At 64.8% G+C, this 57671-nt stretch carries 45 protein-coding genes and 5 pseudogenes (1 of these 50 running past the window's edge); 21 read left to right on the top strand and 29 right to left on the bottom strand.

The window, feature by feature from the left end:
- From M1L58_RS20150 to M1L58_RS20090, 13 genes are all read right to left on the bottom strand, one after another.
- A protein-coding gene (locus tag M1L58_RS20150) for an FKBP-type peptidyl-prolyl cis-trans isomerase (RefSeq protein ID WP_232715416.1) crosses the window boundary here: on the bottom strand, positions 1 to 410 show its 5' portion. The gene continues 190 nt to the left of window position 1, outside the view; only the first 410 of its 600 coding nucleotides appear in the window; it begins with the start codon at positions 408 to 410; the stop codon falls past the left edge of the window.
- A 35-nt stretch (positions 411 to 445) separates the two neighbouring features.
- Entirely contained in the window at positions 446 to 913 is a 468-nt protein-coding gene (locus tag M1L58_RS20145) for an SRPBCC family protein (protein ID WP_248660241.1), read from the bottom strand.
- Positions 913 to 1947: an LLM class F420-dependent oxidoreductase gene (locus M1L58_RS20140; RefSeq protein ID WP_248660240.1), complete on the bottom strand. Its 1035-nt coding sequence runs from the start codon at positions 1945 to 1947 to the stop codon at positions 913 to 915. Before M1L58_RS20140 ends, M1L58_RS20145 begins: the two co-directional genes overlap by 1 nt.
- On the bottom strand, positions 1947 to 2357 hold the full coding sequence (locus M1L58_RS20135; RefSeq protein ID WP_248660239.1) for a nuclear transport factor 2 family protein: 411 nt from the start codon (positions 2355 to 2357) through the stop codon (positions 1947 to 1949). Before M1L58_RS20135 ends, M1L58_RS20140 begins: the two co-directional genes overlap by 1 nt.
- A complete protein-coding gene (locus M1L58_RS20130; protein ID WP_248660238.1) occupies positions 2323 to 3336 on the bottom strand; it encodes a DMT family transporter in 1014 nt (337 codons plus the stop codon). The genes M1L58_RS20135 and M1L58_RS20130 overlap by 35 nt, the downstream gene beginning before the upstream one ends.
- Positions 3333 to 4487 (bottom strand): MSMEG_0565 family glycosyltransferase, encoded by a 1155-nt coding sequence (locus tag M1L58_RS20125; RefSeq protein ID WP_248660237.1) that lies wholly within the window; start codon positions 4485 to 4487, stop codon positions 3333 to 3335. The genes M1L58_RS20130 and M1L58_RS20125 overlap by 4 nt, the downstream gene beginning before the upstream one ends.
- Positions 4484 to 5347 (bottom strand): carbon-nitrogen hydrolase family protein, encoded by an 864-nt coding sequence (locus M1L58_RS20120; RefSeq protein ID WP_248660236.1) that lies wholly within the window; start codon positions 5345 to 5347, stop codon positions 4484 to 4486. Before M1L58_RS20120 ends, M1L58_RS20125 begins: the two co-directional genes overlap by 4 nt.
- Before the next feature lie 52 nt (positions 5348 to 5399).
- Complete coding sequence (locus tag M1L58_RS20115) at positions 5400 to 6974, bottom strand: MSMEG_0567/sll0787 family protein (protein WP_248660235.1); 1575 nt, start codon at positions 6972 to 6974, stop codon at positions 5400 to 5402.
- A 1-nt stretch (position 6975) separates the two neighbouring features.
- On the bottom strand, positions 6976 to 8031 hold the full coding sequence (locus M1L58_RS20110; protein ID WP_248660234.1) for an MSMEG_0568 family radical SAM protein: 1056 nt from the start codon (positions 8029 to 8031) through the stop codon (positions 6976 to 6978).
- A gap of 282 nt (positions 8032 to 8313) precedes the next feature.
- Positions 8314 to 9600 carry an MSMEG_0569 family flavin-dependent oxidoreductase gene (locus tag M1L58_RS20105; RefSeq protein ID WP_248660233.1) on the bottom strand — a complete coding sequence of 429 codons (1287 nt, stop codon included), beginning with the start codon at positions 9598 to 9600 and terminating at the stop codon, positions 8314 to 8316.
- Positions 9597 to 9953: an MSMEG_0570 family nitrogen starvation response protein gene (locus tag M1L58_RS20100; protein ID WP_248660232.1), complete on the bottom strand. Its 357-nt coding sequence runs from the start codon at positions 9951 to 9953 to the stop codon at positions 9597 to 9599. Before M1L58_RS20100 ends, M1L58_RS20105 begins: the two co-directional genes overlap by 4 nt.
- On the bottom strand, positions 9946 to 10845 hold the full coding sequence (locus M1L58_RS20095; RefSeq protein ID WP_248660231.1) for a carbon-nitrogen hydrolase family protein: 900 nt from the start codon (positions 10843 to 10845) through the stop codon (positions 9946 to 9948). The genes M1L58_RS20100 and M1L58_RS20095 overlap by 8 nt, the downstream gene beginning before the upstream one ends.
- Positions 10846 to 10884: 39 nt before the next feature.
- Positions 10885 to 11409 carry an MSMEG_0572/Sll0783 family nitrogen starvation response protein gene (locus M1L58_RS20090; protein WP_005195025.1) on the bottom strand — a complete coding sequence of 175 codons (525 nt, stop codon included), beginning with the start codon at positions 11407 to 11409 and terminating at the stop codon, positions 10885 to 10887.
- A gap of 540 nt (positions 11410 to 11949) precedes the next feature.
- Between M1L58_RS20090 and M1L58_RS20085 the strand changes: the two genes are divergently transcribed.
- Positions 11950 to 12636, top strand: a complete 687-nt coding sequence (locus tag M1L58_RS20085) for a ZIP family metal transporter (RefSeq protein ID WP_248660230.1) — start codon at positions 11950 to 11952, stop codon at positions 12634 to 12636.
- Between the two features lie 3 nt (positions 12637 to 12639).
- On the opposite strand, the gene M1L58_RS20080 is transcribed toward M1L58_RS20085, so the two are convergent.
- Entirely contained in the window at positions 12640 to 13755 is a 1116-nt protein-coding gene (locus M1L58_RS20080; RefSeq protein ID WP_248660229.1) for an alpha/beta hydrolase, read from the bottom strand.
- Between the two features lie 125 nt (positions 13756 to 13880).
- Between M1L58_RS20080 and M1L58_RS20075 the strand changes: the two genes are divergently transcribed.
- The 3 genes from M1L58_RS20075 to M1L58_RS20065 are packed head-to-tail and all read left to right on the top strand — an operon-like array spanning position 13881 to position 19572.
- Positions 13881 to 15401: a DUF3375 domain-containing protein gene (locus M1L58_RS20075; RefSeq protein WP_248660228.1), complete on the top strand. Its 1521-nt coding sequence runs from the start codon at positions 13881 to 13883 to the stop codon at positions 15399 to 15401.
- Positions 15398 to 16237 carry a DUF4194 domain-containing protein gene (locus M1L58_RS20070; protein ID WP_248660227.1) on the top strand — a complete coding sequence of 280 codons (840 nt, stop codon included), beginning with the start codon at positions 15398 to 15400 and terminating at the stop codon, positions 16235 to 16237. Before M1L58_RS20075 ends, M1L58_RS20070 begins: the two co-directional genes overlap by 4 nt.
- Entirely contained in the window at positions 16234 to 19572 is a 3339-nt protein-coding gene (locus tag M1L58_RS20065; RefSeq protein ID WP_248660226.1) for an ATP-binding protein, read from the top strand. The genes M1L58_RS20070 and M1L58_RS20065 overlap by 4 nt, the downstream gene beginning before the upstream one ends.
- 652 nt (positions 19573 to 20224) lie before the next feature.
- Here the strand turns inward: M1L58_RS20065 and M1L58_RS20060 are convergent.
- From M1L58_RS20060 to M1L58_RS20045, 5 genes and pseudogenes are all read right to left on the bottom strand, one after another.
- Positions 20225 to 20422 (bottom strand): annotated as a pseudogene (locus M1L58_RS20060) (very short patch repair endonuclease); the annotation flags it as partial.
- 93 nt (positions 20423 to 20515) lie between these two features.
- Positions 20516 to 21421: a hypothetical protein gene (locus M1L58_RS20055; RefSeq protein ID WP_248660225.1), complete on the bottom strand. Its 906-nt coding sequence runs from the start codon at positions 21419 to 21421 to the stop codon at positions 20516 to 20518.
- Between the two features lie 60 nt (positions 21422 to 21481).
- Positions 21482 to 22810, bottom strand: coding sequence for a DNA cytosine methyltransferase (locus tag M1L58_RS20050; RefSeq protein WP_248660224.1), 1329 nt, complete (start codon positions 22808 to 22810; stop codon positions 21482 to 21484).
- A gap of 1 nt (position 22811) precedes the next feature.
- Positions 22812 to 23111, bottom strand: coding sequence for a NaeI family type II restriction endonuclease (locus M1L58_RS23660; protein ID WP_374112766.1), 300 nt, complete (start codon positions 23109 to 23111; stop codon positions 22812 to 22814).
- Positions 23062 to 23754, bottom strand: a complete 693-nt coding sequence (locus M1L58_RS20045) for a very short patch repair endonuclease (protein WP_282578922.1) — start codon at positions 23752 to 23754, stop codon at positions 23062 to 23064. Before M1L58_RS20045 ends, M1L58_RS23660 begins: the two co-directional genes overlap by 50 nt.
- A gap of 508 nt (positions 23755 to 24262) precedes the next feature.
- On the opposite strand from M1L58_RS20045, the pseudogene M1L58_RS20040 reads away from it, so the two are divergent.
- From M1L58_RS20040 to M1L58_RS23655, 6 genes and pseudogenes are all read left to right on the top strand, one after another.
- Positions 24263 to 24391, top strand: a pseudogene (locus M1L58_RS20040) (IS21 family transposase); the annotation flags it as partial.
- A gap of 305 nt (positions 24392 to 24696) precedes the next feature.
- The gene (locus tag M1L58_RS20035; protein WP_248660223.1) at positions 24697 to 24900 is read left to right on the top strand and encodes a hypothetical protein; all 204 of its coding nucleotides are present in this window, start codon (positions 24697 to 24699) and stop codon (positions 24898 to 24900) included.
- Between the two features lie 311 nt (positions 24901 to 25211).
- Positions 25212 to 27191, top strand: coding sequence for a hypothetical protein (locus M1L58_RS20030; protein WP_248660222.1), 1980 nt, complete (start codon positions 25212 to 25214; stop codon positions 27189 to 27191).
- Positions 27181 to 28098, top strand: a complete 918-nt coding sequence (locus tag M1L58_RS20025) for a hypothetical protein (protein ID WP_248660221.1) — start codon at positions 27181 to 27183, stop codon at positions 28096 to 28098. The genes M1L58_RS20030 and M1L58_RS20025 overlap by 11 nt, the downstream gene beginning before the upstream one ends.
- A gap of 18 nt (positions 28099 to 28116) precedes the next feature.
- Complete coding sequence (locus M1L58_RS20020) at positions 28117 to 33591, top strand: DEAD/DEAH box helicase (RefSeq protein ID WP_248660220.1); 5475 nt, start codon at positions 28117 to 28119, stop codon at positions 33589 to 33591.
- Positions 33564 to 34571 carry a PD-(D/E)XK nuclease family protein gene (locus M1L58_RS23655; RefSeq protein ID WP_374112765.1) on the top strand — a complete coding sequence of 336 codons (1008 nt, stop codon included), beginning with the start codon at positions 33564 to 33566 and terminating at the stop codon, positions 34569 to 34571. Before M1L58_RS20020 ends, M1L58_RS23655 begins: the two co-directional genes overlap by 28 nt.
- Positions 34572 to 34738: 167 nt before the next feature.
- On the opposite strand, the pseudogene M1L58_RS20015 reads toward M1L58_RS23655, so the two are convergent.
- From M1L58_RS20015 to M1L58_RS20000, 4 genes and pseudogenes are all read right to left on the bottom strand, one after another.
- Positions 34739 to 34915, bottom strand: a pseudogene (locus M1L58_RS20015) (ATP-binding protein); the annotation flags it as partial.
- Between the two features lie 61 nt (positions 34916 to 34976).
- Positions 34977 to 35823 (bottom strand): annotated as a pseudogene (gene istB / locus M1L58_RS20010) (IS21-like element helper ATPase IstB).
- A pseudogene (locus M1L58_RS20005) lies at positions 35820 to 36617 on the bottom strand (Mu transposase domain-containing protein); the annotation flags it as partial. The pseudogenes istB and M1L58_RS20005, both read right to left, overlap by 4 nt.
- Before the next feature lie 285 nt (positions 36618 to 36902).
- A complete protein-coding gene (locus tag M1L58_RS20000) occupies positions 36903 to 37694 on the bottom strand; it encodes a hypothetical protein (RefSeq protein WP_248660219.1) in 792 nt (263 codons plus the stop codon).
- A gap of 180 nt (positions 37695 to 37874) precedes the next feature.
- Here M1L58_RS20000 and M1L58_RS19995 point away from each other — a divergent pair, with 180 nt between their 5' ends.
- Positions 37875 to 38423 carry a hypothetical protein gene (locus M1L58_RS19995; RefSeq protein ID WP_248660218.1) on the top strand — a complete coding sequence of 183 codons (549 nt, stop codon included), beginning with the start codon at positions 37875 to 37877 and terminating at the stop codon, positions 38421 to 38423.
- Between the two features lie 123 nt (positions 38424 to 38546).
- Here the strand turns inward: M1L58_RS19995 and M1L58_RS23650 are convergent, their stop codons facing one another.
- The gene (locus M1L58_RS23650) at positions 38547 to 38726 is read right to left on the bottom strand and encodes an IS3 family transposase (protein ID WP_374112764.1); all 180 of its coding nucleotides are present in this window, start codon (positions 38724 to 38726) and stop codon (positions 38547 to 38549) included.
- 387 nt (positions 38727 to 39113) lie between these two features.
- Here M1L58_RS23650 and M1L58_RS19985 point away from each other — a divergent pair, with 387 nt between their 5' ends.
- Positions 39114 to 39707, top strand: a complete 594-nt coding sequence (locus M1L58_RS19985) for a TerD family protein (protein ID WP_248660217.1) — start codon at positions 39114 to 39116, stop codon at positions 39705 to 39707.
- Between the two features lie 103 nt (positions 39708 to 39810).
- Here M1L58_RS19985 and M1L58_RS19980 read toward each other — a convergent pair whose 3' ends face one another.
- On the bottom strand, positions 39811 to 40416 hold the full coding sequence (locus M1L58_RS19980; RefSeq protein ID WP_248660216.1) for a class I SAM-dependent methyltransferase: 606 nt from the start codon (positions 40414 to 40416) through the stop codon (positions 39811 to 39813).
- Positions 40417 to 40587: 171 nt separating this feature from the next.
- Positions 40588 to 41754 (bottom strand): LLM class flavin-dependent oxidoreductase, encoded by a 1167-nt coding sequence (locus M1L58_RS19975; protein ID WP_248660215.1) that lies wholly within the window; start codon positions 41752 to 41754, stop codon positions 40588 to 40590.
- A 214-nt stretch (positions 41755 to 41968) separates the two neighbouring features.
- Here M1L58_RS19975 and M1L58_RS19970 point away from each other — a divergent pair, with 214 nt between their 5' ends.
- Positions 41969 to 42370, top strand: coding sequence for a hypothetical protein (locus M1L58_RS19970; RefSeq protein WP_248660214.1), 402 nt, complete (start codon positions 41969 to 41971; stop codon positions 42368 to 42370).
- 32 nt (positions 42371 to 42402) lie between these two features.
- A complete protein-coding gene (locus tag M1L58_RS19965; RefSeq protein ID WP_248660213.1) occupies positions 42403 to 42750 on the top strand; it encodes a response regulator transcription factor in 348 nt (115 codons plus the stop codon).
- 36 nt (positions 42751 to 42786) lie between these two features.
- Here the strand turns inward: M1L58_RS19965 and M1L58_RS19960 are convergent, their stop codons facing one another.
- Together M1L58_RS19960 and M1L58_RS19955 are read right to left on the bottom strand one after the other, a co-directional pair.
- A complete protein-coding gene (locus M1L58_RS19960) occupies positions 42787 to 43452 on the bottom strand; it encodes a DUF3558 family protein (protein ID WP_248660249.1) in 666 nt (221 codons plus the stop codon).
- Positions 43453 to 44065: 613 nt separating this feature from the next.
- Complete coding sequence (locus M1L58_RS19955) at positions 44066 to 45337, bottom strand: vWA domain-containing protein (RefSeq protein ID WP_248660212.1); 1272 nt, start codon at positions 45335 to 45337, stop codon at positions 44066 to 44068.
- Positions 45338 to 45434: 97 nt separating this feature from the next.
- Between M1L58_RS19955 and M1L58_RS19950 the strand changes: the two genes are divergently transcribed.
- Together M1L58_RS19950 and M1L58_RS19945 are read left to right on the top strand one after the other, a co-directional pair.
- Positions 45435 to 46148 carry an NUDIX hydrolase gene (locus M1L58_RS19950; RefSeq protein WP_248660211.1) on the top strand — a complete coding sequence of 238 codons (714 nt, stop codon included), beginning with the start codon at positions 45435 to 45437 and terminating at the stop codon, positions 46146 to 46148.
- Positions 46149 to 46222: 74 nt separating this feature from the next.
- On the top strand, positions 46223 to 47476 hold the full coding sequence (locus M1L58_RS19945; protein ID WP_248660210.1) for an APC family permease: 1254 nt from the start codon (positions 46223 to 46225) through the stop codon (positions 47474 to 47476).
- Between the two features lie 20 nt (positions 47477 to 47496).
- Here the strand turns inward: M1L58_RS19945 and M1L58_RS19940 are convergent, their stop codons facing one another.
- Positions 47497 to 48225, bottom strand: a complete 729-nt coding sequence (locus M1L58_RS19940; RefSeq protein WP_441316555.1) for a M23 family metallopeptidase — start codon at positions 48223 to 48225, stop codon at positions 47497 to 47499.
- A gap of 370 nt (positions 48226 to 48595) precedes the next feature.
- Between M1L58_RS19940 and M1L58_RS19935 the strand changes: the two genes are divergently transcribed.
- From M1L58_RS19935 to M1L58_RS19915, 5 genes are all read left to right on the top strand, one after another.
- A complete protein-coding gene (locus M1L58_RS19935; protein WP_248660208.1) occupies positions 48596 to 49051 on the top strand; it encodes a hypothetical protein in 456 nt (151 codons plus the stop codon).
- A 106-nt stretch (positions 49052 to 49157) separates the two neighbouring features.
- A complete protein-coding gene (locus tag M1L58_RS19930) occupies positions 49158 to 49553 on the top strand; it encodes an SseB family protein (RefSeq protein WP_248660207.1) in 396 nt (131 codons plus the stop codon).
- A complete protein-coding gene (locus tag M1L58_RS19925; protein ID WP_248660206.1) occupies positions 49550 to 50188 on the top strand; it encodes a hypothetical protein in 639 nt (212 codons plus the stop codon). The genes M1L58_RS19930 and M1L58_RS19925 overlap by 4 nt, the downstream gene beginning before the upstream one ends.
- Positions 50189 to 50208: 20 nt before the next feature.
- Positions 50209 to 56685, top strand: coding sequence for a putative T7SS-secreted protein (locus M1L58_RS19920; protein ID WP_248660205.1), 6477 nt, complete (start codon positions 50209 to 50211; stop codon positions 56683 to 56685).
- A gap of 152 nt (positions 56686 to 56837) precedes the next feature.
- Positions 56838 to 57542 (top strand): hypothetical protein, encoded by a 705-nt coding sequence (locus M1L58_RS19915; protein WP_248660204.1) that lies wholly within the window; start codon positions 56838 to 56840, stop codon positions 57540 to 57542.
- Positions 57543 to 57671: the final 129 nt, after the last annotated feature.

Raw genomic sequence — 57671 nt, 5'->3', positions numbered from 1 at the left:
CCGCTCTGGTAGGCGCTGTCGAACTCCTCGCCGTTGCGTCCGTTGACGCCGACATAGCAGACCGTGACCGACGCGGTCTCGGCGACGACGGGTCCGTCACCCTCGACGAGGGTTTCGACGACAGTCTGGTCGACGCTGAACGGCGACTGGACGGTGATCTTCGGCGCCTCGTTCTCGGTGGCGGCGACCATCTCCATCTCGCCGGTGGCGCCCTTCAGAGTCCACTGCGGCTTGGCGCCGTCCTTGGCCGAGGCAGTGGGGCAGCTGTTCGGTGCCGAACCGGTGTCGGTGCTGCCGGCCGCGGCGGTACCGGTGGCTTCGGTTGTGCCGGAATCGGAATCGGAGTCGGAGCTACAGCCGGCCACCGCGAGGACGAGGGCCGCGCCGAGCGCGAGCGTCGCATTCTTCATGTTCACCCTGGTCACGCTACCCGAGCGAACGCGGTTCACCGAGCGCCGCTACCGCCCAGAATCCGGGCCGCCCGAGCCAGATCGGCGCGGATCGCCCGCGCCGCCGGCCATCGGTTCACCGCCAGCACCGGTACGCCGATGGCCGGCACGGTCAGCGTCCCCTCGGCGTGGACATCCGTGCCGCCGCCGGAGCGTTCCTCGAATCCCAACGTCAGCACCGCGTCGACGGACCGCCACCCACCCACCTCCCGCCACAACCGGTGCGGCTCACAGTCGGTGACCTCCAACCGCGGACTGATACCGGGTACGACGGTGACGTCGGTCCAGCTGGTGCCGACGTCACCCGCCCGGTCACCGATCACCTGCAGGTCGTCGATTCGGCGCAGACTCGACTGCCACGCAGGCCGATTGCTCGGATCGGTGAGATAGTCGAACGTGTCCGCGACGGGCGTCGGGAACGCCACGATGTCGTCGATGATGGTGAACCGGGCGGGGGTCAGCATCAGCTGATGAGTCCGGCGAGCTGGTCGATCTCCTCGATGGTGCGCGGGGAGACCAGCATCGTGGTGACACCGCACGACTCCCAGACCTTGATCTGTTCGCGCACGTAGTCGAGGTCGCCGACGATCGCCGAATCCTCGACGACAGCGTCGGGAATGATCTGCGCCGCTTCCTCTTTACGGTCCGAGCGGAACAGCTTGGTCACCTCGTCGACGACGTCGGAGTACCCCATGCGGCGGTACACCTCGGCGTGGAAGTTGGTGTCCTCACTGCCCATTCCGCCCATGTACAGCGCGAGGAACGGCTTGATGGCGGCGTAGGTCGCGGCGCGATCGTCGGTGATGACGATCTGAGCGGTCGCGATGATCTCGAAGTCCTCGCGGCTGCGTCGGGCACCCGGCTTGGCGAAACCCTCGTCGAGCCAGGCGTTGTAGGTGTCGGCCATGCGCGGCGTGTAGAACAGTGGCAGCCAGCCGTCGGCGATCTCGGCCGCGAGCGCGACGTTTTTGGGTCCCTCGGCGCCGAGCATGATCGGGATGTCGGACCGCAGCGGATGGGTGATCGGCTTGAGCGGCTTGCCGAGTCCCGACGCGCCGTCGCCGTTGTACGGCAGGGGATAGTGCTGTCCGGCGCTGGTGACCGGGGCCTCGCGCGCCCACACCTGACGCATGATGTCGATGTACTCGCGCGTGCGCCCGAGCGGCTTGGCGAATTTCTGCCCATACCAGCCTTCCACGACCTGCGGCCCGGACACACCGAGTCCCACGATGTGCCGTCCGCCGGACAGGTGATCGAGGGTCAGTGCGGCCATCGCGCAGGCGGTCGGGGTGCGTGCCGACAGCTGCAGGACCGAGGTGCCCAGCCGCACACGGCTCGTCGACGACCCGTACCAGGCCAGTGGGGTGTAGGCGTCGGATCCCCAGGCCTCGGCGGTGAAGATCGAGTCGAAGCTGGCCTGTTCGGCCGCGGTGACGAGATCGGCGTGACCGGCCGGCGGTTGTGCGGCCCAATATCCCAGTTGCAGACCGAGTTTCATCAGTTGGCTCCGTCCGTGGTCTCGGCAGCTGCTTCGGCTGCGATCTGATCGAACTGTGCGCCCATCGCCTCGGCGAGGGCCTGCGCGCCCGAGAGCGGCCGGACCATCACCATGAAGTCGTCGATCTTGCCGTCGTCGTTGACGTGGATGAAGTCGCATCCGGTGACGGCCTTGCCGTTGACGTTGGCCTCGAAGATGAGCGCCGAGTCCCGGCCGCCCTCGTCGTTGATCTCGCGCACGTAGCGGAAGTCGGTGAACACGCGCAGCACGCCCCGCAGGATCGCCGAGGTGATCGCCTTGCCCGGGTACGGCTTGAACGCGACCGGGCTGGTGAACACGACGTCGTCGGCGAGCAGATCCTGCATCGCCTGCGCGTCACGTGCCTCGACGGCCTCTCGGAACTGCTTCATGCATGTCCTCCTCATCCACGGCAGGGGCGCCGTTGTGCGAACTTCTCCGCTCGACGCTAACCGATCTCCGACGCCGCGCGGGAGCCATCAACACGACGAGCGCCACCGCCAGCACGCCGATGCCCACCCATCCGACCGCGGTGATCGTTTCGGACAGTACGACGACCGCCAGAACAGTCGCGACCGCCGGTTCGATGAGGGTGATGGTGGTGGCGGTCGAACTGTCGATCCGTCCCAGCCCGCGGCTGAACAACACGTAGCCGAGGAACTGCGGCACGACGATCAGATACGCGAGGACGTACAGACCTTCCGGATGCTCGATCACCGAGGGCACACACACCGCGACCACGGGCAGCAACAACACCCCGCCCAGTCCCATGACGCCACCGGCCGACGCGCCGCGGGGCAGTCCCTGGTTCATCAGGCGTCGCATCGCCCACGAGAAACCCGCATAGGTCGCCCCCGCTCCCAGACCGAGCGCGACACCCCAGGCCGACGCGGTGCTGCCGGAGACGGAGTCCCCGTGCGACGACTCGCTCCGCGACAACGCCAGCGCGACACTGCCGGCGATACCCAACGCACACGCGACACACCACCGCGTCGTCAACGCCCGCCCCTCCGCGACCCGTTCGATGACCGCCGAGAACAGCGGCGCCGACGCCAGCGACACCACGGTGCCCAGCGCAACGCCGCCGATGCGCATCGAGCCGTAGAAGCACAGCGGGTAGACCATCACGCACACCCCGCCGGCCAGCGCCGTCGGCCATCGCTTCATCAACGACGGCCACGCGGCGCGCACCGCCCGCGCGTTGATCGCACCCTGCAGCAACCCGCCGCCGGACATCGCGATAGCACCGATCGTCACCGCACTGAGTACCGGCGCCAGCGCAGCGGCGGTTCCCGACGTGCCCCACAGAAACGCCGTGAGCGTCACCGCAAGGATTCCGGCGCGTTCGGCGGCGCGCGGGTGTTCGCTCATCTCGACGTGTCGACGTGTGTAGGCAACGGGTCGCGCGGCATCGGGTGACGGGCATAGAACTCGAGGTGACGACGTGCGGCGTCCTCCCATGTCAACGACGCCGCCAGCGACCGGCCGGCCTCGACGCGCGCCGGGTCCGGCGTGAGCGCGTCCGCCAGCGCTTCGGCGAGTTCGGGGACCGTCGACGCGTAGGCGACTGTGTCGCCGAACACCTCACGGAGGATGGGCAACTCGCGCGTCACGACCGGTCGACCCGCGGACAGCGCCTCCATCGCGGCCAGCCCGAACCCTTCCTTCACCGACGCGAACGCGAACACCCGACTGGCCGCGACCAGCGACGGCAGCTCGTCGTCCGGCACGTTGCCGAGCACGATCGGCTCGACGTCGAGTTCGGCACGGCGACGGTCGAACTCGGCGCGGTAGTCCCGATAGTCGAACAGCGTCTCCCCGCCCGCGAAGACCAGCGACAACTCCGGATGCCGCTCCCGCAGCAGGGCGTACGCATTCAGCAGGTCGATGCTGCCCTTCCGAGGTTCGATCCCGCCGACGGCCAGCACGTACTCGCCGAGCTTGCCGGTCCACCGATCACGCGCCTCGACAGCTTCCGGCATATCCGACGCGGCGTCGGCGAACCGTTGATACGCAACACCATTCGGGATCACGTCAGGTTCGAACCCCCAGCCCTGATGCACCTCGTCGGCGACCGCCCGCGACACACAGATTCGCGCATACGGATTCACGACGGCCTTCTCGTGGCATTCGACGAGGATCGGCGTCGTGAACTGGTCCAGGTGGTGGATCGTGCGAATGCACGTGCCGACGGCGTTGGCGCTGATGCAGTCCTGGGCATGGACGATGTCATAGGCGCTTGGGTCGAAGGCGTCGCGCAGGGTCTCGATGGATCGCACGATGCGGTCGGTGATCGTCTCGTTCTCGCGATCGGAGAACGGCACGAGCCGCAGCGTCACCGCCGGGTCGACCTCGCGGAAGAACCCGTCGTCACCGCCACGCGCCAGCGACCAGACCGTCACGTCGACGCCGAGTCGCGCCATCGCCTCGGCGAGGTTCAGCGTGTGGACCACGCCGCCACGCGGCTTCGTCGAGTAGGTCAGCAGCGCGACGCGCGGTGAGGGGGAGTCCACACCGGTCATGATAGGTCCGCAGCGGTCCCGGGCTGAGGGCTCGCGCTTCGATAGGAGTCGGGTCGCAGTTCGGCGAGATGGCTCAGCACGCGGCGGGCGCGGTCGATCTCCGCGTCGACGTCGACCGTCACGCTGGCCAGCCCACCCTTTGACCGCGTGGTGGCCAGGATGTCGCCGCCCGGTCCGACGACCTTGGCCTGCCCGAGGAACCGCAGCGATCCCATCACGCCGGTCTGGTTCGACGACACGACGAACACCTGATTCTCGGCCGCGCGGGCGCAGTCGTACAGGTCGAAGAGCCGCGACTGCCGATCGGCGGGGAGCCGGGCGGCACGATCGGTCACGCTTGCCGGCCACGCCGACGGTGCAGCGATGATCCGCGCACCGTCGAGGGCGAGGGTCCGGGCCGACTCCGGGAACGTCTTGTCGTAGTCGATAAGCATGCCGATCCGGCCGACCGGGGTGTCAAAGGACCGGAACTCGTCACCGGCCGCGTAGGCCAGCGACTCACCCGCGGGCTGGTGGACCTTGCGGTGCGTCCCGAGAATCCCGTCCCCGGAAATGCAGACCGCGGTGTTGAAACGCTTGTCGCCATCGGCCTCGGTGTAACCGATGCAGACCGTCGTGTCGCCCGCGGCGGCGATCAGCGCAGCCAGCTCGGGACCGTTCGGATCCAGGGCTGGCGGCAGCTCGTCGGGGTCGGGGTTCTGCAGATCGCCCAGATAGCCGCCGAGCGTCGCGTCCGGAAAAACGAGCAGGTCGACGCCATCTCGCGCGGCCGCCTCGACGATGCCGACGGCCTTGGACACGCCGCGCTCCACGTCGCGGCCGAAGTGCGCGGCGAGAGCACCGAGGGTGACAGTGCTCATGGTCGAACAGTACCGGCCGGGAACTGACGAGAAGCGTGAAGCCGGGGTCCGATCACGCGGCCCCCAGCCCGGTGACCGTGGAGGCCACCACGACGGTCACCGCACCGTCGGGCCACCGCAGTCGCACACCGGGTTCCGAGGTGAGACGCCCACAGTCCGCGACCGTGAGAGCGTCCGGCGCAGGCACATCGGCACGACGACCCGGCCGGTCCGTACTGAGCATCGCGTACCCGGGGAAGCACGTCAGCCACGCACCCATCGACGCGTCGTCCGGGCGCGGCACGGCGGTCACGTCGAGTTCGGCGCCGGTGCCCGACGCCTCGGCGAGCATGCCCAGGGTCCCGGCGATCCCCGCCATGCTCACATCCTTCGCCGACGCCGGTCCGACCTTCGCGAGATGACCTGCCATCGCACACAATTCGTCGCTGCTGCGTGAGCTCGTGGAGTCCCATTGCCGGTCGTGATAGCCCGGTCGCCACGACCCGCCGAGGTCTGCGTGTAGCGTCACGGTGTCGCCGACCGCGCCGCCACCGGCCCGCAGCGGACTGCCCGTGGTCCCCAACGCTGTCACCGACAGCGCCGACGGCACGCCGACCTGAGTGTGACCGCCGAGAACCGGTGTCTGCCAGGCTCGTGCGGCTGCGGAGATCCCGCGGATGATGCGGGTCAGATGCGAGGTCGTGGGGGCGCCGACCGCGTCGAGCAGCCCGATCGGTCTCGCACCCATCGCGGACAGGTCGTTGATGTTGACGAGCACCGAACACCACCCGGCCCATTCCGGATCACGTTCGATCATCGACGGGATGATGGCATCGCACGCCGCGATCACATCGGTGCCGGGTAGCGGCACGCCGTCGTCACCGCGGAATCCGGCTGCCCCGAGGCCGCCATCCTGGTCGGCAAACGGTGCAAGTGCCTCCGCGAGGACTGCTTTGGTGCCGTCGACGGTCCGCTGGATCCTATGGATGGGCCACCGCATCTCCCGGTGCGCCTGACCCGCGATCACCGGACCGGCCCCGCAGTCATCCCAGCCGAGCCGCCGGAACATCTTCGCGTAGCGGTCCTGCACCGTCGCGTCGAAACGTAACGCGCCCTGCTGTTCGATGTGCGCACACGCGGCGCGCACGAGCGCTGGACCGATACCGGCCGCGTGCCCGGGATCGGCGACCACGAGCCGGCTACCGAACCACCAGCCGATGTCCTCGGTGTCCGACGATCCGTCCCAGCGCACGGGCGCCACCCGCACACCGCCGGCAATCGTGCCGTCCGGCAACGTCGCGACGAGGACCACCGTGCGCGGATCGTCGTCCGTGTCATCGAGATCGGTACGGTCGAAAAGCTCCTGTTGCTCGACGAATTCGTGGTGGCGCATCGCCCGGTAAGTCGCGTGTTCGGAGGCGGTGTCGGCGACCGTGATCAGGAAGTCCGGCCGCGCGACGACACGACGGCGACCGGCAAGGATCGACAGCTCAACCGGCCGCTGCTCCGTGAGTAGCCCCGGAGCCTGCGGTGTGGTGTGCGGTTTCTGTTCCTTGAGTAGCCCCGGAGCTTGCGGTGCGGTGTGCGGCTTCTGTTCCTTGAGTAGCCCCGGAGCTTGCGGAGGGGCGTATCGAAAGGACTCCACCATCTCAGCCACCCACCGTCGGCAGAATGCTGCATGCTCCGCAGGCCGCGCATCCGGCCCGCTGGTCGGCGCCGGTCATGCCGATCAGGGTGAGATGGCTGGCGACTTCGCGGCTGATCTTCTCCACGATCGCCGGGTCCGGTGCCGACGCATTGTCGACGTCAACCGCGAGCGTCCCCGCATGAGGACGGAACGGCACGATGAACGGGTAGACACCCATGTCGGCGAGTTCCTTGGCACCGGCGATCATCTCGTCGGTGTCCTCGCCGAGTCCGACGAGCAGATACGTCGACACCTGATTCCGTCCGAACACGCGCACGGCTTCGGCCCAGGCGGCGCGATACTCGTCCATCGACACCGATGACTTGCCGGGCATCCACCGCCGCCGCACGTTGTCGTCGAGGGATTCGACGTGGATGCCGATCGCGTCGGCACCGGCCTCGCGTAGTTCGGTCAGGACGGCGAGGTCGGCGGGCGGTTCGCACTGGACCTGGATCGGCAGGTGGGGGACCGCGGCCTTGATTGCGCGGACACACCGCGCGAGGTGCCGGGCCCCGCGGTCGCGGCCATTGGTGGTGCCGGTGGTCATCACCATCTGGGTGATGCCGTCGAGTTCGACTGCGGCACGCGCGACCTCGGCCAGTTGCTCCGGCTTCTTCACCGCGATCGTCGACCCCGACCGCAGCGACTCCTCGATGGAACAGAACCGGCATCGCTCCGACTCGTCGTACCGGATGCACGTCTGGACCACCGTCGTCGCCAGGACGTTGCGTCCGTGCAACCGTGCGATCTTCTCGTAGCTGACGCCGTCGGCGGTCTGCAGGTCGTAGAACCGGGGACGTCCGATCGTCTCGACCTCGATCCCGACGTCCACCCCGTCGTACAGGACGCGACCGCCGTCGAAGACGAACGGACTCTGCGGGTTCCGCGGAATCGCGGCATGCAGGCCGTCGACCATCAGGTGGCCATCGTCGCTCGGGCCGGCGCCACCGGTCCGCTGTACCGGCGGCTCGCCCCGAATCCCGAGCAGTGCCAGGTCAACTCGTGTGGATACCGTCATGGGTACTCCTGATTTGTGTTGCCGTAATGGTCTCTGATATCACTGCGCTGCCCCTGCCCCTGCCCCTGCCCCTGCCCCTGCTCCCTGAGGTGCGAGGAGCGCAAGCGACGAGCCACGAAGGGCTGGCGACCCGCGCTCCGAGCTGCCCCTGCTCCCTGAGGTGCGAGGAGCGCCAGCGACGAGCCGTTCCTGCTCCCTGAGGTGCGAGGAGCGCCAGCGACGAGCCACGAAGGGCCGGCGACCGCCACTCCAAAACCCGACCACCCCACCTCAATCACGCACCTACTGCGCCGCCGCCAGCCGCGGTCGGCCCTGATCCAGAGCACCCACGATGTGCTCCGCCACGTACCGTGCATCCCGGTCGATCCCGAGGAACCGTCCGGATCCCCAGGTGTGCATCCACGGCAGCCCGACGAAGCTCAGTCCGGGCACCTCGGTGATGCCGCGCGTCTGCATCGGTCGTCCACCGCCGTCGAAGGCGCTGGCCTCGATCCACCGGTAGTCGGGTCGATACCCGATGGCCCAGATGATCGACGTGACGCCGGCGGCGGCGAGGTCCAGTTCCGCAGGGTCGACGTCCGGAGCCCAGACCGGCTCGTACCGAGAGGGTTCCGGTGCTTCGATTCCCAGCGACTCGATGTGCCGGTCGATGTCGCCGCAGATAGAGTTGTAGGTCGCGTCTGCCTTGTCCAGGGCGTCGGTGAGCGTCGGCGCGAACCGTAGCGTCGAGTCCTTGCCGTCGGTGAGCATGCCGTAGAGCCGCATGCCCTCGAGGGCGAAGCGTCGTAGGTCGATGTCCCGGCCACCATCGCGGCCGGTGACGTAGTGATTGGTCTTTTCCTGCGCGGCACGACCACCCGGATACTCCTGCGTCGGAGTGTCGTACAGCCCCATGTCCGACAACCACGTCATGCAATCCCGGCCCCGGTAGAACCGCGCCACCCGCGGTGCATTGCCGACCGCTAGATGTACCTGCCGCCCGGCGAGATGCAGATCCTCGGCGATCTGCGTCCCCGACTGTCCCGATCCGACGACGAGCACCCCACCCTCGGGCAGCTGCTCCGGATTGAAGTACTGCTCCGAGTGGATCTGATGCACCGCCGGATCGAGCGCCGACGCGAACGCCGGGATCACCGGCAGCGGATACCCGCCGGTCGCGATGATCGCCTGGTCGCACGTCACCGTGCGGACGCCGTCCGGACCGTCGAGGGTCACCTCGAACCGGTCGGCGTTCAACCGCTGCAGGCGGGTCACCCGTGTGTGTTCGACGAGCGGTGCGTCGAAGCTCTGCAACCACCCGTGCAGCCACTCCACGACCTCGTCACGCGTCATGAACCCGTCCGGATCGGGGCCGTCGTAGGCGTATCCAGGTAATCGGCAGTGCCAGTTGGGGGTCACCAGAGTGAAGTTGTCCCAACGCTTGTCGGCCCAGGCATGAACTGCGGTCTCGGCTTCTACGACGACATGTTCGACGCCGGCCTGCCCGAGATACCAGCTGACCGAGAGTCCGGCCTGTCCGCCACCGATGACGACGACCGGTATGTGTGTCGGGGATTTGATTGCGCTCATGAGTCCTTCTCTCCGCTGGTTGAGCCGGGATGGAGCGAAGCGACGACCGGCGTCGAATCCGTGGACGCGGGCAGTGGCGGGTACATCGACACGACCTCGACCTGCGCGGAATCCGAATGTCGTGCAGCGTCGCTGACGATCGCCTCGGCGGACGCCGCCGCCGAGGTACAAGCGAACCCGTACTTGGCCCGCACTCGTGAGCTGGCTTCCTCGAGCGCGGTGGTCGCTCGCGATCGGAAGTCCTCGACGCTGTACGCCCCCGGCGCGAGATGATCGTGCAGGACGAGGCTGGGGGAGTAGTACTGGCGGAACAGCCCGTCGGGCCACCGCACCTGGACGGTCATCTCAGGCATGAGCGAGGTCCCGCCAGGCGAGGTCGTCGGCATTTTCCGGTTCGGTGAGCAGCCCGTACTTCTCTGGTCGCCGGTCCCGCAGGTGGAACATCCCGGCGCGCATCGCGGTGAAGCTCTCGCAGATGTCCACCTCGGCGACCGCGAGACCGCTGCCGAGAAGCGTGGTGTCGAGGATGTTGCCGCCCGGGTCGACGATCTTCGCGTTGCCCACATACCGCAACGACCCGAACGTCCCGCTCTGGTTCGACGCCACCCAGAACACCTGGTTCTCCAGGGCGCGAGCGGCGTCGAAGAGGTTGAACCGGTAGGTCCACCGGTCCTCTTGGAGGTTCTCGGCGGTGGCGGTGCGTGCGGCCGGCCAGGCCGACAGGCTGGCGATGATCTCGGCACCCTTGAGAGCCATGATGCGGGCGGCCTCGGGAAACGCCTTGTCGTAACAGATTTGGAGTCCGACACGTCCGATCGGGGTGTCGAAGACGCCGTATCCCTCGCCCGACGAATACGACATGTTCTCGCCGAGCGGCTGGTGGACCTTCCGGTAACTGCCGTAGATCCGGTGGCCGTCGAGAACGGCGGCCGCGTTGTAGCGGGTCTCGCCGTCCTCGCCGAGTTCGCAGAACCCGATCGCCACCACCAGATCTCCGACGATGGACTGCACCCGCGCGATTTCGGGTCCATCGAGGGAGATCGCCGGTGGCAGCGACCGTGCACTGTTCTTACGGGTGTCGCCGTGGTTGCCCAGCGACGACAGGTATCCGCCGATCGCTGCCTCCGGGAAGACCAGGAAGTCGACGCCGCGGGCCCGCGCCTCGACGACGTACTGTTCGATTGTCGCGTAGTTCTGTTCGAGATCGCGGGTGAAGTTCGCCGCGACGGATCCGATGGTGGTCATAGGATGTCCCAGGGTCGGTGATGCGGAAAGTGTTGCGACTCAGACCATGTAGGTCGAGTTGATGATCGCGCCCTTGCGGGCGTAGTGGATGATCGCGTCCTGGACGTCGAGCGGGTGCGCCGGGATGACGCCCTCGATCAGGTCTTCCTCGCGGCCGCCATGCAGCGCGAGACCGAAGCGGCAGCAGAACACGGTGCCACCCTCGGAGATGAAGGTCTCGAGCGCGTTGTTGATGTTCTGCTCACCGGGGAAACCGGAGTCGCCTGTCGTCGGAAAACCCCGCGTGGCAAGGCAATTGATGGCACCGGGACCGTAGAAGTACATCGCCGATTCGAAGCCCTTGCGCAGGGCGCGGGTCGCCTGCAGCACCGCGACGAACGACACCGACGACTCATGCGCGATGCCGTGCACCAGGGTGAAGTACGTTTCGCCGTCCTCGGCCTGGTAGTCCGGGAAGATCTTGGTGCCGCCGTAGATGTTGGACCCCTTGGGAAGTGAGGGATGCGGGATCTCCGCCAGCGACGCGGCGATGTTCTCGGTGATGGTTTCGTCGAAAGAGGGCACAAGGACTCCTGGATGGCGAGACGACGGCGCCTGGCGGCTCGGCGTGTGAGACGAATGCGGATCGGGCATCATTGCCCAAGAGCGGTGGATCGGAAGATTTCGATCTCATCGAGTAGCTGATCGCTACGAGAACCAGTTCACCCCTCGACGATTACCGGGTGGTTACCGCTGGAATAAATGGATGGCCGGTCTGCGTAACACGACGCTCGGGCGCTGGCGGACCGTCAACCGCTCGTCAGGACAGCGGGATGGTCCGGGAACTAAAATGTCCGACGAACCGGTCGGGTCGGGGGTCTGACCGGTTCATCGGACGTAAGTCAGCATATCGTCTGTGTCTCCGCAGGTCGAGCCAGGGATCGGCAATTCTGTGACCTGTTTCTCACGGATTCCGGACGAACCCGACCTCCACGGCTCCGTAACCCGCTGTGACGTCGTCCACCTAAACGACAGCACTCGCCGTCGGCCGGTGCGTGTGGTCCTCGAGGTCATCCCCCGCGTGTCACCACCACCGCCGCGGACGACGAGGCGCAAGCTGGACTCATGCTGACCGCCATCCTCTACGGGCTCATCACCGCGATACCGATCGCGATCGGTGCCGCGATCGGTCTCCGCTGGGACCTCCCCGCACGCGTCCTGGCGACCCTGATGGCGTTCGGCGCGGGCACGATGATCGCCGCGGTCTCCACCGAACTGTTCCTGCCGGCGTTCAAGCAGGCGGGCATCGGCCTCGCCGGCGCCGCACTGTTCCTCGGTACCGCGGTGTACGTGGTCGCCGACCATGTCGTCGAGACGAAGCTAGGTTCACGAGCTATCGGCCCGGCCCTCATGCTCGGTGTCTTCCTCGACGGCGTCCCGGAGAACACCGCGTTGGGTGTATCTCTCACTGCCGGTGGGTCGCTGGTCCTGGTGGTGGCGATCGCCGTCGGCAACGTCCCCGAGGCGGTCAGCGGGGCGTCGTTGATGAGACGCGAACACGACATGTCACGGCGGTACGCGCTCGTGATGTGGGTGGCCACCGCGGCGATCCTCATCGGCGTGACCGTCGGCGGTTACGCAGTCTCCGACGCCATCTCGCCGACCGCGGTCAGCATCGTCCAGGCCTTCGCCGGCGGCGCGACGCTCGGCGTCCTCGCCAACGGCCTGATGCCCGAGGCCTACCGCGAGGGTGGCTGGTGGGTCGGCCTGGCCACTGCGGCCGGTTTCCTGCTCGCGTTCGTCCTGGGCTGAGCGTCAGTGCGTCGGCGTCGCGTCCGGATCGCTTGCGACGTGACCCTTCGCCAGGTCGTGCATCGCCCGGAAGACCCGCTTCGACGCCTCGGCCCACGGCATGAGGATGGGGAACACATGGAACATCCCGGGTTCCTCTATCGCGCGCACGGGCACCTCCGAGTCCGCGAGCCGTTCTGCGAATTCCCGTATCCCGTCCCGGAACATCTCGTCGGCGCCCCAGCAGACGAACGTCGGCGGGAACCATTCCGGATTCGGTTCGGCATTGATCACTGACACCCGTGCGTCGTTGGGCTGCACACCGTGCAGGTACGGCGTCACCGGGATGTTCCACGGCAGCACGTCGTACTGGGCGTTCTCGGTGATCGACGGATGGTCGAGGTCCAGGTCGATCTCGGGGGAGAACAACGCCAGCGCACCGGGTTTCGGCAGCCCCTGCTCGTGTAGATGCGCCACCAGTGACGCCGCGAGCCCACCGCCACCGGAATCGCCGGCGACGATGATGTGGTCCGGAGTCACGCCGCGTCCGAGGAGCGCCTGGTACACGTCAGCGGCGTCGAGAATACCTGCGGGGAAGGGGAATTCGGGTGCCATCCGGTAGTCGGCGATGAACACCTCGAAGCCGGTGATCCGCACCAGCGACGACGCGAACGCCGAGTACATGATCGGCGACGTCCCGATGTACCCGCCGCCGTGCAGATACAAGATCGTCGCACCGATCTCCTGCTTGTCCTCGTCCTCGTCGACGTAGGCGTCGGAACTCGCCTTCGCACGACACCACAGACCGGGCACGCCACCAATGGTGTCGTCGGTGAGTTCGACGCCGTCGGTCAGCTCGACGAACGGTGGCATGACGACGCGGCAGATGTCGTCGAGGATCTTCTCCATCGACCGGAACTCCTCGATCGGGAGCCCCATCGAGTAGCCCATGAACGCGCGGATCGACTGCCGGGTGACGGCCTGGCCGACGTTGTCGAGCAGCCCCGACGGCCCCGACCACGGCTTCTTGAACGGCACGCGCGCGAGTCCGCCGAGCATGCTCGACGCCAGTCCGACGACGGTCAGCGCCGTCAGGGGTCCCGACGCGGTCTCGACCTCGGGACGATCAGCCATCACCATGCCGCTCAGGGTAGCGAGGTGAGTCACCCGCGGCTGGACGCACGACCACCGGACTGGGGTCCCGGCGGGCGGACGTGGCAGACTATCGCGGGTCCCGTAGTCCCCGAGAACCCCGTGAGGCGGCGATGGAGATTTCTGCCTTCCCGGCTCAGCACGAGGTCGGGCGACCCGCCGTGCCGTTGGAATCGGCGCAGGTCACGCTGGGTGACGCCCTGGAGGCGAACCGTTCCCTGCAGAAGTCGGCGGCGGTCAAGCTGTTCGCAGCCACCAACTCGGCTCTCTACGTCACGTTGATGGAGCGTCACCTCGACTACGGCACAAAGATGTCGGAGGTCGAGCTGACGATGCGCCTCGAGCGCGACCTCGCCGAACTCGACCTCACCGAGGATCAGCCCACTGGCCTCGAACTGGTGAAACTGTGGGCCCGTCAGGGCTGGTTGCACCGCGTCACCGACACCACCGACCCCGACGCCCCCAACCTCTGCCACCTGACCAGCGAGGCCCGCTCGGTCCTGGACTTCATGCGCCGCCAGCGCCGTGAGGACTCCATCGCCACCGGCGGCTCGATCACCGGCATCGCCGCCGAACTCCGCCGCGTCGCCGGGCAGGTCAGCAACGACCCCGAGACCATCCGCCTCGAGCTCGAGGCGCAGATGTCCGACCTCGACGCCGAGCTCGCCGACCTCGAAGCCGGCCGCCGCCCACCCGTCGACCTCCGCGTCGCCGAGGACTCCGCCCGCGCCATCGGCTACCAGATGGAACAGATCATCTCCGACATCGGCCAGTACGGCACGATGCTCGACCGCATCACCACCGCGCTGCTCGACGACCCGGGCGACTCCGACCTCGCCTACCGCGACCGTCAGCGCCAACTCTTCGACGACTACGAGGCCCTGCTGCAGTCGTCACAGTCGGCGTCGTACCAGGCGTTCAGCCAGATGATCCAGGACCCGGAGCGTCGCGCCCGCCTCAAGGCCGACATCGACACCATCATCGAGAACTTCCCCGGGATGGACGCCGGCCTGCGGTCGGTGATGGACAACTTCTTCGGTCTGGTCACCCAGCAGATGGCCGAGGTCGGCCGCACCCGCCAGCGCTGCGCCCGTCGTATCCGACGCTTCGTCGCGTCGGGCACCCTCGAGCAGAGCCGCGGCCTGGCCCGGCAGCTCAACGACGCCCTCGCCACCGCCAACGACCTGCTCAAGACCTCGCTCGCGGACCGTCGCCTCGGCTACGAGCTGCCGCTGGCCGCACCGACCCTCAACTCGATCGGCCGCCTCGCCTTCGAGATCCGCGAACACGTCCCGCCCGCCCCGGCACTGCCCGCCGGTGGCGCCGACGCCGATCTGGCCGCGTTCGCGTCGATGACCGGCCAGGTCGACACCGTCGAACTGACCGAGACCGTCAACAACGCCGTCGCCGCCGGACCGGTCGCGCTCACCGACGTCATCGAAGGACTCGACGAGGCGTACCTCGCGCACGTCATCGTGCTGTGGTCCTGGGCCCAAAAGCAGGCCGCGGCAGGGGAGAAGGTGCCGATGACCACCGTGCGTTTCCGGTCCCTCCTCGGGGAGGACCACGCGATCGAAGTCCCCGACCTGACCTTCACCGAACCGATTCCGACTGCGGAGGTCGACGCCGAATGACCACCACCGATGAGACCAACGCCGCCTCCGACGAGACCCAATCCTCGCCCCCTGAGGTGCGAGCGGAGCGAGCCACGAAGGGCCCCGACCTCCCCGACGAGTTCGCCGGCTTCGACGATCTCCCCACCGTCGCCAACCGCACCACCTCGCACGCTCCCAGCGCGCCCCGCTTCGACGGCGACGTCAGCGAGATGCCCGACCGTGCCTGCTGGGCGCTGCAGAACCTGCTGGCCCGCCGTTACGTCAGCGGTGACCGGCAGCCGCAGCTGTGGTCGTGGGTGTCGGAGTACCAGGACGTGCTGCGGATCCGCCTGTCCGAACTCGACCTTCGCCTGCGCCTCGTCGACGAACTGCAGGTCGCCTTCGTCGAGCAGGCCGGCTACGACTCCCGGTGGGGCCGCCGCATTCTCAAGCGCGAGACCGTCCACACCTACGACGCGATCCTGGCGCTGCATCTGGCCAAGTACATCCGCGCCGCCCGCGACGAGGATGCGCTAATCACCCGCGAGGAGATCCACGAGCTTTTCGCCGGCGTCACCAACACCATCGACCGCGACCTCGCGCTCTTCGACAAGCGCATCGAGCGGGCCATCGACAAGATGGAAGAGCTCGAGTTCCTGCGCAAGCAGCGCGACGACGCCGACACCTTCACCGTCAGCCCGGTGATCTCCGCGGTCATGACGGCGTCGGTGATCACCGATCTGCAGCGACAGTTCGAGCAGTTCATCGGCGCCGGGGACACGGGGGAGGAGCCACCGGAGATCGCGGCCGACGAACCCACCCGGCCCGACGACACCGAGGACGGCTTCGGCGACGACGAAGGAGACGACTGGTGAGCGTCGACCAGTACCACCTGTCCCGGTTGCAGCTGATCAACTGGGGCGTGTTCGACGGGTATCACTCGATCCCGTTCAGCTCCAACGGTTCTCTGATCACCGGGTCGTCGGGTTCGGGTAAGTCGTCGTTGCTCGACGCCATCTCGCTGGCGTTCCTGCCCGACCATCGCCGCAACTTCAACGCCTCGGGCGACGCCACCGCCGCCGGCTCGTCGAGCGGTAAGCGCACCGTCGGCAAGTATGTGCGCGGCGCGTGGGGTGAGCGACGCGACGGCACCAACGCGCACCGCGAGATCATGTACCTGCGCGGCACCGGCCCGGCGTGGGCGGCCATCGCGGTCACCTACACCTCCACCTCGGGTACCGCCATCACCGGTCTGGTACTCAAGTGGCTGGCCGCGGGCAAGATGACCGACGCGCACAGCTCGTACTTCATCTACGACGGCGACGCCGACATCGTCGACGCCTGCAACGAGTGGGCCGCCTCCAACTACAACTCGGCCAAGTTCCGCGACCGCGGCTGGCGCGGCGGACCCGGCGAGGGCAAGTACCTCTCGACGCTGTACTCGCTCATCGGCATCCGCGGTTCCGACGCCGCGCAGCAGCTCCTCGGAAAAGCCAAGTCGCTTAAAAGTGTCGGCGGTCTCGCGCAGTTCGTGCGGGAGTTCATGCTCGACGCCCCGACTTCCATCGTCGGCATCTCCGACGCCCTCGAGCAGATCGACCCGCTCGTCGAGGCCCGTGAGCTGCTCGACGTCGCGCGCCGCAAGCGCACCATCCTCGGCAACATCGAGGAGGTTCACGAGCGGTACGCCACTGAGTCGGCCACGTTCAGCGTCCTCGACACCATCGACAGCACCACCATCCGCAGCTACGTCAACAATTTGCGGATCCGCAACGCTCAGCCCGAGGTCGCCGACCTCGACGACCAGATCACGCGCCTCGACAGTGATCTCGCCGCGCTGACCACCCAGCACGACCAGCTGCGCCAGGACCACAGCCTGCTGCTGGCGCGTATCGCCACCTCTACCGGCGACCTCGCTCCGCTGCGCGAACAGCTCGGCGGTGCGCAGAAACTCAGCACCGAGGTCACCGCACGCCGAAACGCGTACGAGGACAAGGTCTCCGCCCTCGGCTTCAGCCCGCCGACCAACGCCGAAGGCTTCTGGTCGCTGCGCGAGGAGCTCATCGAAGAGGCCACCAAGATCGATGGCCAGCTCGAAGCCGGCCGCGCCCACTACGCCGAGGCGCTGGCACGCGAGGTCGCCGCCCGCAGCCGCCGGGACACCGCGCAGGAAGAGCTCGGCCGCGTCGAACAGGCCGGTTCCGCATTACCGCGCACCGAACACGAGATGCGCCGCGTCATCGCGCACGCGCTGCAGATCGACGAGTCCGAGCTGAAGTACGTCGCCGAGCTCGTCGAACTCGACCCCGACGAAGAACGCTGGCGCCTGGCCGTCGAGAAGGTCCTGCGCAACGCCGGTCTGCGGCTCCTCGTGCCGGACAAGCACTTCCGTTCCGCTCTGCGCTTCGTCAACTCGCACGACATGCGCGGCCGGATCCAGCTGCACCAGGCCGAGACCCGACCGATGCCCGACGTCGAGCCGGGCACCCTGGCGTCCAAGCTGCGTTCGGTCGACCCCGGCCACCCGTGTGCCGCCGAGGCGATGACAGTGCTCGCGAAGCTCGGCAACCACATGTGCGTCGACAACCCGGGCGAGTTCTCCCAGTACGCCAAGGCCGTCACCGATCAGGGTCTGCGCAAGGATTCGGCGAAGCTTGCCGTCAAGGACGACCGCCAGCAGTTGCGCCGGTCGCAGTACATCTTCGTCGGTGACGTCGAATCCAAGATCTCCGCGCTGCGCGACGAACTCGCCTACGAGGAGCGTGCTTTCGACGACGCCCGCGAGGACTGCGCCGAGCTCGACCGCGAACGTTCCGCGAAGGAACGACGCCGCGACGCGTATCGCCGTGTGTGCGAGCAGTTCACGCAGTGGAACGAGATTGACGTCGACTCTGTCGATGATCGCGTCGACCAGCTCACCGACCAGTATGACCTCCTCATGGAGGAGCACCCCGACGTCGAGGCCCTGCAGCGCAAGGCCGAAGACCTCTGGGAGCAGGTCCGCAACGCGATCTCGCAGGCCGCGCTGGTCAAGGACAAGATCGCCCGCCAGGACGAGCGCCGCACCCAGCTGCTCGACCTCATCGACCGGCTGAAGCCCGAAGACGTTCCCGCACAGGCGGAGAAGACCCTCGACGGCTTCCGTGAGGACCTGTCGGCGACCCTCGACGTGCTCAACCCCGAGCCGTACCGCCAGGAGATCGTCAAGGCCGCCGGCCGCGAGCGCGACCGCATGCGCTCCGACGCGCGACGCTCCCGCGACGAGCTGGCCAGGATTCTCGACACCTACGACGACGAATTTCCCGACGCCATCCCCAATGACAGCGACGACTTCGACGAACGCATCCACGACTACGTCGCCGTCTGCCGTCGCATCGACGAGCGCGAGCTGCCGTCGGCGTACGAGCGGATGCGTCGCCTCATCACCGAACAGGCCCCCGGCGCGATCCTCGGTCTGCACATGGCCGCCGACGCCGAGGAACGACGCATCGTCGAGCAGATCGAACGCGTCAACACCGGCCTCGGCGCGGTGGCGTTCAACCGCGGCACCCGGCTGCGGCTGGTCCCGGGCCGCAAGAAACTCGCCGCGGTAGAGGAGCTCACCGAGAAGGCTCGCCAAATCTCCAACCGCGCAACGGCGGTCAGCTTCGGCGACGAGCAGGCCATCCTCGAGCAGTACTCCGACATCCTGCTGCTGCGCGAACGTCTCGCCGGTCACACCCCGGAGGACCGCCAGTGGACGCGCGACGCCCTCGACGTGCGTAACCGCTTCGACTTCTACTGCGAGGAGCACGACGCCGAGTCCGGCGAGACCATTCGCACCTACTCCAACGCCGGCGACAACTCCGGTGGCGAGCAGGAGAAACTGATGGCCTTCTGTCTCGCCGGCGCGCTGAGCTTCAACCTGGCCAGCCCGCACGGCAACGACAACCGGCCGATCTTCGCGCAGCTGATGCTCGACGAGGCGTTCTCCAAGTCCGACCCGCAGTTTGCCCAGCAGGCGCTCTCGGCGTTCCGCAAGTTCGGGTTCCAGCTGATCATCGTCGCGACCGTGCAGAACACCAGCACGATCCAGCCGTACGTCGACAACGTGGTGATGGTGTCGAAGGTCGAGGCGGGTCCGGATCTACGGCCGATTGCTACGGCTACGTCGACGACGATCAAGGTGTTCTCGGAGTTGCGGCGGTTGGGGAGTCAATTGTCGGTGTAGCTGGCTTGGCTACCGGAACCTCGAGGGCCACAGCGTCCGTGCACTCGGCCGGTCGACCAGTCCTCTTCGCCATGTTCGGTGGGGCACTATAATGTTGAGGATGAGGCACATAGATCGCTGGGGTCGGGGCGACTGCTCGACGTGGCTGGAACGACTGCAATGAAGTGCTCATACTGTCCGTCCTCATCGACCCGTTCTCGGGAACGAGACAGGACCGGGTCGCGCGCGACGGCGGGCTGTGGCCGGGGCTGCAAGTGGCCCGCGCGACCCCTGCTGTGATGGGGCCGTTCTGAATCGCACCAGGGCGCACCTGGTCGCAGTCCGGACGCGACTATGCTCGGCAAGATTGAGAGAGCCGACATTGAGCACGGAATTGAGATCGACTGGAACCCACACCGGCTCGCGGCGATGCCTGCCTACCGTATCGCTACGCCCTGAGGTAGTAACCGGGCCGATCACTTTCCGAGAGCTTCGCGCGCCCTGGGCCACCGGCGGTTACGCGGATTCGGTGAGCTGTCGCGAGCGCAGACGATGTGGGGCACAGGGCTGGATTGGTCCCGATTAGCCCCTAGCCTGAGCCACATCCGGATACCGCCCGCGGGCTGCGCGCCCGGTACCCGCGTCGCGGACCACGCTCGCAACACGCCCGGCAACGGCCGTGCTCTGGGCAACCGTGCCAGAAGCATCCATCGATGAATACCGCGACCTTTGTCGGCCCGAACACGATATCTGCTCTGCGCCGCAGTCCCGGTAGCGGAGGCTGGTCGACGCGGTACCGGAGGCCCATTGCATGGAGGATGCGCCTCACGGCCATATCCGGGGCGGTGTCGCGTGTCCTCTGAAGCTGCATCCTACTGCGGACGCCAGGCGACGAGGCGTACGACGCTTCCTCGGACTCGCTACGCCTGGCGCGTGTGCTCGAACTTGGCCGACCGGTCACACATCAATCATCACCCAGACCGTCGTCAGCATCACCAGGTGGACCCGGGTCGAGCACCTGCTCGGGCGTATTCATCAGCGAAGTAATGTCGGCGAATAGGTCCGTCAGGTCGAATAACTTGTCGCGCATCTGGAGCCAACGCCGGTAGTCCTTCGCATTCTTGTGGTCTTCGATCAGCGACGACTGCGGTACGTCCTGTTCTGGAGGCACATCTGTGAATGGCCTGTAGAGCTCCAGCAGCATTCGCTTATTCACGTGATAGACGCGATCGACGAGCGGGTCCGTGCTGAGGTGCCCGAGAATGTTCGGCTGGAATTCGTTAACGCCAAAAGCGATTTGCAGGTCCGGGCGGCGTCGCCGGTAGAAGTACGACTCGTGTAGGTAGGTTCCGATCCTCTCCTTGCGAAGGGTCCACTTCGTCGAAATGAGTAGCCGGAAATCGCGGGGGCCAAAGAGGACGAGGTCCGGCCTGGAGTGGTATCCCTGTGGCGCGAGCTCGAAGCCTTGCAGGGTGCGTAGGTCGGGTGTGCGTGAAGGAATGACTCCGCACAGCTTGCCGATGATCACCTGCAGCGACGTCTCGAAAGCCGCCCCGGTGACATTCGGGTCACGCTTCTTTTGGGGCGGGCCGAAGCCCTGTCTCGCTCTCTCGGCGATGTAGGCTCGCCCGATGTGGTCGACGACCTCGAAGGGGTCGCACTCCGCACCGACCACCATGTTCGCCGCGAGGTAGTCCGCAGCGCGCTCGGCGAGAACCCTACCGGCCTTCGACTTGAGTTTGTCGGACTCGACGATGTGGAGGTAGTCCTTGCCGTCGTGCTTCTCGGCCCACATCGTGATCGCATAGACATACGCCCAGGCATTCCGGTCCGTCAGGTTACCGAGTAGCTGGGGCAGCTCATTGTCCACTAGGTCCATGATGGTGGCGCGGTACCACCCGACTGGGAGTTTGAACTTGCTTGCCATAGGTCAGCTGATCTTCGAGCGCAGGCTACCGGTGGCAAATGCCTCGTGGCGGGCGTGATTCTCCTGGCCGCGGAACGCGCGCCACTCGCCCAGGCGGTAGGTGGGTGTGCCTCCTCGTTGGCGCACGTCGATCTCGAAGTCCCGGCTAAGGAACTCGATTCGGCGTTCGATATCGTCGTCGCTCAGTGAGGCTCCTAGCGCCTTGCGCAGGCCGGCGAGCGAGACGTAACCGCCGTGCTCCCTAAGCGCGCGGTACACCTCGTCGCGATATTGGCTGCTCGCACCGTGATCGCCCCTCGATGTGCCCTCCTTGCGCAGTGCTGCTGCGATTGCAACCCCTAGCGCCCGCGCGACAGGCGGAGGGAACGCGTTGCCGATCTGGCGATAGATCGCCGTCTTGCGGCCCTTCCGAACGCCGAAGTCCCACTCGTAGCCGGGCCCGGACCAGCCCTGGATCCGGGCGACCATCTCGTTCGTCAGTTTGGGCACGAAGCTGGCAGGCATGCTGGGTCCGGGAGCGGTGTCCGCGATCCCGAGGCCGTCGACCCCCAGTTTCCGCCACTCGCGCTTCGCGCGGGTCGGTCCGAGGTCGGGGCCACCATGCTTCTTCGATCCGCCCACGATCGTCGGAGCGACACGGTCGGCGCGCTTCGCCCAGACCTCAGCGCCGGGCCATCCGTTCGCGGCCATCAGGTCATACAGCGCGGTGCCAACCGTCTGGACTGCGGGTGTGGGTTCAGGCCAGGAGAAGTACGGCGCGAACTCCTCCCGCAGGGCGACTAGGATGAAGCGCGGTCGGAGCTGCGGTACGCCGAAGTCCTTGGCCTCCAGCAGTCGCCAGTCCGCGCGGTACCCGAGCTCGACAAATCGGTCGAGGACGGCCTGGCGGTACCCGGCGAAGCGCGGCATCGACAGCCCACGGACATTCTCCAGCAGGACAGCATCCGGCTCCATGCGCCCCGCGGCCTCGACTGCCCAGGCGAAGAGGTCGCGCTCGTCTGATGACCCGAGCTGCTTGCCCGCGATCGAGAAAGGCGGGCACGGCACGCCCCCGGCGAGCAGCGATGCCCCGCGGTGGTCCTCCGGCTTCCACACTTCCTCGTCGGCGACGTCCCCGACGACGACGGACGGCGACGGCAGCCCCTCCGCGGAGGCAATACGGGTCAGGTTGCGTTCGAGTGTCGCTGCCGCGTCGCGGTCGAGCTCGACGGCAAGCGTGTGCCTGAATCCCGCGAGGTGGAGGCCGAGGCTCTGGCCTCCTGCCCCTGCGCAGATCTCTACGGCTGTCAGCTGGGTCGCGCGTGTCTTGCCCTCCATAATGGTGTCCATCATGTCAGGGCCATCTGACAATCCCGGGATGCGCGCCGTGGTTTAAATGGAGGGTCGTCACCCTGCGCGGCGGGACCCGTACCAGAGGGGTCAAAGGGGGAGCCGTGTTTCGAGGGTCGCCGCGCGTAGTGCGAGACCCGACGGCCCGAGCCCGACAGCTCCTTCCCAGCTGGGTTCCTTCGGCGCGACGTGGCAAGCGACGGTCCCAGCGATGGCGCTGTGTGCGCGTGCCGTCGCATAGCTGGTCGAATGTGTCACGCAGAACCTGCGCGGTGATCGCGCCGCCGGGATCCAGTCGCTTCATGCGTCCGCGACACTGTCGCGAGCGAGATCGCTGGGCAGAGTGTGTCTGAGCTCGAGGTGCGCGGCCGGACGGTACCGTACTTGAGACCGCGCTGTTGGCCGGGGCCGGAACCTCTACCTTGACCTCTTGACCCAATGGGAAATGCCTGTTGAAATCTGCGATGCTCTTGAGGCGACTGCTTCATCCGCCTCTGGTCGAACGGTGGTGGACGCTGCGTAGGTGTGGTTCGGCCGACCGATTTTAGGGCGGTCAATACTCTGTTAACCGAATCCTCCAAATCGTTACGAATGTCTACGTCCCATATACGAATGACTCTCCAACCCCTTCGGGTGAGTTCCTCGTCGGCCAGACGATCGCGCTCGATGTTCCCAGCGATCTTCTGTCGCCAATAGTCTGACGACGCTGTCGCCGGGTTCCAGTGGTCAGGGTGGCCGTGCCAGAAGACGCCGTCGACGAAAACAGCCACCTTCCAGCGGGTGAATGCGATATCGGGTCGGCCGGGTAGGTCCGCCTTATGGACACGGTACCCAGTGACCCCCTTATCTCTCAGCGCTGCGCGAAGCGCGAGCTCGGGCTTGGTGTTCTTACTGCGGATCGCGGCCATGTTTCGGGAGCGACCCCCTTTGCTGAGATGATCGGCCATGGTATCAGCATGCCAAACTCAACGAAGCGGCCGGAGGACGCAAGGATCTTTAGCGTCTAAAGGTGAATCGTCCTCGGCCGAATGCTGTTGGGGCTGTGGTTGAGCTTGGACGTAAGAATGACTTTGATCGCGGTTAGCACCACACTCGTACGACCTGGGACGTAGCGACGGCGTACGGGCAGCGCGGTGGCCTGACCGAGAGATGCCGCGATATCGGCGGCGCAGAACTGCGTCCCCGTGGGTTTCGGCGGCTGCGAGGGTGGGCTATCCGTGTTGCGTCGCAGCGACTAAAGAAGGTCCTTGGTGCTCTCGGCCTCATGGTAGTCGTTGAAGGTCGGCTCGGTAGCATCGGCCACTATTGACGACGCCTGAAAGCTGACCCCCTGGCAACGGGTGAATTTTGACCCCCGTCTTGTTAGGAGGGTGATTTCAGTGGAGCAGTGGGCGGAGATCCGCCGTTTGCATCGCAGTGAGGGTGTGCCGAGTGTTCGCAGTGGGATCTGTGGTCCCCGACTATCGAATCCCGGTGGGCCACAATCAGTTGTCGATGTTGCCGGTGTTGGTGATGACGTCGGCGTTCTCCCGCTATCGTTCGGCGGTGATGATCCCGTCCCGCCAGGGCGGGGACATCCTCGCGCCGCCCGGCCCGGGCTCTCCCACATGTTGACGAGTGGCGAGTTTCGACCCGGCGTGCTCGGCGAGGCGGTCGTGATACATCCTTACCGCTCGCCCACGCGTTTCCTGATCGAACTGCCTCGGTGCAGAGCAGACATACAGGCATTCTCCTGGTGGATCACGGTCTTCACCAGACCCAGGACGGGTTCAGTTCCATCCATTTGACGCTGCAACGTGCGATGCCAGCTTCAGCGCTAAGTCAGAACGGGGGAGTCAACACGGACAGGCGCGCGTCAACTAGCTATCCGCCAGGTAAACGGCCGCATCGTGCGGCAGGCCGAGCTCGCCACCGTCGCGCAACAGGACGATTTCATGAAGCGCGCGCGTGGCAACGGGGCCGCCAGAATAGCGCTTTGCCCCGAGGAATCTTGGTCCTCGGCCATCAGGACAACGACTCCCTCGTGGGTCAAGCGTTGGGATTGTCCGTTCCTCCCAAGGGTGGCTGGTCGGAGCTCGCTTCGTACCCGCTAATGGGGATCGCTTCGACCCCATAGCGGAGATCGATGCTGAACGATGGGCGGCGCAAGGCCTTGCGACCCAGTCGTGGCCGCGCCAGAAGTTGGTTGCGGACAGCGCTGAAGGTTTAGCGGCATGTTTGCCACGCCGAGCGCGGAAACACCTCGCTGCAGCTGCTGGATGGACTACCGTTTGCGGCGGGATAGTGCGCATATGGGGGATTCGTGACGAGCAGAGGGGTGGCGGGCCTGCCAGACGCTTACCAAACTTGGCAAGCTCGACTGGCCGGTGAGTTCTTCAACGGTCGTGAGAAGCAACCTGTGGTCATGTTCGTCGACCGCGCTGTTCTGCAAGACCTCTCCGATGAATGTGAAGACGGACCCCGGTCACTAGCCGGCGCCGTACGTCAGCTTGTGGACGTCACCGCCGGACGATTGATGTTCGCTCGAGTCGAACGGGCGGACGTCACCTGGCATCGAGGGTTGCGGGATGAGCCGCCGCCGACACTGCCGATTCTTGCACTCAGTGTGCTGGCTGCTTCTGAGATGTCACGCGATGGGTCGATAGCGAGCAACAACTACTACGTCCCACTCGCGAAGGCCCTGCTGCCGGATGGATCGGACGCTGACATAGCTACGCTTCGCACTGCCCTTCGCGATCAAGGTGCCTTCACCTCCGTTGCTGGGATGTGGGTCAGGCTCGATCGCTGGCTGGACGAGAACGGTGGCAAGTTCGGCCTCTCGACGATTCGTGAGCATCCGGAACTGACACGGATCGGCTATCCGCTTTCGCAGACATTAGTGCGTAAAAGCGACCGCGCCGCGCTTACTCGGTTCTTCGACAAGCTCAACTTAGGAAGGGAAGGTATACCAAGCCCCTCGTCTCTGATTTCGATGTTGCGTGTCTGGACGAGCACTCGTGCACAGGGACTCAGCGAGCGCTTCATTGCGTCGCTCAGTGAGCCTGTTGTTGGGGACTACATGCGAACGGTTGTACATCAGCTCGCGGTCGCATGGGACGGCAAGATAATCACCGCCGAGGGTCTTCGTCGACTTGATCTGCGCTTGGTGGTTGATATCGATCGGAGCGCGGCCTGGTGGGTGATCCCAGCGGTGTCGGATGTGACAGAGGATCTGTTAGAGGGAGTTTCGGACGGCGAACAATTTATCGCGTTGCTGACGACCGATCCATATAACTCAATGTTCGAGGTGGATGGCTTGCCGCCGGTGAGCGCCGCTGCACTGACAAACGGTCTGGCCGCGCGGGGCAAGTATTGCGTTGCGGAGTTTCAACCATCGAAACTGCTTGTGCTTGCAGACAATGCTGATGCAGGCGGGTGGATGTCGGTCGATGCACTGCAGCCCTACGAAGAACGGGTACTTCTCGTTGCGTCAGAGTCTGTTCCAGCGGTTCATCGTGTATTGAACGATGCAGCTGATGGCGGATGGCAGCGTATGGCTCAGTCGATCGTTGACGGAGTCTTTTCCGGCTACGCGATTTTCTACGGCGTGAGGTTCAGCGACCAGACTTCGCTCGAGAAGGCGATGGCTGTTCTGCCTGTCACGGTCGCTAGGAACCTTCGAGTGGGTGCAAACATCCGCCCTCGGCTGGTGAATGGTCTGCCGATCCTTCGCAGCATCGGCAGGAATATCTACTTTCCTGGTGGTGAACCAGATCTCGCTCTTCCGGTTGGGGCAGAACCTCGCAAGACGGATGTCTTCATTGATGGGACAGTCGATAGTCTGCTCGCATCGATCTTCCCTTTCCCAATCAGCCGGATCGGCCCATGGAGGGAGGGGGCTCACGTCGTTCGCGCAGACGGGGAAGAGCTGACGTTCTTGGTCGCGCCTGGCCGCGCAGACGATCGGAACCCGCCCGGTATTGGCAAACTTGGTTGGTCGAATGGCAGGTTAGGTGATCTGCCTCTGCCGCAGTCGATCTGCGGATCCCTGTGCTCTGATAGAGCACCCGAACCGAATGCCGTGCTTGCGCGCCGCGGGGCAGCAGAGAACTGGCTCATCCTGCCCAGCGGCCAGTTGGAAGAGATAAGAGAACCGCTATCGCCAGTCGGTTTCGACGGGGTCAGCTTTCCGATGTTCGAGGTCGATCATCCGAAGGCGACGTGGCTAGCGCAGAAGCGTCGCGATCGATGGTCAGTCATCAGGATTCGTGTGCAGGAACCAAACTTTCGTAGTCTATCACCGCAAGACAGTGAGATCTGGCGAGAGCTATGCGAGGTTGTCGTTGCCGACGACCCGATCTGGCATATGTACCGAACCGCGTGGGAGAGGTTCGATGGACGCTGATCTAATGCTCGCATGGATGAGCGAAACAGGTGAAGGCGATATTTGGGATCTTCGTCAACGTGTGGCCTGGCTGGCCCGAAACGCCGACCTGAATCCTCAGCCATTTGAAACGGGCCGGTGGTTGCGGGATATGACCGCTTTGGCGCATGTCGAAGTTGACTGGGTCGGCGGACGCTGGGCGATGGCTCCGGCAGTTGCCGTGCTGCTGCCGTCATGCGGTGGTACGACTGTGCTTGCCGGCTGTCGTCGCCTTGGTCTAGTCGAGGAACTCGGCGATCTACTCTCGGTGCAAAAAATCCCCTGCGCTGCAAGCGATTCGCGACTGAAGACTCCGACTCAGGTCTATCTGCAGTTGGATACGATCAATGATCTCATTGAAGGTCTGAGTACTTGTGGCATCGACTATGGCGGTCGGGCGGCCCACCATATCGCGGACAGGTTGTCGCCATTGCGGCTGGGAGAACCCGCCGCGCCGCCCGCTTACGCCGCGCCAGTGAAACACCTTCAATTGGATGGCGCCCTACGGTTCGTAGATGGAAGGCTGACAAGCCAATCCGGGCTCTGCCAGATTTCCGTGCAAGGCCGTCCCTCTTACCTGTACCGCAACGGCGATGAATGGTTTCACACTGTCCATGCAGACGGTGTCCTCTGGGCCCTAGCCGAGAACGGGATCGAAGTCTTCCGCTGGCGGTTTGAGCGCGTTGACGGCGACGATGAGATGGGCACATTGTTTGTTGACCAGGGCGCACCACTCCCACCGCTTCAAGCACGCGCGCTCGTTCTGTGCAGCGGTCAGCCACCCGCCTTCGGTGAACTCGCAAAGACCGCAATCTATCGGAATGTTTCAAGATCAGTGGCCGACCAAGTAGCGCGATCCGTCCGCCAGCGACTCACGCCCATCACGTAACGATTAGAGGAGTTCATAGTGCTGCCAACGCTTCCCGCACCTTCCGCGCGCGGGCTGGACGTCATGGGTACGTTTAATCGATTGCGGGACGCATACTTTCGGTACTACGAGACACCCTTCGGGCTTGCTGATCCTCGGCTTCAGCAGGAGCGCCGCGAAATTTTCGACCATGACAACGGCGCATACCGCTTTCCCTTGATCGAGCTGCGGCCAGAGTATGTCAACGTTCCGCGTACGTTAAGCGAATCCGTCGCGGAGTGTGGCGCGCCAGTCGAACTGGGCGCCTTCGCGGCCGCGGGTCTGATACCGCCAGGCATTCGGCTGTACACACATCAGGAGCGTGCCTTGGCTGCCGGCCTGACACGGGGCCGGAACATGGTGATCACCGCCGGAACCGGATCAGGCAAGACGGAATCGTTCATGCTGCCGGTGATTGCCTCACTGCTCGAAGAATCCCGAAACTGGCAGGGTTCTGCAGCCAGCCTTCGGCCGTGGTGGCGTACCACGGGTGCGCCCTTTCAGTCGCAGCGCGCAGACGAGAGTCAGCGACCGCAAGCTGTCAGGACGCTGATTTTATACCCGATGAACGCCCTAGTGGACGATCAGCTGATGCGTATGCGGCGCGCGCTCGACAGTGACGCTGCAAGGCAATGGCTCGATGCCCATCGTCGGGGGCATCGCTTCTATTTCGGGCGGTACACCGGTGCGACACCTGTCACGGGGAGTCGTGAAAGCACACTCGCCTTGGGCCGCTTGCGGGATGTCTTGACCGAGTCTGATGTGCGTTCGGCGCGGGCCGCCCAAGTTGCCAGTCAATCCGGCGACCCAGATATCCGATTCTTCGTGCCAAGACTCGACGGTGCAGAGATGCGATCGCGCTGGGACATGATCGATGCACCGCCGGACGTGCTCGTCACAAACTACTCAATGCTCAACGTCATGCTACTACGCGATCGTGATCAGAGCTTCTTTGCCTTGACGCGGCAGTGGTTGGACGCTAGCCCCGATCATCGCTTTACCCTTGTGGTGGATGAGTTGCACACCTATCGGGGTACTGCTGGGACCGAAGTCGGATATCTACTGAGGAAGCTCAAGCATCGGCTGGGATTAGACCAGCGGCCGGATCAACTACGGATCCTAGCTGCATCGGCTTCGCTCGATGCGCAACGTGATCAGCAGTATCTCGAAGAGTTCTTCGGTGTGGACGCGAGTTCATTCGACTTCGTCGAAGGCGAACTCGACATGCCAGAGGTTACGCCGGTGGGGTCGGCCCAGGACGTGTCGGCGATCCTGGCGGCGGATGCTGAGGGGTCAGTCCAATTGGCCCGAGACCGGAGATTGACTGACACAATGCGTCGGGCATTCATCGACCACGGCAACGCAGAGCGCGTGTCGACCGTAGCGAAGACGCTCGATGTTGTTGCCGCAGAGATGTTTCCCGACGCTGAGCCAGAATTGCGGGATGAGGCTCTCAATGTTCTATTGAACGGTTTGACGGTTGCCCCAGTTGCTACGGACCCGAAACTACGGGCCCACTACTTCTTTCGAAACATACCTGGACTCTGGGCCTGTACTGACCCCACTTGCCCTGATGTGCCGGCGCAAGGTGGTTCGCCGCGGACTGTGGGCCGCCTGCACGCGGAGCCGACAACGCGCTGCACGTGTGGTGCGCGAGTGCTGGAGTTGTTGTACTGCCAGAACTGTGGAGACGTCCTTCTTGGAGGGTTTACCCCAGAAGGGGCGACACAGCAAAGTCGGGTTGACACACTGCTCTTAGCGGACATCCCAGAGCTCGGCAAGTTACCCGATCAGGTCCGATTGGACCGGACCGCCGCCAATTATCTCGTCTACTGGCCGAATCAGACGAACGCACTGACCGCGCCTGATCAAACGACTTGGACACGCGACAATAAACGTGTGCGGTATGACTTCCGCCGGTCTGCGCTTGTGCCGGCATCGGGCGCTATTCGCGTGACCGGTGCGGGCGGCGGACACACGGGCTGGACCTTCCATGCCGTCGTTCCGGCCGCTGGTCGCCAGCACCGCGACCCTGCCACCATTAGCCCGTACCCGACTGTGTGTCCGGCCTGCGGTGATGACTGGGAAATTCAGTACGGGCGTGATGGCGTTCGATTGCCCCACACCGACCCACTGGCCCAGCGCTCGCCGATTAGGGCGATGCGCACCGGCTTCGAGAAGATCAATCAAGTCCTCACGACGGAGCTGGCGACCGACCTCCCGAGCAGTGACAGAAAGTTGATTCTCTTCACAGACAGCCGTCAGGACGCGGCAAAACTGTCGTCAGGCCTTGGCCTCCGGCACTATCAAGACCTCTTGCGACTCTTGCTGCATCGGCAGCTTGACAGCGGTGGTGATGCACTAGCGGACATTCAGTTGGCGCGAGCGAATGTCGTTGATCGAGTTCGGACGGACGAGACGTGGGCCGCGTATAGCCGCCTTGAAGCGCGGGATGCAACGACGTTTGCGCAGATTCGAGATGTCTGGGAGTCGCGCCCAGGTACGAAACCTGAAGATGAGACACCCCTCGCGGCGCGGCTGGGACGCGGGCCGACAATCGAGGCTTCCAGTGGTGCTATCGCTGGTCAGTTACTCGACTTGGGAATGAACCCGGGTGGCCCGCACGCCAGTATGCAAGAGACTGGAGGAAAAGGGAGTCGGCGTTGGCCCACGCTCTACGACTGGAATGCCGCCCCGCCTACCCCACGAGGCAATCTTTCCGCTGAGCAGCAACGGCTCCTCGCAACGATCAATCAGTCGCTGTTGAGTGAGATGCTTGACGGCCTCTTTTCTGGCGTGGGCCGTGATTTCGAATCACTCGGGCTTGGGTGGTTGGCACTTGCGGATGATGCCATGCCACTTGATATCGCGCTAACGAACGACCTCGCCTACGCGCGGTCAGGCTTGCGCGTGCTCGCGGACACACGCCGGTTCTATGGGCTGCGTCATCCCCGCAGCGACCCCCCGCGACAACTCCGGAACTTCTGGAGGGCCATCGAACAGGCCGGTGGGCCGACCGAAGGCGACCTGAGGGCGAAGTTTGACGCCCAATGCGGCGCAGCCGTCCGTGATTTCCTCATTGATCCCAATGCCGTCGTACTGCGCCAGGGTGACGGCACTGGATGGGTTTGTGGCAATTGCCGAAGGCCGCATCTAGTCCGCGGCTGCGGCTACTGCACCCGATGTCAGCAACCACTACCGGCTCAGTGCACACCAGTTTCCCCCGAGGACGACTACTACGGGTGGAAGGCAACCACCGATTCTGGCCACTTTCGACTAAATTGCGAGGAGTTGACTGGCCAAACTGATCGGATAGATGCCCAGGCCCGGCAGTCGCGATTCCAAAATGTGTTCCTCGACAACGAGATCGCACGTGCTGATGGCGTTGATCTGTTGAGTGTCACGACCACGATGGAGGCGGGCGTCGACATCGGCTCCTTGTCTGCGGTGGTGTTAGGCAATATGCCGCCGACACGATTCAATTACCAGCAGCGTGTTGGCCGTGCCGGTCGACGGGGAACACCCGTCGCGATCGCGCTGACCGTATGCCGCGGACGTAGTCACGACGAGTACTACTTCGACCAGCCGACTCGGATCACCAATGATCCCACTCCTCAGCCATACCTGGCCGTCAACAGGCGTGAGATCTTCTTGCGATCGCTGAACGCAGAGGTGCTGCGCCAAGCGATGCCCGATGTGGAACAGAGCATCCTCGCTAGCAGTGGAACATTCACGCCGACGGTTAACGTGCACGGTGCATTCGGCCTTGTGGCCGAATGGAACGATGCAGCACCGGTTCTCACCGCATGGCTTTCAGCAAACCGCAAGCTTATTCAGGAGGTCGCACGCGCGGTTTCTGACCGCACGCCGCTTGCCGCGGATAGCGACAGCTTGGCTGATGAGGTGATAGCCCAACTGCCAGCGCTAATTTCAGACGCTGTCTCAGGAGCGGGACACGACGAGCTGAGCCAGCGGCTTGCTGAACGCGGTGTGCTCCCGATGTTCGGATTCCCTACCAGTGTGCGACATTTGTATCTCCGACGCCCCTACCGGTCGTACCCTTGGCCCCCTTCATGGGTCATCGATCGCGACCTGGCGATGGCAGTGAGCCAATTCGCCCCATTGAGTGAGGTCGTCCGAGATGGGCGTGTGTACACGTCCGTCGGGGTCGTTGATTTCGAACCTATCGGGCGGAGTCCCCGACCTCCAGCGGAAGATGTTCTTGGCTCCGAGCGGCCGATCCATCTTTGCCGCTCCTGTTCCTATCTAACTGACGATGACATCGGTGATGTGGCAACGTGCCCGCGATGTGGTTATGGTCCAGAGGGTTTCGCAGCGTTTCAACTGCGGGAGCCCCGCGGCTTCCGTTCGTCGCCCGCTCGTGATTTCGACGGCAACTTCGCCTGGACGCCGCGGGCAATGGCGGCGAGGGCACATGCCGACTTGGCCCAGTTGCAGCAGACAGATTTTGGATCTGCAGTGGCGTATTTCGGTCCTGGCGATCGCTATATAATCAATGACAACGGCGGCAGGCTTTTTCGTTTCAAGGAAGCTACGCCCGGTAGTCAAGATTGGGGCGGGTATGTCTCGGTCGATGCGATTGAGAAGGGCATACTCAATCAGAAGGACGCGACAGGTACCGAGCTTAAGGTCGCACTCGGGGCCGTGCAGCCCACGGATTTTCTGTTTGTAGGTCCACAGCAGGGCACTATCGCAGATCAGGGTTTGCGCCTGAATTTCGGTGGTGTAGTGCAACCGTACGGAGCGCCGGAACTCAAAGATGGTCGACGCGCGGCGTGGTACTCACTCGCGTTCCTTATCAGAAAAGTAGCGGCCGCAAAGCTCGACATCGAGCCGCTTGAACTCGTCGCGGGAATCTTCACCGGACTCGCCAACGGCGAGTCCGTCCCTTATGCGTTCATAGCCGACACGCTCGAGAATGGTGCAGGGTTCTCCACACATCTCGGGCAGCAACCGATCTTGGATGAGTTGATTCAGCAACTTCACGAATACCTTGATCGGCTGGCTGAACGCGATCACGTTGAATCATGCAGTGCTTCGTGCTATCGATGTCTTCGGGACTACGGCAACATGTCGTACCACGCGCTCCTGGATTGGCGTCTCGCGCGTGATCTACTGGAGGTCCTTGAAAGCGGTAGGCTCACGGTTGATACGGCCGTTGAAACTGCGGCGTTACGGGCGTGGTCGTACGGCTATGACGCTCACCCTCTCACCAATGTTCCAGGTGCAGTGCGTTTCACGCATCCGCGCCTTGGTGATCATGTCCTGATTGCGAGGCATCCCCTCGAAGCCACAGAGACGTCATTTATGGGGGACAGGCTGGCGGACACAATGGCCGAGGCTGAGATCGAGGCTTCTGACGCGCGCGGCATTGTTTTCGCCGACACGTTCACTCTTGATCGTGACCCGGGGAAGGTCTTCGAACTGTGCGACGCGATAATCCCGCAGACGTGACGATCGATACTGGGGGACCTCACAACTGGTTGTCGCCGACGCGCGCGTGGCGACTGACGGAGTGTGCTGCATCGGTCGGTCCGGTAGTGAATAGCCCGGTTCCATTGACCAGCGATGCGCCAAATGCAGGTGCCGTTGCTCACCGCGCAGTTCAGCTGTGGATCGAATCGGACGGGTATCGCGACGATGATCCTCGTAGTCGACTCTCTGAAGCGATCAGCGGAGCGCTGACGGAGTGCAGCGGCAGACCTACCGGCGAGTGGCCGCCTACGCGTGCGCGGTTGCTGGCGAGGGCATCACAACTGGCTGAACGCCTTCTCTGGGGTGACGACGTGCATGCAGAGCGAGAACTGCTAGATCCGATTCGGAGGCTTCGCGGAACTCCGGACATCGTGTTGATGAAGCCACGCGAGGCGGTGGTTATAGACCTAAAGACGCCGACCTCGAAGGAGGACTCACTACCTCCGTGGATCGTCTTTCAACTCACTATCTACGCCCATCTCGTTGAGCAGGTGCACGGGATTCTCCCCACCAAAGTAGAGGTGTTCCGGCTCAACCGCGGGCTCATGCCGCTAAGTGTGAACTCCACATCGGTGGAAGCCGCACTGGAAACCGTTGAGAGGGCACGCGAAGCGGACACGTCAGTCGCCACGCCAGCACCGGAGACTTGCCGGTATTGCCGACGCAGGCTTGACTGCCAACCGCATTGGGATGCTGCCGTTTGCTGGCCGGACGCCGACTGCGTTGATGGAACGATTGAGCGGGTAGAACGAGCGGCGAACGGCATCGCTGCCATCTTCCTCGCTTCCCCCCTCGGTCCCCGATGGGTGAGTGGAGTACCGGGCGATCTATTGACGGCGAATGCTGGTGAACGCGTACGTCTGGTTCGTTTACGACGCTCGGACTCGAACGACGACTCAGGGTTCAAGTGGTCCCGTCACAGCGCGCTTGCAGAGCTTCCGCCTGCTGCACCGGCTTGAGGGCTGCATGTCGCGGGCCGCAGTTTGGTGGTTCTTGCATTGACATCCGGCTATCGGGGACCTGCCCGGATCACCGATGGCATTAGGTTTGGTACGTCGTGGAGCTGTGTCAACGGCGGCTGAATTCTGAGCCCTCTTCGACGGTTGAGTTTGACCCCTTGTAGTGGTTACTGCTCGTGTTCGATGAGGTCGCGCCGGGTTTTGGTGCGGAAGGAATCGCCGGTGATGGTGATGACTTCTGCGTGGTGGACCAATCGGTCGATCAGGGCGGCGGCGCCGATGTCGTCGGCGAAGACCTCGCCCCAGCGCCCGAATGGCATGTTCGAGGTGATCAGGATCGAGCTGACGAGGCTCAAGAAACTTCCCCAGGTGTGCTCATTGAAATTCCCTACCCGTGGGCGGCTCTTACTGTAGCGTTCGCCGGGTTGGCGCGGTGGCGGCGCGCTGGTTTTGGGTGCGGGCGTGGTGGTCGCGTAGCCGGTAGGAATCTCCGTCGAGTTTGAGGACGACTGAGCGGTGTAGCAACCGGTCGAGCATGGCTGCGGCGACGGTGGTGTCGCCGAGGACTTCGCCCCATTCGGCGACCGATCTGTTGGTGGTGATCACGACGGATGTTTTCAGATACCGTTGTGCCACAACTTGAAACAGGGCTGAGGCGGCTTCGGCGGGTAATGGCAGATAGCCGAGTTCGTCGATGACGAGCAGGGTGGGTCCGGCGAAGAACCGCATGCAGGTGGCCCATCGGCCCTCGATCGCGGCTTTGTGGCAGCGGGCGGCGAGGTCGGCGGCGGTGGTCACATACGTGCGGTATCCGGCGTGTACTGCGGCGTGGGCCAGGCCGATGGCCAGATGTGTTTGCCGGTGCCTGGAGGTCCAATGAGCAGTACGTCCGTCGCGGACTCGAGGTAGGCGCAGGTGCCCAGTTCGCGGATCGACGTTCGGTCTACGCCGGGGGCGGCGTCGTAGTCGAACCCATCCAGGGTGGCCGGGTGGGTAGGCAGGCGAACCGTAGCCGGCCGACCAGTCGGCGGGCCTCGGTGGCATCGACCTCGATCGCGAGGAGATGCTCGAGGGTCTGGGTCATCGTCCATTCCTGCTCGCCAGCGGTTGCCAGGACCTGGGGCAGGGCTTGGGCGGCAGCATCGAGTTTGAGTACGGCCAGATGGCCGCGTAGTTGCTGATACAGCGAGATCGCTGGTTGTGACTGTGGTGCAGCACTATTGGAGTCCGACGATGTGGTCTTGGTGGTCATGGGAGGCGGGTCCTGTTCTGTGCGGCGCGTTCGTAGACGTTGAGGTCGATGACCGACGCCTCTACGGGGGCGGCGCCGGTGTTGGAGGCGTTGCGGCGCAACACTTCGGCGGCTTGTCGCGCGGTCTGGCCGGGTGGGATTCGTTCCTTGCGGCGATGCGGTCGACGACTCGGTGAGTCGATGGCCTGGGCGAGGGTGTCCAGGGCGACGACATGCCCGTGGTCACGCACCTTTGCTCCCGATCCGGCGGTGGCGAGGCGATGGCGGGCGACCACGATGCCCGAGGTGGTGGCAATGTCGATATGCCCGTCACCGAGGCGCTCGCTGACGGTCACCTCGCTCATCGCCAACTCCGGTGGCACCGAGTAGTGGTTGTCTTTCCTGGACACCAGCGCCTACAGAGACACGTGTCGCACTTCGGTGACAGTGGCCGGGTACGGCACCGGTGGTGGGGCACTCAGGGGCTCGCGTTTGGCTACGGTGAGCACGTTGGACCGGCCATCGCGGGTGCGACGCATCCCCACGTCTGAGCGGGTCCGGCAGAATGTGTCACATCTAGCCTGGGCGTCCTCGATGGTCACCTCGTCGGGAAGGGTTCGCCACCAGCGCTGCGCGGCAGTGTGATTGGCCCTCTCGACCACGCCCTTGCGGTTCCCGCGTCGGGGTGGGCACATCGCCACCGATACCCCGTGGTGCTTGGCTACGCCGGCGAACTCGGCAGTCAACGCCCCGGTCGCCGGATGACACACCGTGGCCATTCGGTCGAACCGCCACGACTTGGTGACCCCACCTACAACAATGGTCGCCGACCGCGTGAAGTCGGGCTCTTAAGAGCCGGAGCCCGGAAACTATCAGGATTCCCACGGTGGCTGTAAACTGGCCGGTCAAAAAACCCGACTTGAGCGTGCGAAGTCTGTGCTCCGACTGTTCAGCCTGTCGACGCCTGCTTGCGTTGATCCCGTAGTGCAAAAGTTCGAGCTCAGGCTCGTGCTCGTCCAGCCAATGTAGCGTCTGAACAGACACTGGCTCGTCAGTGTCGTCCGTAGTCATGGCGGCACCATACCCGCCGTGACGAACCGCTACCGCTCATCCGGAGGCAGAGGCCAATCCCGTCCCCAGTCGTCCTCCCAGGCAGGGTTGCTCGTCCGCGCCGTTGGTCGAGGTGCCTTCGGAGGTGGCGTGACACCCGGATCAGTTGTGTCGTCGCCCTCGATATCGATCCGCTTCATCGGCGGGGCCGCGTATCGAAGGAGTCTCTCGGCTTTGCTAAACGCTTGCGCTAGCTCACGCTCATACTTGTCGATCTGTGCCTGACTGTTGTTCTCCGGGTTCACCAGCTCGTAGCCGAGGCTCCAGGTCTGTATGGGGTTGAACCTCTCGTAGACACGTGGAAACGCGTTCTTGATCGTTTGGTTCCACATGGCCTTGGCCTCGGAGCCGTGGAGCATGATGACAGAGAGGTCGGGCAACTCCTCGATCACTCTGGTGAGCGCCTTGGCGCCCTGGTAGCGCTGGTCATAGTCGTCGAAGTCTGCACCGACCCACGGGATGGCGTTCCAGGACATGACGTCGTCGAACGCGATCTTCGCGTCCTCTAGGTATTTAGTATGGCGCTTAGCTGCCTTATCCCGATTGTCGAAGTCCAGGAAGCCGCTCCCGCGGTTGGCGGGGTCGGTGAGCGCACCCGGCATCTTGTGCACCGCGAGCAGCCTGGCCTTGGTGCCGCCGTACCGAGGCGATACGAACGGAACAAACCGGTTCCGTTCGGCCATCAATTGCTTGACGTAGGCGTTGATCGCCCGAACGTGAGCGTCGTCGATGTGGTCTTCAAGCCGGTATGGCTGCGCCTTCGGTGACTTACGTCCCCACATGGAAGGTCCCCCTGGTCGTCGGACATCTATGTAACCATTGGCTGGTGACACCTTCAGACAGAAGTGCAGGTTCTACTCATAAGACTTGGTCGGTGTCCGCAGGAAGAGTCTTGAGCATGACTGCTGGCAAGACCATCGCGGCACTGTCGACGCCTTGCGACCTGATTTCCGAAGTTTCACGTGGCTAGGATCTCGGGCTTCTTCGAGTGGGACGACGATAACCTGACTCCCGGCAATAAGCGGGAGGGCGGGCTTCATCAAAACCTGTATGACCGTGACGGCAAGCTCAAGGGAAACGCCAGGTTCATCCCTCGGGAGAAGTCAGACCGAGAATCCACCCGCCAGTCATCCAAACCGCGCGGCAAGAAGGGTGGACGGGGGCGAGCCCGTTCGAGTCGGCGGGACAGTGTCCGGGATGGAGTTGACGAATTCGTTGGCGAGGTCGGTGGGTTCGTTGTCGATGTGGTCCAAAGTGCTGTGCAAGGTGCGATTGTGGAGCTAGTCGAGGAGGCAAAACCCCACGCCAAGAAGCTGTGGGAGGAGAAAGCTCTGCCTGCCATTAAAGAGCGAAGCGCAGCAGCAGCGCACGACGCCTCGGCGGTGCTCGGTGAGAAGGCTCGGCCTTTGATTGAGCGGCAACGGGAGAAGATGGCGGTTCGCAGAACCCAGAAGGCAGCGGCCAAAGAGTCCGTCGTGGTTGAAGGAACGATCGTGGACTCCGGTCAGTAGCAGGCCTTGTTTGGTGACAACCGAATGTCGGATCTGATCTGGCGAACCCGTCGTCTCGACTACCTTTACTTAGCCTGTGTTTCGAAGACAACTTGAATCGCCCCGGGTTTGCTGGAGCCTCGGTTACTTGGTTCCGGCGACTGCCGGGACCGGGTTCTCACGGTAGATGGCGACCATGTCAGTCGACAAGTAGGCGGTCTCGTACTCGACCGGCGGGACGTGTCCGATCTCGCCATGCAGACGGCGGTGATTGAACCAATCGATGTACTCGGCGACGGCGAGCGATCTCGACCTCGCCGACACCGACCCAGCCACCTTGAGGGCGCATGATTGGGTTGCGGATGCATTCGGTTGAAGAGCGAGTTGAACGCCTCGGCCATCGCATTGTCGTACGAATCGCCCTTGGAGCCAACCGAAGTTACTGCGTCTGCTTCGGCGAGGCGTTCGGTGTAACGGATGGCTCGATACTGCACTCCGCGGTCGGAGTGGTGAATCAGCCCGGCCACGTCGTGGCCGGCACGCGACCGTGCCCACAACCCCTTATCCAGAGTGTCGAGCGCGAGGTCAGTGTGCATGGTGGTCGATATCCGGCGTTACACACCTCCTGGTGCTGGATGGTTACTCGGATCCTCGGATACGAAAAGCCCATGAAGGCAACGTCCGATCCTCGAAACTCATCAGCTCGACGCGATGACGGACGAAAAGCCCACAGAGGCAGCAGAATCCACCACCCCGACCGCGGCTCAAACCCATGAACAGACACCCAGGAACCTGACACCTGGAGCAGTGATGGATGTCCCCTCCGGCGTCACCGAATTCACCGTCAACGTCGCCTGGGAGGCGGATCGATCTGCGCCGTTCGAAGTAGATGTCGTCGCCTTCGAATTGGACCGCGACCACAAAGTGCTGTCCGACGACCACTTCGTCTTCTACAACCAGCCCGCCAGCCCAGACAGCGCAGTACGCCTGTGCATCGATGGAGATCGGGAGCAGGGGATAGCGGTCGACCTCTCGGTGGTAGGTGAAGACGTCGACCGCATCATGGTCGGCGCATCGATTGAGACGGCCACCTTTGGTGACGTCGGAGCTCTGTCGGTAACCATCGACACTTTCGAATTTACCTTCGCCACAGCGGTACTCGATGCAGCGACGACCGAGCGGTCGATGATCATTGCCGAGATTTACCGCCGTAACAACGTTTGGCGAATCCGTGCGCTTGGACAGGGATACGACGATGGCTTGGCCGAGTTTGCGGTGCGACATGGCGTGGAGATCGACGGCTGACCTGACGCGCTTCGGCCAGGCACGGTGGACCGACGCGAGGCCTCGCCACGAAGGGATGTTTCGAGGTGCCGCAAGGGAGCCCTCGGGTCAGGAACGTCGTCCGTTACGTCGGTCGAAGTATCGCGACGAGAAACTCGGAATTCGGGGTGAACGGCCGAATGTCCCACGCCGACAACAGCACGTCAGCCGCGAAGCCGGCCGTCGACGCGTCGTCGAGGAAGTCGTCGAACGGATAGTCTCGGCCCGCACCGAACCCGATCACCGCACGTCCGTCGTCGCGCAGGTGTGCGTGCAACCGCCTCAGCACGGTGACGCGGGTACTCGGCGCCAGGAACGTCATGACGTTGCCCGCGGACACGATGATGTCGAACGGCTCATCGATGCCGCGCGATGGCAGGTCGAGCTCGGCGAGGTCGTTGACCAGCCAGCGCGGTCCCGGGTGATCCTTCTCGGCCGCGGCGACGAGGACCGGATCGACGTCTACGCCGACCACGTCATGACCGACCGACGCCAGGTATCCGGCGATGCGGCCGGCGCCGCATCCGGCGTCGAGGATGCGGGAACCGCGGGCTGCCATGGCGTCGATGAAGCGAGCCTCACCGACCACGTCCTTTCCCTCACGCTCCATCGTGCGGAACCGCTCGACGTACCACTCGGAATGTCCAGGATCGGCGGCGACCTTCTGCATCCAGATGCTCTGTTCGACCATGCGACGCATTGTCGCAAAGACGCCTGATCCTGAGATGAGGGAGCCGGCGTCGCATGCGGCCGGTCGCCGTCGCGAGCTGTCACGACGGCGACCGGGGAGCGCACGCGAGCCATCTTCAGCGAATGCCGCCCGTGGGGGCGGGTGCGCTGTCGTGCTCGGAGGCGGCGAGACTCAGCCCTTCGACGCGAGTTCCTGCTGGTACTTGCGGGTCATGTGGTCGACGGCCTCAAGCTGCTTCGCGGCATGACCTTCCCGCACCGCACGTGCGTACTCGGCGGCGTCGAGCGTCGCCTGCGCCTGACCCTGGAAGTGCGGGAACACCTCCTGCGCGAAGAGTTCCGCGGAACGCTGGGTGTCCTGCGGGTTCGCCCAGTCGTGGCCCATCTGCAGGAGGCATCCGAAGCCGCCCGACTGGTCCCACAGACGCTGGACCTGATTCCGGGCTTGCTCAGCAGTTCCGATGACGCCGATACCGGCTTCGTTGATGAAGTCGATCATCTCCGTCAGCTTGCTCCCGGAGACAGCCATCTGGGGGAACGCCGCGACGTGCTGGAAGTAGTCGAACCACTGCTCGATGCCGTATTCAACCTGCCGGTACGCCTCGGCTTCGGTCTCAGCGATGTGGAACGGACCTGCGAGGGTCCACTTGCTGCGGTCGACGGTGACGTTGTTGGCCGCGGCGCGTTCCTCCACGACGTTCCAGTGGTGGCCGAGGGCGTCGAATCCGTCGGCGGAGAGTGTCGCGCCGATCGACAGCAGGCCGAGACCGTGGGTGCCGGCGAGTCGTGGACCGGTTGGCGACGCCACGGCCGCGACCACCACGTCGATGCCGTCGGCCGAGTGCGGCGCCAACTGGAGCTTGGCGTCGTACAGCTCGTGGGTGCGGGTCTTCGCGGACACCGTCTCGCCGCGGAGCAGTCGCACCACGATGTCGAGGTTCTCCTGTAGTAGCTCGCGGGTGTCGGTGGGGTTGAGGCCGATCATTGCGGAGTCGGTGGGTAGGGAACCGGGTCCGACGCCGAAGATGGTGCGGCCGCGGGTCAGGTGGTCGAGCTGCATGATGCGGTCGGCCGCCCACAGGGGGTTGTGGTAGGAGAGCGATGTGACGCCGGTGCCGAATCGGATGCGCTTCGCCCGTTGCGAGGCCGCGGCGATCATGATCTCCGGGGAGGCGATGATCTCGCTGCCCGCGGAGTGATGCTCGCCGAACCAGGCTTCGTCGTAGCCGAGGTGGTCGAGGTGTTCGACCAGGTCGAGGTCGCGTTCGAGGGCCGCGGTGGGGTTGCGGCCGGGTGCGTGGAACGGCGCCATGAAGTATCCGAAACGAAGCCTGCTCATGGGATCTCCTGTCGATCTGCTCGGCCGACGTTCTGTCGGCCACGACCCCGAGACTAGAAAGAGTGTGACTGGCGCCACAGTGCACGAAAGTGGACGGTTTGCACAGCGCCCCGCACGGTCGAATACTCCGGACCGTTGCACGGCGTTGCATGTGCTCCGCGTCACACTTGAACCGGTACGGTTCGGGGATCGCTTCCAGAGGAAGGAGTGGGCGTTGGTCAGTCAGTCGGTCGCGTTGCCCGTTGATGAGTACGAGCGGGTGTTTGCCATTCTCGACGTGTGTTCGCAGGCGGAGACTCTCGAGGCGCTCAAGAACGTGTTGATGGGTGCGTTGCACGAGCACTACGACTGTCTGAACACCACCTTCTTCGCCGGCCCTACCTTTGTCACCGCGTTCTCGGATCCTGACCCCGTGGTCACGGGGCGGATCATGCCGGTGATCGACGAGTATCAAGCGCGCTGGTATCCGAAGGACGTCTTCGCGTCCACGCAGTCGCGGGCGGCACTGTCGAAGAACCCGGCGATCTCGGCGGGCGATCTCGGCGGACTCGCTGGGGATTCGATCGCTATCTACAAGATTTCCTGTACCGCAAGCAGTTACACAGCGCAGCCGTGATGCATCTCGACCTCGCGAATGATTGTCACGGGTTGGTCGGGTTGTTCGACTCGGAGGGTAGGGAACCGGACCGCGTTCGGTTGCATGCCATGGGGTTGCTGTCGCGGCAGTTGTCGAACCTCGCGAAACTGCTTCCCGGGCAACCGCTCCCATCGTGGCGGGCGTGTCTGTCGCCGCGGCAGATCGAGCTGGCCGAACTCGTTGCGGACGGGCATACCAATGAAGAGATCGCGTCGATCCTCAACCTGGGAGTCGAGACGGTGAAGAAGTACGTCAGCCGGGTGTTCGCGGCAACGCGGGTGAGGAACCGGGCGGAGTTGGTGAAGCTTGTGTGCATGGAGGCGGTCGCAGGACCTCCGCCGTCGCTGCCGGGGTCCTAGACAGGACCAACATGGCGCGAGGGGGCTAGCGAGTGTCTAGGGGATCGAGTTGATGGCCCGGTTCAAGAACTGCTCGACTGATGCGCAAACGGTTTCAATCGGTGGATGATTGGCGTCGTACCGAACGATTGTCGTGACTACGACCGCGTCGCCAGACTGGACGATCATCGAGCATTCTCCAGGCCCCATCGAGGCCGAAAGCACTCGGCGACCTCCAATCTCGGTGTCTGCGAACCATGTCGAACCAGCGCTGTTTAGCTCCTTGTATCCGTCTAGTCCGGCCTCAGGACGCAACAAGTTGCCAACGAAGTGAGACAACGACGAAAGTCGGTCACCGTCAAACCTCCACGTGCAGCCGCGGGCTGTCTGGTGGTTAGAAGCCGCGACGTCTTCTACCGTATTGACGTCAATATTTATCGTCCGAAGTGCGGCGGCCGGAACCTGTGTACATGGTTCGTAAGGAGTGCCGTCATTGTTGTTGCTCCAGCGATCGGGAAACGAGTTTTCGAATGGCAGCGGGGTTCCCGCGTCATCAGTTTGCCGGATCCCGGCCGCCTCGGATGAGGGCAATGAGATTACTGAGGGGGACGTTTGAGCTTCGCCGGTTGTGGTGCACGCCGTCAGCGGCAGGCCTGCAAGCGAGACAGCTAGGAGTAGACCAGCCGCCTTCGTTCTTGGACTAGTTCTCAATCCGGTGAGCACCTTCTCGATCAGCGTTCTCGATGGAGGACGCCGCAAACTCGCACTGGACACCGAGTTTTCGTGCGAGCCCTACCTGCGTAAACAGCTCTTCCTTTAGTGATCTAACAGCCGCCGTTAGGCCCTCGTATACGGAGTTTCCTTCGACGCAGTCACCTAAGTAGTTGGCACGTCCAACGTTACCGAGATGTGCATTAGCCTTCGCGAGATCAGCGGCGGCATCGGCCGCGACCGCGGCCCGCCGCTCCCATAGTGCGCGCTCGGAGCGGAGTTGGTAGTCAGCGCCGCCCGAACTAGGTGGCACCGGTGGGCCCAGTCTGGGAAATACCGAGTCATCTAAGAACGGTGTCGTCACAAGTCCCCCTCACGCTCGCGCGCCCCGACGGCGCCCCACCCTCGCCGAACAGACTAGCGTGACCCGGCGATTCCGCCATCTGATCCTGCCCGCGGTGGAGTCTGAACCCAGGCAGTCCCACGGAGCCAACCCGCAGCGCCGAACTCCTCCAAATCGAGTACGCCTCGCGACCCGCGCGAACTGTGGGAGGGTGCGGTGAAGCCGCTGAGGACAGGTGGCCACCGAGCCCAAGCCCGGTGGCCACATCTCAACAACAACCCACTACGACCGCCGGCGCCCCCGCTTCCGGTTCGCGAGGTGGTACGAATCCCGCGACATCTTCGACGCGTACCCCGCACCCTCGACCCGCGCCTGCGCGCCCAGCACCTCGATGCTCCGCAACTCCTGCTCGATCAGCGCGTGCTCCTCAGGAGTAGCGAACGCCGACGCCCGTCGAAGTTGCGACGCCGACTCGCCCAGCAACTGGTTCCCGGCATCCAGGTCACCGGCCTCGAACGCCTCCGACGCCCGGAGCTTCGCGGCCTGCCCCTGCTGGTATAACCGCTCCGACTCCACCTTCGGATCCGGAACGCGACCCGACGTCTCATCACCCGGAACCACGTTCACCGAGATCGGTAGCGACACCGTGTGTTCGGTGAGCGTCGCGGTCTCCACGTACCGCAGCTCGAGCGTCGCGATCTGCGCCAACCCGAGAGCGGCCAGACCGTCGACCTTCATCCGCAGCAACAACTTCCGCTCCTCGAACGCGTAGAAGTCACCGAGCTCGACCATCACCTCGCCGTCAGCGGTCTGGTGTGCCGGCAGGTCGTTGTACAGCGACAACTCCTTGACCTGCGGGACGAAACGCACGGTCAGCGTTACCACCTGCGCCGACTTCGAGAGCAGGCCCTCGACCTCGCCGGCGATCGCCGCACCCGCGGCGTCCGGGTTGTCGGCGAACACGTGATTGCCGTTTCCCGCCCGCGCCATCGCCGACAGCAGCGTCTCGTCGTAACCGCGCCCGTAACCGAGCGTGGACGTGACGATCCCGTCCGCGGCAGCCTTCGACGCAACACTCGCGAACCTGTCGACCTCGGTGATCCCGCGGTTCACGTGACCGTCGCTGATAATCAGTACCGTGCCGCCCTGGATCCCAGCGGTCTGAGAACTACGGCGCAGCTCCCGCAGGCCGAGTAGGTAACCCGACGACAGATCGGTGCAACCACCGGTCGCGATCGACCCGATCGCGTCCACCGCGCGCTGCTTGTCCGACAGGGGAGCGGCCGGCACGACGACCTGCGCGTCGTCGTCAAAGGTCACCACGCCGAACGCATCCGACGGGTCCAACTGCGCGACAACGCCGGCCAGCGCCTTCTTCGCACCCTCGAGCGGACTGCCGGACATCGACCCGCTCCGATCGAGCACCACCTGCAGGGCAGTAGGGGTGCGTTTGGTTTCGGGTCCTGCGGGAGCCTGCAGTTCCAGCAGAACGGTCACTTCGTCGGCGGTCTCGTGGGCCACCATCTCGACGTCCAAAGCAGCGGAGAGTTTCATCTTCATTCCTTCCTCCGTCCCGGCATCCGATCGAGACGGCGACTTTTCGCGAATGTGAGTTTAGTACTTTGCGCAGACATTCGCATAGTCTTTTGTCGTGACCACTCGTTCGACGACGCTCACCGACTACCCACGACCGAACGTGGCCGTCGATATCGCGGTCCTCACGGTCTCCGACGGCGCGCTGAATGTGGTGATCCAGCGCGATGAGCAGGGGAGAGCCGCGTTGCCGGGACGGTTCGTCCGGGAGCGGCACACCGTCGAGGAGACGGTGCGCGAGGTGCTCGAACTGAAACTGGGGCTCTCGCCCGATCACGTCCATCCGCATCTGCTGGCGGTCTTCAGTGACCCTGACCGGGATCCTCGCGGGTGGACGATCTCGGTCGCGCATGCGGTCGCGCTGCCGGCCGCCGAATTGTCCGACGTCACGGGCGAACTCGCGCCCGTGACGTCAACCGGCAGGCTGGCATCGGGGGAGCGGGTCCTTTACGACCACGCCGAGATCATTGCAGCGGCCACCGACAAACTCCGCGAACGCTACGAAGACCAGCCCGACCCGGACAACCTCCTGCGACCGCCCTACACGCTGTCGGAGCTCCGGGAATTGCACGAAGCGATCCTCGGTCGACGCCTCATGCGGGACTCGTTCAATCGACGCGCGCAACCGCTGCTCGCACCGCAGCTCGACGCCGAAGGTAAGCCTGCCACGAGGGTCGGGGGTGGACGCCCCGCCCGCCTGTACGCGAAAGACGCACCGCCGACCGCGACCTTCGGGTGGCGGTTACCCAGCCCGAGGTCCGACACGCAGTAGCGGCCTCGAAGATTCACCCCGTACGATTTCGCGCGGGTCCACAGCGTCGTGCAACCACCGAACGAAGGAACTCGATGACGGAATCCCCGGCCCCGCTGCGTCGTGCGTTCGGTCTCCACGACGCGGTGCTGGTCGGGCTCGGGGCGATGCTCGGTGCAGGGATCTTCGTCGCACTCGCGCCGGCGGCCGCCGCTGCCGGTTCGTGGCTGCTCGCCGGCCTCGCGATCGCTGGCGTCGTCGCCTATTGCAACGCAACATCTTCCGCGCGGCTGGCGGCGCTCTATCCGGTCTCGGGTGGCACCTACGTGTACGGCCGGGAGCGACTCGGCGAGTTCTGGGGGTACCTCGCCGGTTGGGCGTTCGTCATCGGCAAGACCGCGTCGTGCGCGGCGATGGCGCTGACGGTCGGGGTCTACGCGTGGCCGGAGCACGCCCACGCGGTCGCGGTTGCCGCCGTGGTCGCCTTGACCGCGGTGAACTATGCGGGAGTACAGAAGGCGGCGTGGCTGACGCGGATCATCGTCGCGCTCGTGCTGGCGGTGCTGGCCGCGGTGGTGGCGACCGCGTTCACGTCCGATGCCGCCAGTCCCGACAATCTGACGCTTAGCTCGGACGCCGGCGTGCTCGGCGTGCTGCAGGCGGCCGGCCTGCTGTTCTTCGCCTTCGCGGGTTACGCCCGGATCGCGACGCTGGGCGAGGAGGTCCGCAACCCCGCGCGCACCATTCCCCGTGCGATCGGCATCTCCCTGGGGCTCACTCTCGTGGTCTACGCGCTGGTCGCGACCGCGGCCCTTTGCGTTCTCGGGGCCGACGGGCTCGGCGCCGCCGCAGCACCGCTGACGGCCGTCGCCGAAACCGCGGGCGCCGACTGGCTGGTCCCTGTCGTCCGCGTCGGCGCTGCGGTCGCGGCGATCGGGTCCCTGCTCGCACTCATCCTCGGGGTGTCGAGGACTGTGCTCGCGATGTCTCGCGACGGTCATCTACCGCGGGCGCTGGCCGCCGTCCACACTCGGACGCAGGTCCCGCATCGCGCCGAGTTGGCGGTCGGCGCGGTGGTCGCCGTCGTCGCCGCCACCGCTGATGTCCGTGCGGCCATCGGATTTTCGTCGTTCGGTGTGCTGCTCTATTACGCCGTCGCCAACGCGTCGGCGCTCACGCTGTCTCGTGAGGAGAACCGTCCCGCGCGTGCCATCCCCGTGGTGGGTGTCATCGGGTGCGTGGTGGTGGCGTTCACGTTGCCGCTTGCCTCGGTGCTCGCCGGGATGGCCGTCTTAGCAGTCGGAGCCGGCGTGTACGCGATTCGCAGTACACGCCGGCTCCGACATTAGGACTCAGGCTGAGGCGTCCGTCACGGGTGGACGCCGCGCTGGTTCAGCCACACCTGCGGGTTGATCTTCTTGCCGTTGGCATCCCAGACCTCGTAATGCAGGTGGGGGCCGGTGGACTGGCCGCGGTTGCCGACGGTGGCGATCTGCTGGCCGGCACGCACGTGCTGTCCGGGGCGAACGAAGCTCTGGTCGACGTGACCGAAGACGCCGACGGTGCCGTCGTCCTGCTTCACGCGGACCCACTGCCCGAAGCCCGACGCCGGGCCGGACTCGAGGACCACTCCGTCGGTCACGGCGTAGATGGGGGTGCCGATCTTGTTGGCGATGTCGACGCCGTTGTGGTTGGTGCCCCAGCGCGGACCGTAGCCCGAGGTCACGGTGCCGCTGACCGGCTTGACGGCCTTGCGGATGCCCGGGTGGCCGGGAACGGCGGGGGTGAACACCGACGGCGGCAGGATGTCGCGAGCGAACTTGTCGACCTCAGGCGGCAGGACGAAACCGGCCGGCATCTTCACGCTCTCCGGCAGCGCGACCTTCGGCAGTGCGGGGGCGGGCTGTGCAGCTGCCTGGGCGGCCGTACCGGCAGTCAGTCCGACGGCACCGACGAATGCGGTGAGCGCGCCGACTCGTACCGCCTTGCCTACAGTGGACGGTGCGGTTGAACGATGCCGTCCGGGTCGGCGGCTACGGGGGGTCGAGTCGAGCAACGCGTGGAGCGAGTTATGGGCATTCAGTCGGTGTCGAGGCACAGCTTTTCCGTCTCAGGTTAGGTAACAGTTCGGTCTCAGCGAGGACACGGCGAGGTTACCCACACGGACTTAAGGAGACCCTGAGAAGGCTCCTCGTAGTGGGTGAACTCACTCTTCGTGATTGCGTTATCGAGCTGGTCGACTACGTGGCCTGTGTCTCGTGGGGGCCCTGCGTGGGTCGCTGTAGCGTTCAGTGGGGACGGCCGAGAAGGACCGCCGGAGCAGCTTTATCTTTGCGGCGAGCTGGGACTGGGCCCACGTTTTGCGAGCCCTGTTGGCCTCGTGACGACCCAGGTCGGTCTATGTATTTGAATAGCGAGGGGTCGCGACGATCCACGGCCCGGCCCGGTAGGCGAGAGGCGACCCTGTGATGAACGGCGACTTGTGTGAGGACGCTCGGTCAGTCCTTGTCGACTTCTACGACACTTACGGAAAGTCCACGGTCGTCTACATCGCGGTGCCTGACTCGGACGCGAGATCGTTGGACTCGTACTACTCACTTGAAGGTGTTGAGGTTCGCGACTCGATCGAGTTGCGCGCAGACCTGGGCTACGGGTGGGGTTTCTCAATTCAACCCTCGGCCGTGACGCTGTCGGACGATCTCTACTCCCTCACGATCGAGGGGAGTGATCTCCATCTCTGGGCGACGGCCATGCATCGTGTCTACCGATGGGGATGGATCCGCTTCTCTGTGGCTCGAGACACGGCCCTCACAAGGAAGCTGCGCAACTTTGACGGTGCGGCGCTCGCCAGGTTCTACGGGGAGGAGCGACGAAAGGGGCGCCGCGCACGCCTTCTCAGTCTCTGCGAAGACGATGCGCGGTAGGAAGCGCACGAACACCGAGTTGCGGCAGGTTGTGGACAGCCGCCGTGAGGATCGGGTCCGGGTGAAATAGCATCATCCGGCACGGGGATGACTGTCGGGGGAATCGATGACTGTGACGTATGCGGGTGAGGTGCGGGCGTATCTGTCCGGGTTCGGCGACCCGCCGAAGCTGTACGACGCATTGCGTGAGGCGCGCCTGTCGGTGCCGCTCGACGTCCACGGCCGCGTCTTCACCCTGACGCAGAGCGGCATTGCGTGGATGCTCGCGTTCACGACGCCACAGCGTCTGCGCGACTTCGCCGACCTCGCCGACCGCGATCCGGCCGAGATCACCTACGTCGACGTCACAGGCCAACAACTGATCGATGAGGTGCTCGACAAAGCGCCCGAGCCGACGGGCCTCGTCGTCGACGCTGTGACGTCGGAGACGGTGACGTTCCCGCCCACCAAGGAACTGACACCTCACTGCTTCTACGACGACGAAGGTGAGATCGTCCGATGACCGACAACCTGGGCGTCACTCCGGCGGATCTGGAGAAGGCGAGCACGGGAATCAACGGGGTGATCGACGGTCTCGGCCAGACCGGCGTCGGCTCCGGATACAGCGCAGCTCTGGGCCGCGGGTACGGCGACCTCGACCTCGACGGCAAGACGATCGGCCACGCCGACCCGAAGGCGGGTCTCGAAGAGTACTGCGATCGCTGGGAATGGGGTGTCCGTGCATTGGTGACCGGTGCCGCCGAGCTCTCCCGCGGGCTCGGACTCGGCGCCAGTCACTATGAGCGCGAAGAGGAGTGGGCGGCCAACCAACTCAAGGACTGGACGATGGATCTCATCGGCGACCCCAACCTGACCGCCGAGCAGATCAAGGACATGTCCTGGGGCGATCTGTGGGACCACAACCGCAACGCCGTGACGAACCCGCAGTGGGCCCTGACCCCCGAGGAGATGCAGCGCCACAAGGAGTTCTTCAGCGCCACCAGGGCCACGTTCCTCGACGACATGGGGACGATAGGGAAGCACGCCGTCAACCCGGTGTCGTCGGTCACCGACACGATCGACGGATTCCAGGAGAACGGCTTCATCGCTGACGCCCCAGCCGATCCCGATCCTGCCGTACCGAACGGCAATCAATGACCAGGGCAACCTGAATGGGCATGTTCGACTTCCTCGAGGACGGCAAGGAGTTCCTCGGGGAAGTGGTCGACGGCGCCACCGACCTCCTCGGCAGCGGCTTGCGCACCGTCGGCCTCGACAAGATCGCGGCCACGGTCGAGGACTTCGGCGACGACGTCGCCAACTCCCTGGGAGCGATGCCCGACGAGCTGGAGCTCGAGCGCACCAACAATCCCAGAGAACTGGTCCTCGGTGACCCGGCCGGGATACGGGAACTCGCCGGGAAATTCACCGATTTCGCCGGTAACTTCACCAGCGCCGGAGAGGGGCTACGCGGAATCTCGGCCGGCGATTGGACCGGGGATGGTGCGCAGGGCTTCGGCGACGCCATCGGAAGCCAGGTGCCGAAATGGTTCGCGGCGGCCGAGGCGGCGTCGAAAGCCGCTGCCGCGCTGACGAGCTGGGCCGGCGTCGTCGAGTTCGCCCAGCAGAAGGCGGCCGACGCCGTCCGCGTGTGGGAGGAGGGTAAGCGCAAGCAGGCCGAGTGGGACGAGAAGCGGAAACAATACAACGCCGAACTCGACGACTACCAGAACGACCGCCGCGACACCCCGCCCGTTCACCCGGGGCCGGATCCCTGGCCGGGATACCGGGATGAGGCGCGTCGAATACTGAAAACCGGCCGGGACCACCGCAATTCAGCGGCGCCCGGCACAAAGGCGGAACTCAGCGGCGCCGCGAACCTCGCACCGCCCATGCCGTCGGCATTCGAGCAGGCGCAGATGAGTGCGAAGGATATCGGCACAGCCGGTTTCACCGCGTTCAACCATTTCGAAGCGGGCCTGATCGGTTCGGTGACCGAGGTCGTCAAAGCCCTCAACATGCTGAACCCGACCAGCATCTACAACGTCACCAACCCCCACCAATACGCGCGCAACACCGCGGGCATGGCTGCCGGCCTCGTGCATCAGGTGGCACATCCCGATGAGTTCGTCCGCGGGTTCATCGGGTCCGGATGGTCGGGTGACCCGTCGCAGGCCCTCGGTAACCTGACCGGCAACATCCTGATGACGGTCGCGCCCGGCCCGAAAGGGACCGCGGCACTCACAGCGGGCCTCAAGACCACGCGGCATCTCCCGACGCCGGATTCTCCGACACCACGCATCGGATCGGCGTCGCACGATGCCGGCCCGTCGCAGATCGCCCCACAACCCTCCACACCCGGCATCACGCCCGCAAGTCACAGTGCGACACCGTCATCCGATCTCCTCGGCAGCGACAGACCTGATCTGCCCATCACGCACGACGGCCCACCGGTACCGCAGGTCGATGGCTCGACGACGAGTGCCCAGCCCGACGTGCCTTCACCGTCACCGTCCCCGTCGCCGTCCTCGCTTCCAGATCAGGGGATTCCCGCCGGTGGGGCCGTCGATTCGTCGCCCACCCCGACACCGGACGCACCACCGGCACGTCCCGATGCTCCGCCGACATCACCGGATCAACCCGTCGGCGGCGCGTTCGACAGCTCTCCACCGGTCGGAACCCACACCGACGGACCCGCACCCACCTCGACACCAGAGCCAACGACGCCCCGCGGAGACGGACCGGACCCGACGACCTCCGATCCGGTCGACGGCACCCCGAACTCTCGGCCCCTGGGAGACGACGACCCGCCCGGGCCCGACCGTGGTGAGACGACCACGCCGACGGGGCTCGGCGCAGCTGACACCAGCTCGCCGTCCACGACGCACACGCCGATCGACCAGGATGGTGCGCCCAGCGTCGACCGCCATGACCCGTCGTCGACGACACCGGACGGCGATGCCGCGCAGCCGAACCCGGTCCGGACCGACGACACCGATGCCACAGACCGCGACGGTGCCCCGGTCACCGGCACTCCGGAACCGACTCCGTTCAAGTCCGATGGAGACGGCCCCGGACACGGCCCGGCCCGCACCGACGAGCCCACCGGTCAGCACGCGCCGAAGGCGGCCGACGATCGCCCCGGGACTGCGGCACACCCCTCGCGCACTGACTCCGACGCCCCGTCGCCGGGGGCACGACCCACGCCCGTGGCGCCGCACGTCGACGCCCCGACCGCCGGACCCCACCCGGGAGTCGACACCCCGACCCGTAGCCCGTCTGACGATTCGCCGGCCACCCCGGTCGCGCCGGTGTCCGGACCTCACACGGCACCGACGCCGCACAGCACACCCGACGCCGGACAGTCGAAACCGGCCAACGCACCGGTCAACCCGGCCAGCCCGAACAGATCGGATGCCCCTGCGGCACCACCGCGCACACCCGACTCCGCTCCCGACCGCACCCCGCCCACCCGAGCCACACCGGAGACGGTCCCTCCGCGTGACGGTGCCCGGCCGGCACCGTCGAACCTTCACCATGCGCCCGAACCCGCGGTCCGGCACACTCCCGACCGCGACCCGGGACATCCCGCCACCCGGATCACCCCAGAGGAGCGGCCGATCCCGGCGGCGCTGTTTCCGGACCGACCGGCCGCGCCGCACCGATCACCCGCCGCGAACCCGCGTCCTACGACGCCGGATCCCGACTCGTCGCCGCGCCATCCCGACCAACCGAACGGTCCTCATTCCGACACGCCCGAGATCGACCACGACACCCGGGAACCCCACGACCCGGCGAACCCCGGCAGACCCGACGACCACGCGCCGGACCGGGCGGACACCAGCGAGGGCAACGAGACGCCGACGCAATGCCGCAGTAACGGCGAACCGGTCAACGTCGCATCGGGGGAGTACTTCCTGCCGTTGACCGACGTCGAGTTGGCGGGCGTACTCCCGCTGCGTCTGACGCATCGCCACCGTTCGCGCTATCAGTGGGGCCGCTGGATGGGTCCGACCACACCGTCGACCTTCGACGCGCGGGCGATCGTCGGCGACGACCTCGTCACCATCGTCGATGCCGACGGCACGATGACGAACTTCCCCAAGCCCGAAGGCGATTCGGTGTCGCGCAGTGTCAACGCGACCGACTGGGAGCTACGGACCACCCCGACCGGCGGCTATCAGGTCACCCACGTTCGCGACCGCCTGAGCTGGTTCTTCGTCCCGATCCCCGAACTCACCGGGATCGATGTGCGCGCCGGGAGCATTGCGGTGTCGGCGATGACCGACCGCCACCAGAACCGGATCGAGTTCATCTTCGACGAGCGCGGACGGCCCACGGCGGTGGAACACTCGGCCGGCTACCGGATCGACGTACAGTGCGACGGCGCGCGGATCCTCGGCTACCGCCTCACCGCGGGACTGGACGGCTTACCCGTCGATCAGCAGCTCTGCACCTTCGACTACCACGAGGGCAACCTCGCGGCGTCGACCAATGCGGTCGGCGGCACAACGTATTTCGGCTACGACGACGCTGCCCGTATGACGTGGTGGCGTGACTCCCTGGATATGGAGTATTGGAACGCCTACGACGACCTCGGGCGGGTGACCATTCAGTCCGGGATGAACGGGGTGTGGTCGGGGCGGTTCGAGTATCACCTGCGTCCCGACGGCAACGGCTCGTACACCACCTATCGCGATGCCGTCGGCGCGACGACGGTCTACGGCATTGACACCGATGGTCGAGTGCGTCAGGAATCCGACCCCGGCGGGCGGATCACCGCCACCGACTACAACGCCAACCGTCAGCCGCTGTCGATCACCAGCCCAGGCGGTGCTCGTACGGTGCTGCGCTACAACGCGTTCGGCGATGTCGAACAGGTCACGGCACCAGACGGGAAGGTCACCGACGTCGTCTACGCGGGCCCCGGCCGACCGGAACGGATCGTCGAACCGGGCGGCATCACGACACGAATCGGCTACGACGAGAACGGTTCGCCGATCAGCGTCGTCGACAACTCCGGCGCAGTGACCAGCTACACGTACGACGAGCACGGGGCGCTGACGTCGCGCACAGACCCCGACGGGGTCGTCGTGCGATACCGCAACAACGCTGCCGGCCTTCCGGTCACGATCTCGGACACGCTCGGCAACACCACACGGATCAGTTACGACGGCTTCGGGCGGCCGACCGAGGTCGTCGATGCCGAAGGCGCACGGACGGTTGTCACCTACGACGCGATGGGTAACCGGACGAGTGTCACGGCGCCGGACGGCGGTCAGTCGCGGTGGGAGTACGACGGCGAAGGCAACTGCGTCGCGTACACCGATCCCGTCGGCGCGGTGACCCGGTGGGAATACGGGCATTACGACCTACCGGTCGCACGCATCGACGCCGACGGTTCGCGCACCGAGTTCAGCTACGACGCCACACGTCGCCTGATCGCGGTCACCAACCCCGACGACTTGGTGTGGACCTACACCTACAACGCCGACGGCACGCTGGCGTCGGAGACCGACTTCAACAACGCGACGACGACCTACACCTACGACGGTGAGGGGCGACTGGCGTCACGCACGAACGCTACCGGGCAGGCGGTGTTCTTCACCTACGACGCTGCCGGACGCCTGATCAGCGACAGGACTGCCGACCCGAACAATGCCGACCTCGACGGGGAGACAACGGAATACAGCTTCGATGCGGCGGGGCGACTGGACGCTGCGACCGGTGCCTTCGGACGCTGGCACACGAATTACACGGCCGCGGGTTTACCCCAGCTCACCGGTGTTCACGACGGTCAGCGCGACTGGATCATCGAATCCGCCTGGACCGGCGCCGGACGACTGGCGTCGCTGACCTCGCCGACCGGCGTCAGCACGCGGTACGGCTATGATCCGCGAGGTGTCCTCGACTTCCTGTCCAGTGCGGGACGCTCCTGCGACATCACCACCAGCGCGACCGGGCGGGAACAGCGTCGGCGCTTCGAAGGTGCAGCGATCGATTCGACGTGGGATCCGGTGGGACGTCTCACCGGACGTTCCGTCATCGCTGTCGCTGAGCGTCCGGCGGCGCTGAACCTCGGACTTGGTGCAGCGAGCGTGGGGGAGAGGCGGCCCGACCGAACAGTTGCGGCCGCGGAGTACAGCTACCGCTCCGACGGGATTCTCGCCGCGTCGACGTCGACACTGGGTGCCGGTCGGACTGACTATCGGGTCGATGTGCTCGGGCGGGTCGTCGAGGCCACGAGTCCCGCCGGGTCCGAGCAGTTCTCGTACGACGCGACGGGCAACATCACCGACTACGCGTCCACAGGGGTGATCAGCAGTAGCCCCGAGGTGCATGGCGACGCTCGATTCCCATTCCCTGAGGTGCGAGGCGCTATCGACCCCCTGCTCCCTGAGGTGCGAGGCGCTAGCCGAGCCTCGAAGGGCTCGAAGGGCCGCCGCCGTTACTCCGGCACCCTCCTCGTGGACGACGGTCGCACGTCCTACCGCTACGACGCTGCGGGTCGCGTCATCTCGATGAGTCGTCGCCGGCTGTCGCGCAAACCAGATGTGTGGCAATACGTATGGGATGCCCACGATCACCTGCGGTCGGTGACCACCCCGGACGGCACTTCGTGGACCTACACCTACGACCACGCCGGACGTCGACTGTCGAAAACCAACCAGTCGACCGGTGAGACCACGCGCTTCCATTGGCATGGGGAGCACCTCGTCGAGCAGACTGACCTCGCCCCGGACGACGGCCAGCTGCTGCGGGCCACAACCTGGACATACTCACCATCCGCCTACGCCCCACTGGCACAGACAACCACTTCTGAGCCAATCAGCCTCACCGAAGTCGACTCCTCCGAAGGTGACGACCAAGACCGCGATCTCAGCCTCAACCTAGGCGGCAACCTTCCAACAACGCCAACCTCGACTCGCCGTTGGACGCAGTCTGAGATCGACCGTGAGTTCTTCGCAGTCATCACCGACCAGATCGCTGCGCCGACCGCCCTGGTCGAACCGAACACGGGAGAGGTTGCAGGACGATCAATCCGGACCGTCTACGGCGAAACCGCTTGGACAGGCGTATCGACGCCATGGTCGTACCCGGGCCAGTACCTCGATCCCGAGACCGGACTGCACTACAACCGCCACCGCTACTACCACCCAGACACCGGGCGCTACCTCAGTCCTGACCCGCTCGGTCTGGCACCAGCACCGAATCCGCATACCTATGCCGGCAACCCATCGGTGTGGGCGGACCCTTTGGGTTTGTCACCGACTGCTGCCTGCGGCCAACCCGAGATTCCGACGCGCTCGTTGAGCGATTTCGATGCCGAAGAAAGACGTCAGATTGAAAAGACTCTGAGCGAGATCGGTAGGTATCCGGTTGATCATCCCAATCCGGCTAACCCGAAGAAGCTCCGCGAAGGGTGGGGCCGTCAGTATCAAAACCGAGAGGGGCGCCTCCCTGGTGCACGCGGACCCCTCTCGCCTTACCTCGAATATCGCGTCCTACAAGGCCCAGGTGAGAAAGCACCCGGACCGCGGAGGATTGTTCTCGATGAGGTGACGTACGACGTATATTACACAAATTCGCATTACGGGGACTGGGTAGTGAATGGTGCAATGCCGGATGGGGTGATGTTTTGGAAATTGCAGTAGCGCGGGATAATTGGACGGGTTCGGTCTTGCGATACAACCGGCCTTCGCCCGGAGTTGGGCGGCCGGCCGCGAAGTGGGAGTTCGACTTGAACCGACCGTTCGACGACTTACGCGAGGATCTTTCAACTCTTCCCCTCAACCCCCCTTCTAATGTGATATCCATCGATGCCTTCGAAGACTCACTCGGTGATGGCCTGATGGACGCGGTCGACTCGGTCGAGATCATCTTCGGCCATTGGACAAGACTCAGGAGTCTTGAGAACGAGAACTGGAAGAACCTCACTTGGGCAGTTTGCTCAGCGGTTGACCGTTCGATGAGGTGGTGGGACTACGATGAATTCCCGCCTTATGACGAACCGCTTACAGAGATCGAGATCCTGTTTGCCGATACAGCGGGAGACCTAGTCATACCGCGGAGGGCGCACCGACCCGAGACGGTTGCATCTATTGCTTTCTACCGTGAGCCACACCTGACCGCCGGCTACTCGCACCGCACCTATGAACTCGACCTTACGGGTTGTCGCACGTTCGATGACTTGGGGCAGCGACTCCGCTTGTGCGGCTTGCTTCAGGACATCGGCAAAAGCCCAACGGACGTCGATTCAGCACTCAACGAAGCGATCCTGGAGCGGCTGACCGATACCCACGTAACGGTTGAGTGGACCGGTCGCCTCTGCGACGGTCATCCAGACTTCCCGGATCAGGCGCAGATCGAGTCCTCGCTCGCGTTCAGACTGTCGGAGATCATGCGCGCCGCCGAGGAACAAGCCGTCGACGGCAAGCGTTCTCCCGTACTTGAGGTCAACATCGAAGCGCCTGTTTTCAATCTTCCGTCGGATGTCCTTGCGAGACCTTGAGAACTCAGCAGTGGATGCCCGGTGGCGGTGTCGTCCGCGTCATTGACGCACAGGCAACGATGAACCGAGCAGGAGTGCGGGCGTCATCGAGAACGCCTCGGAGCAACCGGTCAACATGGATGGAAGGGT

The organism is Gordonia sp. C13 (assembly GCF_023218005.1).
GTDB lineage: Bacteria > Actinomycetota > Actinomycetes > Mycobacteriales > Mycobacteriaceae > Gordonia > Gordonia namibiensis.
This window is presented reverse-complemented; position numbering and strand designations above follow the sequence as displayed.

What these genes read in the sequence shown, in the direction of transcription:
- M1L58_RS20145 (WP_248660241.1), bottom strand. Translation starts at nt 913, where the DNA reads ATGCTGACCCCCGCCCGGTTCACCATCATCGACGACATCGTGGCGTTC.
- M1L58_RS20140 (WP_248660240.1), bottom strand. Translation starts at nt 1,947, where the DNA reads ATGAAACTCGGTCTGCAACTGGGATATTGGGCCGCACAACCGCCGGCC.
- M1L58_RS20135 (WP_248660239.1), bottom strand. Translation starts at nt 2,357, where the DNA reads ATGAAGCAGTTCCGAGAGGCCGTCGAGGCACGTGACGCGCAGGCGATG.
- M1L58_RS20130 (WP_248660238.1), bottom strand. Translation starts at nt 3,336, where the DNA reads ATGAGCGAACACCCGCGCGCCGCCGAACGCGCCGGAATCCTTGCGGTG.
- M1L58_RS20125 (WP_248660237.1), bottom strand. Translation starts at nt 4,487, where the DNA reads ATGACCGGTGTGGACTCCCCCTCACCGCGCGTCGCGCTGCTGACCTAC.
- M1L58_RS20120 (WP_248660236.1), bottom strand. Translation starts at nt 5,347, where the DNA reads ATGAGCACTGTCACCCTCGGTGCTCTCGCCGCGCACTTCGGCCGCGAC.
- M1L58_RS20115 (WP_248660235.1), bottom strand. Translation starts at nt 6,974, where the DNA reads ATGGTGGAGTCCTTTCGATACGCCCCTCCGCAAGCTCCGGGGCTACTC.
- M1L58_RS20110 (WP_248660234.1), bottom strand. Translation starts at nt 8,031, where the DNA reads ATGACGGTATCCACACGAGTTGACCTGGCACTGCTCGGGATTCGGGGC.
- M1L58_RS20105 (WP_248660233.1), bottom strand. Translation starts at nt 9,600, where the DNA reads ATGAGCGCAATCAAATCCCCGACACACATACCGGTCGTCGTCATCGGT.
- M1L58_RS20100 (WP_248660232.1), bottom strand. Translation starts at nt 9,953, where the DNA reads ATGCCTGAGATGACCGTCCAGGTGCGGTGGCCCGACGGGCTGTTCCGC.
- M1L58_RS20095 (WP_248660231.1), bottom strand. Translation starts at nt 10,845, where the DNA reads ATGACCACCATCGGATCCGTCGCGGCGAACTTCACCCGCGATCTCGAA.
- M1L58_RS20085 (WP_248660230.1), top strand. Translation starts at nt 11,950, where the DNA reads ATGCTGACCGCCATCCTCTACGGGCTCATCACCGCGATACCGATCGCG.
- M1L58_RS20080 (WP_248660229.1), bottom strand. Translation starts at nt 13,755, where the DNA reads ATGGTGATGGCTGATCGTCCCGAGGTCGAGACCGCGTCGGGACCCCTG.
- M1L58_RS20075 (WP_248660228.1), top strand. Translation starts at nt 13,881, where the DNA reads ATGGAGATTTCTGCCTTCCCGGCTCAGCACGAGGTCGGGCGACCCGCC.
- M1L58_RS20070 (WP_248660227.1), top strand. Translation starts at nt 15,398, where the DNA reads ATGACCACCACCGATGAGACCAACGCCGCCTCCGACGAGACCCAATCC.
- M1L58_RS20050 (WP_248660224.1), bottom strand. Translation starts at nt 22,810, where the DNA reads ATGATGGACACCATTATGGAGGGCAAGACACGCGCGACCCAGCTGACA.
- M1L58_RS23660 (WP_374112766.1), bottom strand. Translation starts at nt 23,111, where the DNA reads ATGAAGCGACTGGATCCCGGCGGCGCGATCACCGCGCAGGTTCTGCGT.
- M1L58_RS20045 (WP_282578922.1), bottom strand. Translation starts at nt 23,754, where the DNA reads ATGGCCGATCATCTCAGCAAAGGGGGTCGCTCCCGAAACATGGCCGCG.
- M1L58_RS20030 (WP_248660222.1), top strand. Translation starts at nt 25,212, where the DNA reads ATGTTCGTCGACCGCGCTGTTCTGCAAGACCTCTCCGATGAATGTGAA.
- M1L58_RS20025 (WP_248660221.1), top strand. Translation starts at nt 27,181, where the DNA reads ATGGACGCTGATCTAATGCTCGCATGGATGAGCGAAACAGGTGAAGGC.
- M1L58_RS20000 (WP_248660219.1), bottom strand. Translation starts at nt 37,694, where the DNA reads ATGTGGGGACGTAAGTCACCGAAGGCGCAGCCATACCGGCTTGAAGAC.
- M1L58_RS19985 (WP_248660217.1), top strand. Translation starts at nt 39,114, where the DNA reads ATGACGGACGAAAAGCCCACAGAGGCAGCAGAATCCACCACCCCGACC.
- M1L58_RS19980 (WP_248660216.1), bottom strand. Translation starts at nt 40,416, where the DNA reads ATGGTCGAACAGAGCATCTGGATGCAGAAGGTCGCCGCCGATCCTGGA.
- M1L58_RS19975 (WP_248660215.1), bottom strand. Translation starts at nt 41,754, where the DNA reads ATGAGCAGGCTTCGTTTCGGATACTTCATGGCGCCGTTCCACGCACCC.
- M1L58_RS19955 (WP_248660212.1), bottom strand. Translation starts at nt 45,337, where the DNA reads ATGAAACTCTCCGCTGCTTTGGACGTCGAGATGGTGGCCCACGAGACC.
- M1L58_RS19945 (WP_248660210.1), top strand. Translation starts at nt 46,223, where the DNA reads ATGACGGAATCCCCGGCCCCGCTGCGTCGTGCGTTCGGTCTCCACGAC.
- M1L58_RS19935 (WP_248660208.1), top strand. Translation starts at nt 48,596, where the DNA reads ATGAACGGCGACTTGTGTGAGGACGCTCGGTCAGTCCTTGTCGACTTC.
- M1L58_RS19930 (WP_248660207.1), top strand. Translation starts at nt 49,158, where the DNA reads ATGACTGTGACGTATGCGGGTGAGGTGCGGGCGTATCTGTCCGGGTTC.
- M1L58_RS19925 (WP_248660206.1), top strand. Translation starts at nt 49,550, where the DNA reads ATGACCGACAACCTGGGCGTCACTCCGGCGGATCTGGAGAAGGCGAGC.
- M1L58_RS19920 (WP_248660205.1), top strand. Translation starts at nt 50,209, where the DNA reads ATGTTCGACTTCCTCGAGGACGGCAAGGAGTTCCTCGGGGAAGTGGTC.